General features: G+C 63.1%; 54 protein-coding genes and 1 tRNA gene (2 of these 55 cut by a window edge). 26 read left to right on the top strand and 29 right to left on the bottom strand.

The window, feature by feature from the left end; all coding sequences use genetic code 11:
* The 3 genes from acnA to V1277_RS13275 form a co-directional block, all read left to right on the top strand.
* Window positions 1-1,581, top strand: the 3' portion of a protein-coding gene (acnA, locus tag V1277_RS13285; RefSeq protein WP_334416526.1) for an aconitate hydratase AcnA. The gene continues 1,140 nt to the left of window position 1, outside the view; only the last 1,581 of its 2,721 coding nucleotides appear in the window; the start codon falls outside the window, past its left edge; the stop codon is at window positions 1,579-1,581.
* A 158-nt stretch (window positions 1,582-1,739) separates the two neighbouring features.
* A complete protein-coding gene (locus tag V1277_RS13280; RefSeq protein ID WP_334416525.1) occupies window positions 1,740-2,501 on the top strand; it encodes a DUF1223 domain-containing protein in 762 nt (253 codons plus the stop codon).
* 421 nt (window positions 2,502-2,922) lie between these two features.
* Entirely contained in the window at window positions 2,923-3,294 is a 372-nt protein-coding gene (locus V1277_RS13275; protein ID WP_028348488.1) for a DUF2794 domain-containing protein, read from the top strand.
* 148 nt (window positions 3,295-3,442) lie between these two features.
* Here the strand turns inward: V1277_RS13275 and V1277_RS13270 are convergent, their stop codons facing one another.
* From V1277_RS13270 to V1277_RS13255, 4 genes are all read right to left on the bottom strand, one after another.
* Window positions 3,443-3,973, bottom strand: coding sequence for a GNAT family N-acetyltransferase (locus tag V1277_RS13270; protein WP_334416524.1), 531 nt, complete (start codon window positions 3,971-3,973; stop codon window positions 3,443-3,445).
* Window positions 3,974-4,058: 85 nt separating this feature from the next.
* Window positions 4,059-4,850 carry a Bax inhibitor-1/YccA family protein gene (locus V1277_RS13265; RefSeq protein WP_028348490.1) on the bottom strand — a complete coding sequence of 264 codons (792 nt, stop codon included), beginning with the start codon at window positions 4,848-4,850 and terminating at the stop codon, window positions 4,059-4,061.
* A 251-nt stretch (window positions 4,851-5,101) separates the two neighbouring features.
* Window positions 5,102-7,672: an ABC transporter permease gene (locus tag V1277_RS13260; RefSeq protein WP_334416523.1), complete on the bottom strand. Its 2,571-nt coding sequence runs from the start codon at window positions 7,670-7,672 to the stop codon at window positions 5,102-5,104.
* Window positions 7,669-8,382, bottom strand: coding sequence for an ABC transporter ATP-binding protein (locus V1277_RS13255; protein WP_334371954.1), 714 nt, complete (start codon window positions 8,380-8,382; stop codon window positions 7,669-7,671). Before V1277_RS13255 ends, V1277_RS13260 begins: the two co-directional genes overlap by 4 nt.
* Before the next feature lie 49 nt (window positions 8,383-8,431).
* On the opposite strand from V1277_RS13255, the gene V1277_RS13250 reads away from it, so the two are divergent.
* From V1277_RS13250 to V1277_RS13195, 12 genes are all read left to right on the top strand, one after another.
* Window positions 8,432-9,091 carry an arylesterase gene (locus tag V1277_RS13250; protein WP_334420366.1) on the top strand — a complete coding sequence of 220 codons (660 nt, stop codon included), beginning with the start codon at window positions 8,432-8,434 and terminating at the stop codon, window positions 9,089-9,091.
* Window positions 9,092-9,271: 180 nt separating this feature from the next.
* On the top strand, window positions 9,272-9,808 hold the full coding sequence (gene thpR / locus V1277_RS13245; RefSeq protein ID WP_028348494.1) for an RNA 2',3'-cyclic phosphodiesterase: 537 nt from the start codon (window positions 9,272-9,274) through the stop codon (window positions 9,806-9,808).
* A gap of 181 nt (window positions 9,809-9,989) precedes the next feature.
* Entirely contained in the window at window positions 9,990-11,174 is a 1,185-nt protein-coding gene (gene zapE, locus V1277_RS13240; protein ID WP_334416522.1) for a cell division protein ZapE, read from the top strand.
* Window positions 11,175-11,432: 258 nt separating this feature from the next.
* Entirely contained in the window at window positions 11,433-12,401 is a 969-nt protein-coding gene (mdh, locus tag V1277_RS13235; protein ID WP_065744744.1) for a malate dehydrogenase, read from the top strand.
* A 132-nt stretch (window positions 12,402-12,533) separates the two neighbouring features.
* Window positions 12,534-13,733, top strand: a complete 1,200-nt coding sequence (sucC, locus tag V1277_RS13230; protein WP_334416521.1) for an ADP-forming succinate--CoA ligase subunit beta — start codon at window positions 12,534-12,536, stop codon at window positions 13,731-13,733.
* A 2-nt stretch (window positions 13,734-13,735) separates the two neighbouring features.
* Window positions 13,736-14,212, top strand: coding sequence for a DUF1579 family protein (locus V1277_RS13225; RefSeq protein WP_334416520.1), 477 nt, complete (start codon window positions 13,736-13,738; stop codon window positions 14,210-14,212).
* Window positions 14,213-14,251: 39 nt separating this feature from the next.
* Window positions 14,252-15,136: a succinate--CoA ligase subunit alpha gene (sucD, locus tag V1277_RS13220; RefSeq protein ID WP_334416519.1), complete on the top strand. Its 885-nt coding sequence runs from the start codon at window positions 14,252-14,254 to the stop codon at window positions 15,134-15,136.
* A gap of 135 nt (window positions 15,137-15,271) precedes the next feature.
* Entirely contained in the window at window positions 15,272-18,229 is a 2,958-nt protein-coding gene (locus V1277_RS13215; protein ID WP_334416518.1) for a 2-oxoglutarate dehydrogenase E1 component, read from the top strand.
* Between the two features lie 157 nt (window positions 18,230-18,386).
* Window positions 18,387-19,631 carry a 2-oxoglutarate dehydrogenase complex dihydrolipoyllysine-residue succinyltransferase gene (gene odhB / locus V1277_RS13210; protein ID WP_334416517.1) on the top strand — a complete coding sequence of 415 codons (1,245 nt, stop codon included), beginning with the start codon at window positions 18,387-18,389 and terminating at the stop codon, window positions 19,629-19,631.
* A gap of 80 nt (window positions 19,632-19,711) precedes the next feature.
* Entirely contained in the window at window positions 19,712-20,458 is a 747-nt protein-coding gene (locus V1277_RS13205; RefSeq protein WP_334416516.1) for an SDR family oxidoreductase, read from the top strand.
* A gap of 36 nt (window positions 20,459-20,494) precedes the next feature.
* The gene (gene lpdA / locus V1277_RS13200; RefSeq protein ID WP_334416515.1) at window positions 20,495-21,895 is read left to right on the top strand and encodes a dihydrolipoyl dehydrogenase; all 1,401 of its coding nucleotides are present in this window, start codon (window positions 20,495-20,497) and stop codon (window positions 21,893-21,895) included.
* A gap of 114 nt (window positions 21,896-22,009) precedes the next feature.
* On the top strand, window positions 22,010-22,540 hold the full coding sequence (locus tag V1277_RS13195) for a hypothetical protein (protein ID WP_334416514.1): 531 nt from the start codon (window positions 22,010-22,012) through the stop codon (window positions 22,538-22,540).
* A gap of 143 nt (window positions 22,541-22,683) precedes the next feature.
* On the opposite strand, the gene V1277_RS13190 is transcribed toward V1277_RS13195, so the two are convergent.
* Window positions 22,684-23,274, bottom strand: a complete 591-nt coding sequence (locus tag V1277_RS13190) for a DUF4337 domain-containing protein (RefSeq protein WP_334416512.1) — start codon at window positions 23,272-23,274, stop codon at window positions 22,684-22,686.
* 117 nt (window positions 23,275-23,391) lie between these two features.
* Window positions 23,392-24,363, bottom strand: coding sequence for a tyrosine recombinase XerC (locus V1277_RS13185; RefSeq protein WP_334416511.1), 972 nt, complete (start codon window positions 24,361-24,363; stop codon window positions 23,392-23,394).
* A 160-nt stretch (window positions 24,364-24,523) separates the two neighbouring features.
* Here V1277_RS13185 and V1277_RS13180 point away from each other — a divergent pair, with 160 nt between their 5' ends.
* Window positions 24,524-26,734 carry a primosomal protein N' gene (locus V1277_RS13180; RefSeq protein ID WP_334416510.1) on the top strand — a complete coding sequence of 737 codons (2,211 nt, stop codon included), beginning with the start codon at window positions 24,524-24,526 and terminating at the stop codon, window positions 26,732-26,734.
* Window positions 26,735-27,047: 313 nt separating this feature from the next.
* Here V1277_RS13180 and V1277_RS13175 read toward each other — a convergent pair whose 3' ends face one another.
* On the bottom strand, window positions 27,048-27,539 hold the full coding sequence (locus V1277_RS13175) for a septal ring lytic transglycosylase RlpA family protein (protein ID WP_334416509.1): 492 nt from the start codon (window positions 27,537-27,539) through the stop codon (window positions 27,048-27,050).
* A 644-nt stretch (window positions 27,540-28,183) separates the two neighbouring features.
* Here V1277_RS13175 and V1277_RS13170 point away from each other — a divergent pair.
* From V1277_RS13170 to V1277_RS13150, 5 genes are all read left to right on the top strand, one after another.
* Complete coding sequence (locus V1277_RS13170; protein ID WP_334416508.1) at window positions 28,184-28,744, top strand: F0F1 ATP synthase subunit delta; 561 nt, start codon at window positions 28,184-28,186, stop codon at window positions 28,742-28,744.
* On the top strand, window positions 28,744-30,273 hold the full coding sequence (gene atpA, locus V1277_RS13165) for a F0F1 ATP synthase subunit alpha (protein WP_334416507.1): 1,530 nt from the start codon (window positions 28,744-28,746) through the stop codon (window positions 30,271-30,273). The genes V1277_RS13170 and atpA overlap by 1 nt, the downstream gene beginning before the upstream one ends.
* Window positions 30,274-30,367: 94 nt before the next feature.
* Window positions 30,368-31,246: a F0F1 ATP synthase subunit gamma gene (locus tag V1277_RS13160; protein ID WP_334416506.1), complete on the top strand. Its 879-nt coding sequence runs from the start codon at window positions 30,368-30,370 to the stop codon at window positions 31,244-31,246.
* Between the two features lie 54 nt (window positions 31,247-31,300).
* A complete protein-coding gene (gene atpD / locus V1277_RS13155; RefSeq protein WP_028348512.1) occupies window positions 31,301-32,743 on the top strand; it encodes a F0F1 ATP synthase subunit beta in 1,443 nt (480 codons plus the stop codon).
* Between the two features lie 96 nt (window positions 32,744-32,839).
* Window positions 32,840-33,247: a F0F1 ATP synthase subunit epsilon gene (locus V1277_RS13150; RefSeq protein ID WP_334371984.1), complete on the top strand. Its 408-nt coding sequence runs from the start codon at window positions 32,840-32,842 to the stop codon at window positions 33,245-33,247.
* A gap of 128 nt (window positions 33,248-33,375) precedes the next feature.
* Here V1277_RS13150 and V1277_RS13145 read toward each other — a convergent pair whose 3' ends face one another.
* From V1277_RS13145 to V1277_RS13075, 15 genes are all read right to left on the bottom strand, one after another.
* Complete coding sequence (locus V1277_RS13145; RefSeq protein ID WP_334416505.1) at window positions 33,376-33,876, bottom strand: Hsp20/alpha crystallin family protein; 501 nt, start codon at window positions 33,874-33,876, stop codon at window positions 33,376-33,378.
* A gap of 91 nt (window positions 33,877-33,967) precedes the next feature.
* The gene (locus tag V1277_RS13140) at window positions 33,968-34,120 is read right to left on the bottom strand and encodes a hypothetical protein (protein ID WP_442894481.1); all 153 of its coding nucleotides are present in this window, start codon (window positions 34,118-34,120) and stop codon (window positions 33,968-33,970) included.
* A 90-nt stretch (window positions 34,121-34,210) separates the two neighbouring features.
* Window positions 34,211-34,495, bottom strand: a complete 285-nt coding sequence (locus tag V1277_RS13135) for a hypothetical protein (RefSeq protein ID WP_334416503.1) — start codon at window positions 34,493-34,495, stop codon at window positions 34,211-34,213.
* A 153-nt stretch (window positions 34,496-34,648) separates the two neighbouring features.
* Window positions 34,649-35,161 carry an RNA pyrophosphohydrolase gene (locus V1277_RS13130; protein ID WP_334416502.1) on the bottom strand — a complete coding sequence of 171 codons (513 nt, stop codon included), beginning with the start codon at window positions 35,159-35,161 and terminating at the stop codon, window positions 34,649-34,651.
* A 57-nt stretch (window positions 35,162-35,218) separates the two neighbouring features.
* Complete coding sequence (locus V1277_RS13125) at window positions 35,219-35,722, bottom strand: RNA pyrophosphohydrolase (protein ID WP_334371991.1); 504 nt, start codon at window positions 35,720-35,722, stop codon at window positions 35,219-35,221.
* Between the two features lie 96 nt (window positions 35,723-35,818).
* The gene (locus tag V1277_RS13120) at window positions 35,819-37,030 is read right to left on the bottom strand and encodes a divergent polysaccharide deacetylase family protein (RefSeq protein WP_334416501.1); all 1,212 of its coding nucleotides are present in this window, start codon (window positions 37,028-37,030) and stop codon (window positions 35,819-35,821) included.
* A 163-nt stretch (window positions 37,031-37,193) separates the two neighbouring features.
* Window positions 37,194-38,549, bottom strand: coding sequence for a S41 family peptidase (locus V1277_RS13115; protein WP_334371995.1), 1,356 nt, complete (start codon window positions 38,547-38,549; stop codon window positions 37,194-37,196).
* The gene (locus V1277_RS13110) at window positions 38,546-39,925 is read right to left on the bottom strand and encodes a murein hydrolase activator EnvC family protein (protein WP_442894480.1); all 1,380 of its coding nucleotides are present in this window, start codon (window positions 39,923-39,925) and stop codon (window positions 38,546-38,548) included. The genes V1277_RS13115 and V1277_RS13110 overlap by 4 nt, the downstream gene beginning before the upstream one ends.
* 40 nt (window positions 39,926-39,965) lie before the next feature.
* Window positions 39,966-40,448 (bottom strand): 23S rRNA (pseudouridine(1915)-N(3))-methyltransferase RlmH, encoded by a 483-nt coding sequence (rlmH, locus tag V1277_RS13105; RefSeq protein ID WP_028348523.1) that lies wholly within the window; start codon window positions 40,446-40,448, stop codon window positions 39,966-39,968.
* 95 nt (window positions 40,449-40,543) lie between these two features.
* Window positions 40,544-40,897: a ribosome silencing factor gene (gene rsfS, locus V1277_RS13100; protein ID WP_057842615.1), complete on the bottom strand. Its 354-nt coding sequence runs from the start codon at window positions 40,895-40,897 to the stop codon at window positions 40,544-40,546.
* Between the two features lie 232 nt (window positions 40,898-41,129).
* Window positions 41,130-41,762 carry a nicotinate-nucleotide adenylyltransferase gene (locus V1277_RS13095; RefSeq protein ID WP_334371999.1) on the bottom strand — a complete coding sequence of 211 codons (633 nt, stop codon included), beginning with the start codon at window positions 41,760-41,762 and terminating at the stop codon, window positions 41,130-41,132.
* Between the two features lie 31 nt (window positions 41,763-41,793).
* The gene (locus tag V1277_RS13090) at window positions 41,794-43,086 is read right to left on the bottom strand and encodes a glutamate-5-semialdehyde dehydrogenase (protein WP_334416500.1); all 1,293 of its coding nucleotides are present in this window, start codon (window positions 43,084-43,086) and stop codon (window positions 41,794-41,796) included.
* A gap of 117 nt (window positions 43,087-43,203) precedes the next feature.
* The gene (gene proB / locus V1277_RS13085) at window positions 43,204-44,346 is read right to left on the bottom strand and encodes a glutamate 5-kinase (protein WP_334416499.1); all 1,143 of its coding nucleotides are present in this window, start codon (window positions 44,344-44,346) and stop codon (window positions 43,204-43,206) included.
* Between the two features lie 90 nt (window positions 44,347-44,436).
* Window positions 44,437-45,489 carry a GTPase ObgE gene (gene obgE / locus V1277_RS13080; protein WP_065744722.1) on the bottom strand — a complete coding sequence of 351 codons (1,053 nt, stop codon included), beginning with the start codon at window positions 45,487-45,489 and terminating at the stop codon, window positions 44,437-44,439.
* Between the two features lie 110 nt (window positions 45,490-45,599).
* The gene (locus tag V1277_RS13075) at window positions 45,600-46,082 is read right to left on the bottom strand and encodes a MaoC family dehydratase (RefSeq protein WP_334416498.1); all 483 of its coding nucleotides are present in this window, start codon (window positions 46,080-46,082) and stop codon (window positions 45,600-45,602) included.
* 213 nt (window positions 46,083-46,295) lie between these two features.
* On the opposite strand from V1277_RS13075, the gene V1277_RS13070 reads away from it, so the two are divergent.
* On the top strand, window positions 46,296-47,210 hold the full coding sequence (locus tag V1277_RS13070; protein WP_334416497.1) for a DMT family transporter: 915 nt from the start codon (window positions 46,296-46,298) through the stop codon (window positions 47,208-47,210).
* A 177-nt stretch (window positions 47,211-47,387) separates the two neighbouring features.
* Here V1277_RS13070 and V1277_RS13065 read toward each other — a convergent pair whose 3' ends face one another.
* The 3 genes from V1277_RS13065 to rplU all read right to left on the bottom strand — a co-directional run bounded on the left by V1277_RS13065 (window position 47,388) and on the right by rplU (window position 48,925).
* Window positions 47,388-47,990 (bottom strand): GNAT family N-acetyltransferase, encoded by a 603-nt coding sequence (locus V1277_RS13065; protein ID WP_334416496.1) that lies wholly within the window; start codon window positions 47,988-47,990, stop codon window positions 47,388-47,390.
* A gap of 124 nt (window positions 47,991-48,114) precedes the next feature.
* On the bottom strand, window positions 48,115-48,384 hold the full coding sequence (gene rpmA / locus V1277_RS13060) for a 50S ribosomal protein L27 (RefSeq protein ID WP_028348532.1): 270 nt from the start codon (window positions 48,382-48,384) through the stop codon (window positions 48,115-48,117).
* Between the two features lie 160 nt (window positions 48,385-48,544).
* Entirely contained in the window at window positions 48,545-48,925 is a 381-nt protein-coding gene (rplU, locus tag V1277_RS13055; RefSeq protein WP_334372008.1) for a 50S ribosomal protein L21, read from the bottom strand.
* A gap of 395 nt (window positions 48,926-49,320) precedes the next feature.
* Between rplU and V1277_RS13050 the strand changes: the two genes are divergently transcribed.
* Window positions 49,321-50,418, top strand: coding sequence for an ROK family protein (locus V1277_RS13050; RefSeq protein WP_334416495.1), 1,098 nt, complete (start codon window positions 49,321-49,323; stop codon window positions 50,416-50,418).
* Between the two features lie 308 nt (window positions 50,419-50,726).
* Window positions 50,727-50,816: transfer RNA gene (locus V1277_RS13045), tRNA-Ser, on the top strand.
* Between the two features lie 97 nt (window positions 50,817-50,913).
* On the opposite strand, the gene V1277_RS13040 is transcribed toward V1277_RS13045, so the two are convergent.
* Genes V1277_RS13040 through V1277_RS13025 form a run of 4 tightly spaced genes read right to left on the bottom strand, consistent with a single transcriptional unit; the run spans window position 50,914 to window position 54,766 of the window.
* Window positions 50,914-51,633 carry an ABC transporter ATP-binding protein gene (locus V1277_RS13040; protein WP_334416494.1) on the bottom strand — a complete coding sequence of 240 codons (720 nt, stop codon included), beginning with the start codon at window positions 51,631-51,633 and terminating at the stop codon, window positions 50,914-50,916.
* Window positions 51,630-52,868, bottom strand: coding sequence for an ABC transporter permease (locus V1277_RS13035; RefSeq protein WP_334416493.1), 1,239 nt, complete (start codon window positions 52,866-52,868; stop codon window positions 51,630-51,632). Before V1277_RS13035 ends, V1277_RS13040 begins: the two co-directional genes overlap by 4 nt.
* 5 nt (window positions 52,869-52,873) lie before the next feature.
* The gene (locus V1277_RS13030) at window positions 52,874-54,079 is read right to left on the bottom strand and encodes an efflux RND transporter periplasmic adaptor subunit (protein WP_334416492.1); all 1,206 of its coding nucleotides are present in this window, start codon (window positions 54,077-54,079) and stop codon (window positions 52,874-52,876) included.
* Window positions 54,080-54,094: 15 nt separating this feature from the next.
* Window positions 54,095-54,766, bottom strand: a complete 672-nt coding sequence (locus V1277_RS13025; protein WP_334416491.1) for a tetratricopeptide repeat protein — start codon at window positions 54,764-54,766, stop codon at window positions 54,095-54,097.
* Between the two features lie 420 nt (window positions 54,767-55,186).
* Here V1277_RS13025 and V1277_RS13020 point away from each other — a divergent pair, with 420 nt between their 5' ends.
* Window positions 55,187-56,191, top strand: a complete 1,005-nt coding sequence (locus tag V1277_RS13020) for a glycoside hydrolase family 3 N-terminal domain-containing protein (protein WP_334416489.1) — start codon at window positions 55,187-55,189, stop codon at window positions 56,189-56,191.
* A 98-nt stretch (window positions 56,192-56,289) separates the two neighbouring features.
* Window positions 56,290-56,428: the 5' portion of a hypothetical protein gene (locus V1277_RS13015; protein ID WP_028348539.1), read on the top strand. Its footprint extends 68 nt past the window's final position; only the first 139 of its 207 coding nucleotides appear in the window; its start codon is at window positions 56,290-56,292; its stop codon lies beyond the right edge, outside the window.

Genomic DNA, 56,428 nt, shown 5'->3' with positions numbered 1-56,428 from the left:
GTGCCGTCGATGGCGGGCCCGAAACGCCCCGAAGGCCGTGTTGCGCTGCCGGCGGTTTCCACTGGCTTCGCGACCGCACTTACCAGCGAGTACAAGAAGCCCGACGCAGCTGCGAGCCGCTATCCGGTCGAGAGCCGGGATTTCGATCTCGGCCATGGCGACGTGGTGATCGCCGCGATCACCTCCTGCACCAACACCTCCAATCCGAGCGTCCTGATCGGCGCGGGCCTGTTGGCGCGCAACGCCGCCGCCAAGGGTTTGAAGGCCAAGCCGTGGGTGAAGACCTCGCTCGCGCCCGGAAGCCAGGTGGTTGCGGAATATCTTTCCAATTCCGGCCTGCAGAAAGAGCTCGACAAGGTCGGCTTTAACCTGATCGGCTTCGGCTGTACCACCTGCATCGGCAACTCGGGTCCGCTGCCGGAGGAGATTTCGAAGTCGATCAACGACAATGGCATCGTTGCCGCGGCCGTGCTGTCGGGCAACCGCAACTTTGAAGGCCGCGTCAGCCCGGACGTGCAGGCAAACTATCTGGCGTCGCCGCCGCTGGTCGTCGCCTATGCGCTGGCGGGCACGGTGACCAAGGACCTCGCGGTCGAGCCGATCGGTACCGGCAAGGACGGCAAGCCGGTGTATCTGAAGGATATCTGGCCGACCGCCAAGGAGATCAATGCTTTCATGAAGAAGTTCGTGACAGCCACGATCTTCAAGAAGCGCTACGCCGATGTGTTCAAGGGCGACACCAACTGGCGCAAGATCAAGACGGTCGAGAGCGAGACCTATCGCTGGAACATGAGCTCGACCTATGTGCAGAACCCGCCCTATTTCGAAGGCATGAAGAAGCAGCCCGATCCGATCTCAGACGTGGTCGACGCGCGGATTCTGGCGATGTTCGGCGACAAGATCACCACCGACCACATCTCGCCGGCCGGCTCGATCAAGCTGACTTCGCCGGCTGGAAAATTCCTGAGCGAGCACCAGGTGCGCCCCGCCGACTTCAACCAGTACGGCACGCGGCGCGGCAATCACGAGATCATGATGCGCGGCACCTTCGCCAACATCCGCATCAAGAACTTCATGCTGAAGGGCGCTGACGGCAATATTCCGGAGGGCGGATTAACCAAGCACTGGCCCGACGGCGAGCAGATGTCGATCTACGACGCGGCAATGAAGTATCAGCAGGAAAGCGTGCCGCTGGTGGTGTTCGCGGGCGCCGAATACGGCAACGGCTCCTCGCGCGATTGGGCGGCGAAAGGCACCCGTCTGCTCGGCGTCCGCGCCGTGATCTGCCAGAGCTTCGAGCGCATCCATCGCTCCAACCTGGTCGGCATGGGCGTGTTGCCGCTGACCTTCGAAGACGGCACGTCGTGGACATCGCTCGGCCTCAAGGGCGACGAGACGGTGACGATTCGCGGGCTCCAGGGTGATTTGAAGCCGCGCCAGACCCTGACGGCCGAGGTCGTGTCCGGCGACGGTTCGCTGCAGCGCGTGCCGCTACTCTGTCGCATCGATACCCTCGATGAGCTCGAGTACTACCGAAACGGCGGCATTCTGCATTACGTGCTGCGCAGACTCGCGGCTTAACGCGGATTTGTGATCGGTGCCTCACTTCGAAGTGAGTAGCGAGCAAGGAGAAGGCGGCCTATGACAGGGCCGCTTTCGTGCGTCTGGGGCACGCCTTTGGGATATTAAATCATGCCCCGTACAATTACGGATGGAAAACGCTACGCCTGGTTCGCACGATGACAGCGATGATGGCCTACAACTGCATATCGCGATGGTCTGGTGCGCTCGGCGTCTGCGCGATCATCGCCATCATCCGCCCGGCTCATGCCGATCCGCGCACCGTGGTCGAATTGTTCACCTCGCAAGGCTGTTCGTCGTGCCCGCCGGCCGACCAGATCGTCGGCGAGCTCGCACAGGATCCGTCCATCATCGCGCTGAGCATGCCGATCGACTACTGGGACTATCTTGGCTGGAAGGACACGCTGGCGGACTCGCGTTTCAGCGCGCGTCAGAAGGCCTATTCGCATGTGCGTGGCGATCGTAACCTCTACACGCCACAGATGATCGTCAACGGCTCGGCGCAGGTGATCGGCAGCGATCGCGCCGCTATCGAAAGCGCCATCAAGAACACCAGCAAGACTGAAGGCGTGATGTCGGTGCCGGTAAAGATGACGTTGTCCGGCAAGCTGCTCAATGTCTCGGTAGAGGCGAGCAAGGTGCCGACGGCGGGCCGCGGCGAAGTCTGGATCTGCTCGGTCTCGAAGGCGGTGCCGATCTCGATCGGGCGCGGTGAGAATCGCGGCCAGCAACTCACCTACTACAACGTGGTACGCAACCTCGTGAAGGTTGGCGACTGGAACGGCGGTTCGGGAAGCTGGACCATTCCGCTTGAAAATATTTCCCGCGACGGCGTGGACGCCGCGGTCGTCTACGTCCAGGACGGCAGTCGCGACAAGCCGGGCGCGATGCTCGGCGCCGCCATGACGGCGCTGCGCTGATTGGCTCCGGGCTACCGGGGCTAACTTTGTCTCTGAGTTAGCTTCGCGTAATCGGCAAAGTCTGAGCCGCGCGCGGCATCCGCGAGAACAGTCCCCCAAACGAAAAAGGACCAACTTTCGTTGGCCCAGTATCGGGATTAACTCCCTCCTGCGAACAGGCCCGATCCCGACGGCCCCGGGGGGCTGGGGGCTGAGGAATCCGGAACCGAAAGGACCGGGCCAACGCAGGATTTTCTTTTCGCAATTTAGCGGGGCGGACGGTTGGCGGAAGTAGGGCAGCAATAAGATTCCGCTAACGATCCCGTGAATCGATATTTCCTGGGATATCGGGGCATCCGCCGCAGTTTCCTTCGTATTTACACCCCCTTGCGGCGCCCCGTGGTTAGCGCGATCATGTAAATTGGATGACAGGAGGCGCTCCATGACCCTGATATCGGAGGACACCGATCCGAGCGACAGCCGCGCAGTGGCGCGCGTCGCCACTGCGAGCACGCCGCCGAATCGCATCACGTTCAATCGTCTCGAACTCAACCGTATCCTCAATCTCTATGGGCGCATGGTCGCCGACGGCGAGTGGCGCGACTATGCCATCGACTTTCTGAAAGACCGCGCGGTGTTCTCCGTATTCCGCCGCGCTTCCGAAGTTCCGATCTATCGCATCGAGAAAGATCCGCGGCTCGCGCGCAAGCAGGGCATGTACAGCGTGATCTCGGCGACCGGACTGATCCTGCGCCGCGGCCATGAACTCGAGCGCGTGCTGCTGGTGATCGACCGCAAGCTGGCGGTGGTTTAATCGGCCGGGCTACTGCGAGCCGGGGGGCCCATTCTACTTTGCATGGGGTTGTTTTCGCGATTTTGAGTCTGGGCCCCGCGGTGTACCGCCCATAGCGCGTCGAAGACGCGCGTGAACGCGCTGGCGGAGGCGCTACGCCTTATCCAGACTACGAACTGGGGACTGTCGTGCTGCCTTCGCCGAGCGCACGCTGCATCATGACCGTGTCAAGCCAGCGTCCAAATTTGAAGCCGACGCTCGGATGGGTTCCGATCATCTGGAAGCCAGTCTTGGTGTGAACCCCGATCGAACCGGCATTGGCGGAATCGCCGATCACGGCGATCATCTGCCGGTAGCCCCGCGCCTCGCATTCGGCGATCAGCCGCTGCATCAACTGCAGGCCAATGCCGCGGCGGTGAGTCGATGGTTTCAGGTAAACCGAGTTCTCTACGGTGAAGCGATAGGCCGGCCGCGGCCGGTATGGCCCGGCATAGGCGTATCCGACCACCTGGCCTTCGATGGCTGCGACGAAATAGGGAAAGCCGCCATCCGACAGCGCCCTGAACCGCCGGGTCATCTCAGTGAGATCGGGTGGGATCAGCTCGAACGTCGCGGTGCCGTAGCGTACCGCGTGCTCGTAGATTTCGGTGATGGCGGGGAGGTCGGCCTCGGTGGCGGGCCGGATTTCGGGAGCGGACATGCGGGTAGAATATTTTTGTCGCGGGCAAAAGAAAAGCCCCGGCCGCGAGGCCGGGGCTTTAGCTCTTGAACCTGTACGGCCGCGGCTAGTCGCGCTGGCCGAGGAGCTGCAGGAGCAGCGTGAACAGGTTGATGAAGTTCAGGTAGAGCGACAGTGCACCGGTAATCGCCGCGCGCTCTTCAACGTCAGCGCCTCCCGAAGCGTAGCCGTAGATGTACTCGTTCTTCAGCCGCTGGGTATCCCAGGCGGTGAGGCCCGCGAACACCAGCACGCCGACCACCGAGACGATGAACTGCAGCATCGAGCTCGCCAGGAACAGGTTGACCAGGCTCGCGATGATGACGCCGATCAGGCCCATGAACAGGAACGACCCCATGCCGCTCATGTCACGCTTGGTGGTGTAGCCGTAGAGGCTCAGCGCACCGAAGGTCGCAGCGGTGATGAAGAACACCCGAACGATCGAGGTGTGCGTATACACCAGGAAGATCGACGACAGCGAAATGCCCATCAGCGCCGAGAACACCCAGAACAGCATCTGGGCGGTCGCGGGCCGCAGCCGGTTGATGCCGGCCGAGATCGCGAACACCATCGCCAGCGGCGCGAGGATGAACAGCCACTTCAACGGGCTGACATACATCGCGTAGCCGAACTGCGTCAGGTAGGCGTTGCCGAACCTGGCGGCGGCCCCGGCCTGGTCGGTCGTCACCGCGGCCATGTAGACGCCGAGCGCCGCAAGGCCGGTGATCGCCAGGCCGATGCTCATGTAGTTGTAGATGCGCAGCATGTAGGCGCGCAGACCGGCATCGACGGCCGCGGCGTCAACGCGTCCGGCAGCCCGGCCGAAAGGAGATACGTAGTTACGGTCTAGGTCCGACATGGTCGAATTCCCGTTGGTTGCCCGGCGGAGCGCAAGGGGTTTGCGGCGCCGGTTGGATTTCTATCTCAGATGTCCCGATCTGCCGACGTTTATCTGTTTATCTAACGTCATCAACCCGGCCACTGATCTTGGCTGGTATGTGGGAAACTAACACATTCGACGCAAGCTTCCACGCGCGGCTGAATGTCGCTTCTGCCAGCTATTTCCGGGTAAAAGCAGTGTTAACCCCTGCCTTCCGCCGCTACAAATTGTCACAAATTCCGTAACACGGTGGCCGGCTTTTGGTTCAGGGCCAACAACGTTCCGGCGAGCCCCAGCCCCACCGTGACGATCAGGGCGGCTGCGACCACCCCGGCCGCGCTGCCGGCCTGCCAGATGAAGCTGAGCGTCATCAGCCTGGTCACGATCAGCCACGCGGCGATCGATCCCGCGATCACGCCGAATATGGCGGTCGCGAGGCCGATCATGAGGTACTCGAGCGCATAGGCCCCGAGCAGACGCACCCGGGTTGCGCCGAGCGTCTTCAGGATGACCGCGTCATAGACCCGGTGGCGATGGCCGGCGGCGAGCGCGCCGCCGAGCACCAGGATCGCCGAGATCAGCGTCACCGCGCTGGCGCCGCGGATGGCGAGCACGAGGTTGGTAACGACGGTGCCGACGGTCTCGAGCGCCTCGCGGACCCGAACGCTGGTCACCATCGGAAAGGCGTCCGCCACCTGCTTGATGATTCGGGCGTCGCCTGCCGGGTCGGGGTGGATCTCGGATAGGGTCGCGACATGGCTGTGCGGCGCGCCCTTGAAGGCGTTGGGTGAGAACACCAGTACGAAATTGATGCCGAGCCCCTGCCAGTCGACATTGCGCAGATTGCTGATCTTGGCCGAAATGTCGCGGCCGAGTACGTTGACGACGATGTCGTCGCCGATCTTGAGCTTCAGCCCGTCGGCGATCTTCTTCTCCAGCGAGACCAGCGGCGGCCCCTTATAGTCCGCGCTCCACCATTCGCCTTCGACCACCTTCGAGCCTTTTGGAACTTCGCCGGTATAGGTCAGGCCGCGGTCACTCTGCAGCACCCATTCGGTATCCTGCGAAGGCTTGAGTTCGTCCGCTTTGACGCCGCGGGCGGCAACTATGCGCCCGCGCAGCATCGGCACGTCGTCGACGGTGGATTGCGGCGCGATCTGCTTGAGGAAGGCGCCGAAGCGGTCGGCGTCGGCGGTCGGAATGTCGATGAAGTAGAACGAGGGCGCGCGCTCCGGCAGCGCGGCCAGGAACTGCCGGCGCAGATTGCCGTCGATCTGGGTAATGGTGACGAGGACCGCGAGCCCAAGCCCGAGCGACATCACAACCGACGGCGTCAGTGCGCCGGGCCGGTAGATATTGGCAATCGCCAGCCGCAGCATGGTGATGCTGGACCGTGGCAGGCGCCGCGCCAGCGCCATCAGGCCGGCGGCGACGCCGCGCAACAGCGCAAACACCGCAACCGAAGCGACGACGAACACGGCGGCGACCCGCTTGTCATAGGCCAGTCCGATCGCGACCGCGACAAGGAGCACGATCACCACAGCCATGAGCGCGAGATAGCTCCAGCGCGGGCGGTGCCATTCGCGGGCAACCTCTTCGCGGAACAATGCCGCGACCGGGACATCATGGACCCGGCCGAGCGGCCACAGCCCGAAGGCGAGCGCGGTGAGCAGGCCGTAGAGGAACGACAGCGCCAGTTCGTCGGCGTGCAGGGCAGGGATCACCGGCAGCGGCAACAGCTTGCCGAACAGGCCGACGATGACAAACGGCAAGGCCGCGCCGGCGGCAAGCCCGATTATCGAGCCGATCCCGGCGAGCACGATCACCTGAGTCAGGTAGATGGTGAAGACGTCGCGCCCGGTGGCGCCAAGCGCCTTGAACGAGGCGATGACGTCGCGTCGGCGATCGATATGGCTCTTGACGGCGTTGGCGACGCCGACGCCGCCGACCAGAAGGGCCGCGAGGCCAACCAGCGTCAGGAATTGGGTGAAGCGGTTGATGGTGCGTTCGAGCTGCGGCGAGGCATTGTCGCGGCTGCGGATCCACCAGCCGGCTTCCGGCAAGGCGCTCCGGGCGCTGTTGACCAACTGGGCGGCGGCGCGTTCGTCGGCCGCATTGTCCGGCAATTTTACCCGGTACATCCAGCGCACCAGGCTGCCCGGCTGCAGCAATCCGCTGGCGCGCAGGCCCTGCTCGCTGACCAGAACCCGCGGGCCCAGGCCGACATTGCCGGCGAGCTTATCCGGCTCGGCGCCAACCACGCTGCGAATCTGGATCGTGGCATTGCCGATGCCGATGCGGTCGCCAACTTTGAGATCGAGCCGCGCCAGCAGGGTGGAATCGACCGCCGCGCCGAACGCGCCATCGCGTTCAGCCAGCAGATCCGACATCGGCATTTGGGGATCAAGCGTCAACTGTCCGAGCATCGGATAATTGCCATCGACCGCCTTGAGCTCGACCAGCGCCAGCTTGCCGTCGCTGGCGCGGGCCATCACCCGCAGCGCGGCCGCAACCGACACTTGGCCGCGCGCGCGCAGGAAAGCGAATTCCTCCGGCTTGGCTTCGCGCTGGATCAGCGAGAATGCGACATCGCCGCCGAGCAATGTTCGGCCCTCGCGGGTCAGACCTTCGCTAAGGCTTGCCGCCACCGAGCCGACGCCGGCAATTGCCATGACGCCGAGCGCGATGCAGGCGATAAAGACGTAAAAGCCACGCAGGCCGCCGCGCAATTCGCGAAGCGCGTAACGCAGCGCCAGCGAGGATGCGCGGCTCTTGTAGACCGGCTCGGAAATCGCGGTCATGAGTGCCCGTCGATCCGGCCTGAGCGCAGCCGCACCACGCGGTCGCAGCGCTGCGCCAGCGAGCTGTCGTGCGTCACCAGCACCAGCGTCATGCCGCGCTCGGCATGTTTGGTGAAGAGCATGTCGACGATCTGCTTGCCGGTGGTTTCATCGAGATTGCCGGTCGGCTCGTCCGCGACGAGAATGGCGGGATCAGGTGCCAGGGCGCGAGCCAGCGCCACGCGCTGCTGTTCGCCACCGGACAATTGGGTCGGGTAATGATGCAGGCGCTCGCCGAGGCCGACCGACGCCAGCTCCTTCGCCGCGCGCTCCGCCGCGTCGGGACTACCGGCAAGCTCCAGCGGCACGGCTACGTTTTCCAGCGCCGTCATGGTCGGGATCAGGTGAAACGACTGGAATACGATGCCGACCTGGCGGCCGCGGAAGCGGGCGAGGGCGTCCTCGTCGAGGGCATTGAACGGGGTGCCGTTGACCACCACCTCTCCGCTGTCAGGACGTTCCAACCCCGCCATCACCATCAGCAAGGTCGATTTGCCCGAACCTGACGGCCCGATCAGGCCGATCGCCTCGCCGGATGCCACACGAAGGCTGATATCTTTCAAGATATGAACGCGGGCGGCGCCTGTGCCGAGCGAGAGGTTGACGTTGGAGATGGAAATGGTGTCCGGCCCGACGCCGGTCAGTGAAGAGGGTTCGATGAGACTGTCCATGGCTCGGTCATATGGCACTTCCACCGCTCGGGTCGAGGGCTTGAAACGGATGTTTGCGCACATACGCGTGTTGATTGTGGCTTTGATGACGGCCGGGCCGGTTTTGGCTCAGACTCAAGCCCCGGCCACGGCGCCCGCCAAACCGGTCAAAATGGTCGTCCTCGGTGATTCCTTGAGCGCTGGCCTCGGCCTGTCTGCGCCGGCAGCGTTCCCCGCCCGCCTACAAAAAGCGTTAAGCGACAAGGGGATAAAGGTCGATATGGTCAACGCGGGGGTGTCCGGCGATACCACGTCCGGCGGCCGCGACCGGCTGGACTGGTCGATCCCGGAGGGAACCGAGGCGGTGATTCTCGAGCTCGGCGCCAACGATGCGCTCCGCGGGATCGATCCCGCGGTCACCCGTGCGGCGCTGAGCGACATCCTGACCCGGCTGAAGACGCGCAAGATCGCGGTTCTGTTGTGCGGGATGCTGGCGCCGCCCAATTACGGCAGCGAATATGCGGCGCGCTTTAACGCCATCTATCCGGAGCTATCCAAATCGTTCGGCGTGCCGCTCTACCCATTCTTCCTGGAGGGGGTTGCGAGTGAGGCCAAGCTCAACCAGGCCGACGGAATTCATCCGACCGCCGAGGGTGTCGATATCATCGTGAAGAATATTCTGCCCATGGTGGAGGCATTTATCGGCACGATCTCCGGGCAGCGGAGTTGAAAAAGCAGCAACGAATGAGGTTACCCCAAGGTTTTCCCGTAGCATTGCGGAGTGCTCGCCCCGCGCGCTTCGCAGAGTCACATAAGTCGGATAGAAAATAACTATCGGTGATTCGTCACCGGGCGCTGTTACAGGACATGGTCCTTTTCAAGGTCATGCCCAAGCATCGGGAGTCATGCGATGCCGCGTTTGTTTGCTGGACTGGAAATTCCGGCCGAGATCGGCCAGAGCCTTTCCAATTTGCGTGGCGGCCTTCCCGGCGCACGCTGGATCGATCCCGAAAATTATCACGTCACCTTGCGCTTCATCGGCGATATCGACGGCATGTCGGCGAATGAAATCGCCTCGATGCTGTTTCGGGTCAACCGCAAGCCGTTCGAGGTCAAGGTGCAGGGCCTGCAGAGCTTTGGCGGCAAGAAACCGCGCGCAGTGGTCGCCTCCGTCGAGCCGAGTCGACCGCTGATCGAGCTGCAGGCCGAACTCGAAAGGCTGATGCAGCGGCTCGGGCTCGATCCGGAGGGACGCAAATTCATTCCCCATGTGACGCTGGCGCGGCTGCATGACGCTTCCAGCCAGGACGTTGCCGATTATCTCTCGGTGCGCGGCTATTTCCCGAGCCGCACGTTCTGGGCTTCGCGCTTCGTGCTGTTCTCCTCCCGCGCGTCCACCGGCGGCGGGCCTTATGTGGTCGAGGATTCCTATGCGCTGAGCGCGTGAGGGCGGGCGCTGTCCGCCTCTCCGCTGTCATCGTCCGCCAACGGGTCGGCGCTTTGCGCCGCCCGATGACAGGCTCCAGCGGATGATCACGTATACCAGAGACGCTGACGGGCTGTGTTTGCATACCCCCAGCACCAATTCACGGCTTGCAATTTCCGCACGCTTGAGGCCGAAAGGGGCCATGCTGTCGACTGACCCCACCTCGTTCCGCGCACAGTATCAGGCTCTGGTTTCCTCCGGCGCGATCGAGGCCGATCCCGCGCAGGCGGATGCTGCCGAGGCGTTTGCCAGCCTTGAGGAGCGGCTGTCGAGCTACAAGCCGGCGCGCAAGTTGAGCCTGCTCGGCCGGTTGTTCGGCGACAAAAGCGAGCCGCCGCCGCGCGGGCTTTACATTCACGGCGAGGTCGGCCGCGGCAAGACCATGCTGATGGACCTGTTCTTTCAGCAGTGCCCGGTCCAGCGCAAGCGCCGCGCCCATTTCCACGAATTCATGGCCGAGGCGCATGAGAAGATCTACGCCTACCGCCAGAACATCGCGCGCGGTGAAATCCCAGACGGCGACGTGATCGAGCTGACGGCCAACGCGATCTTCGACGAGGCATGGCTACTGTGCTTCGACGAATTCCACGTCACCGACATCGCGGATGCCATGATCCTGGGGCGGCTGTTCTCAAAACTGTTCGAACTCGGCACCGTCGTGGTCGCGACTTCGAACGTCGCGCCCAAAGACCTCTACAAGGGCGGGCTCAACCGCGCGCTGTTCCTGCCGTTCATTTCGCAGATCGAAGACCGCATGGATGTGCTGCGGCTCGATGCCCGCACCGATTTCCGGCTGGAAAAACTGACCGGCGTGAAGATGTGGCTGGTGCCGCCGGATGATGAAGCTGGCGCCGCGCTCGACCGCGCCTGGGGCAAGATGACCGGCAACGCGCCGTGCAAGCCGCGCGACATTGCGATCAAGGGCCGCGTCCTGCGCGTGCCCTGTTCGGCGCACGGCGTGGCGCGATTTTCCTTTGCCGATATCTGCGAAAAGCCGCTGGCCGCGTCGGACTATCTGCGGCTGGCGCACGACTATCACACCATCCTGATCGATCGCATTCCAGTGATGGATTACGCCGAGCGCAACGCCGCCAAGCGCTTCATCTCGCTGATCGACACGCTCTACGATAATGCCGTGAAGCTGATGGCCTCGGCCGAGGCCGATCCGGTGTCGCTGTATGTCGCTGCCGAGGGCGTTGAATCCAACGAGTTCAAGCGGACCGCGTCGCGGCTGATCGAAATGAGTTCTGAGTCCTACCTCGCGCTGCCGCACGGACGGAAGGATTCCGCGGCCAGCGGATCGAGCACGGGATTGGTGGAGACGTAGTCTCTTCCGTCATTGGTTTTTCCCCGTCATTGCGAGGAGCAAAGCGACGAAGCAATCCATCTATCCCCGAGTGGAGAGGTGGATTGCTTCGCTTCGCTCGCAATGACGGGGATGGCGGTCGTGGCATACCTGATCGAAATCCAGGCGCGGCCTTAGAATCGGGCATGCCCCGGCTTGAACCGGCCATTCGAAAGGGATAACCAGCCATCCGACTGATTATCCACCCCTCACTCTTCGTCTCAGAAGGACAAATTTCCCATGGCGCGCGACAAGATTGCTTTGATTGGCTCCGGTCAGATCGGCGGAACGCTGGCTCACCTCGTCGGCCTGAAGGAGCTTGGCGACGTCGTGATGTTCGACATCGCCGAGGGCGTCCCCCAGGGTAAAGCGCTCGATATCGCGCAATCTTCGCCGGTCGACGGTTTCGACGCTCATCTCACTGGGGCCAATTCCTATGAGGCGCTCGATGGCGCCAAGGTCTGCATCGTCACCGCCGGTGTGCCGCGCAAGCCCGGCATGAGCCGCGACGATCTCTTGAGCATCAACCTCAAGGTCATGGAGCAGGTCGGCGCCGGCATCAAGAAGTATGCGCCCGATGCGTTCGTCATCTGCATCACCAACCCGCTGGATGCGATGGTGTGGGCGCTGCAGAAGGCTTCCGGTCTGCCGCACAAGAAGGTGGTCGGCATGGCTGGCGTGCTCGACTCCGCGCGGTTCCGCTATTTCCTGGCCGACGAATTCCACGTCTCGGTCGAGGACGTCACCGCCTTCGTGCTCGGCGGCCATGGCGACACCATGGTGCCGCTGACGCGCTACTCCACGGTCGCTGGCATTCCGCTGCCCGACCTCGTCAAGATGGGCTGGACCTCGCAGACGCGCATCGACGAGATCGTCGACCGCACCCGCAACGGCGGCGCCGAGATCGTCAATCTCCTGAAAACCGGTTCGGCGTTCTACGCGCCGGCCGCTTCGGCAATCGCGATGGCCGAGAGCTATCTGAAGGACAAGAAGCGCGTGCTGCCCTGCGCCGCCTATCTCAACGGCGAGTACAGCGTGAAGGACATGTATGTCGGCGTCCCCGTCGTGATCGGCTCGAAGGGCGTCGAGCGCATCGTCGAGATCGAGCTGGCCGGCAAGGATCGCGAAGCCTTCGACAAGTCGGTCGGCGCGGTTCAAGGCCTGGTCGACGCCTGCAAGAAGATCGCGCCCGACCTTCTCGGTCGTTGATTTTACTCGGCTTTCGCCCCTTGCTGGGGCGAAAGCGTTTTCAGGGTTGCAGTTATCTTGGTATATGGTATGCCAACTACCAATGCCGGTGAACTGTAGAACTCGCCGCTAGGGATTTTGGGGAGCGTCCAAATGAATATCCACGAATACCAGGCCAAGGCTCTGCTGCATGAATTCGGCGTGCCGATTTCGCGTGGCGTGCCTGTCTTGAAGGCCTCGGATTCGGAAGCCGCCGCCAAACAGCTTCCCGGCCCGATCTGGGTGGTGAAGAGCCAGATCCATGCCGGCGGCCGCGGCAAGGGCAAATTCAAGGAAGCTTCCGCCGGCGACAAGGGCGGCGTCCGCATCGCGAAGTCAGTCGCCGAGGTCAACGAATTCGCCAAGCAGATGCTGGGGGCGACGCTGGTCACGGTGCAGACCGGCCCGCAGGGCAAGCAGGTCAATCGCCTCTACATCGAGGAAGGCTCCGACATCGACAAGGAGTTTTATCTCTCGATCCTGGTCGATCGTGAAACTTCTAAAGTCGCGTTCGTGGTCTCGACCGAAGGCGGCGTCAATATCGAGGACGTCGCCCACAACACGCCTGAGAAGATCGTGACCTTCTCCGTCGATCCGGCAACCGGCATCATGGCTCATCACGGCCGCACGGTCGCGAAAGCCCTGAAGCTCACCGGCGATCTCGCCAAGCAGGCGGAGAAGCTGGTGACGCAGCTCTTCACGGCCTTCGTTGCCAAGGACATGGCGATGCTGGAGATCAATCCGCTCGTGGTTACCAAGCAGGGCGAACTGCGCGTGCTCGATGCCAAGGTGTCGTTCGATGACAACGCGCTGTTCCGCCATCCCGAAGTGGCGGTGGCGTTGCGCGATTTGACCGAGGAAGATGCCAAGGAAGTCGAGGCGTCGAAGTACGATCTCAACTACGTCACGCTCGACGGCACCATCGGCTGCATGGTCAACGGCGCCGGCCTTGCGATGGCGACCATGGACATCATCAAGCTCTACGGCATGGAGCCCGCCAACTTCCTCGATGTCGGCGGCGGCGCCAGCAAGGAAAAGGTGGCGGCGGCGTTCAAGATCATCACCGCGGACCCGAACGTGAAGGGCATCCTGGTCAACATCTTCGGCGGCATCATGAAATGCGATATCATCGCCGAAGGCGTGGTCGCCGCGGTGAAGGAAGTCGGCCTGAAAGTGCCGCTGGTGGTGCGGCTCGAAGGCACCAATGTCGACGCTGGCAAGCAGATCATCCGCGAATCCGGCCTCAACGTGGTGCCGGCCGACAATCTCGACGATGCCGCACAGAAAATCGTGAAAGCCGTCAAGGGAGGCTAGCGATGGCTGACCGTCTCGTCGCTCCGACACCGCTGGAAGAACACCGCAAGCTCGAGGTGTTTGCGGGCGAATGGGCCGGCGAAGAAATGGTTTATCCGTCGCGCTGGACCGCGGGCGGTCCGGCGACCTCGCATGTGGTCGCACGGATGGATCTCAACGGGTTCTACCTGATCCAGGATGCCCGCCAGATGCGCGACGGCAAGGAGACTTTCGCCACCCACGGCGTGTTCACCTATGACCGTGACGACCGGACCTACAAATTATTCTGGCACGATTCGCTCGGCTACTATTCGCCGGCACCTGCCTCCGGCGCCTGGGTCGGCAACAAGCTGACCTTGGTGCGTGGCTCGCTGCGCGGCAATGCGCGCCACGTCTATGAAGTCCTCGATGACAACAACTACACCATGAAGATCCAGTTCTCGCCTGATGCCGAAGGATGGGCCGACGTGCTCACCGGCACGTACCGGCGGATTCATTAACCCCCTCGTTCACGGTCACCGAAGAAAGCGTTCGCAATCATGTCCGTTCTGATCGACAGCAACACCAAAGTCATCTGCCAGGGTTTTACGGGCAAGAACGGCACGTTCCATTCGGAAGCCGCGATCGCTTACGGCACCAAGATGGTCGGCGGCACCTCGCCGGGCAAAGGCGGCTCGACCCATCTCGGCTTGCCCGTCTTCGACACCGTTCGTGAGGCGCGTGAGAAGACCGGCGCTGACGCCAGCGTGATCTATGTCCCGCCGCCGGGTGCGGCAGACGCGATCTGCGAAGCGATCGATGCGGAGATTCCGCTGATCGTCTGCATCACCGAGGGCGTTCCGGTGCTGGACATGGTGCGCGTGAAGCGTTCGTTGTCGGGATCGAAGTCACGCCTGATCGGGCCGAACTGCCCGGGCGTGATGACGGCGGGCGAGTGCAAGATCGGCATCATGCCGGCCAATATCTTCAAGCCGGGCAGCGTCGGGATCGTTTCCCGATCGGGCACGTTGACCTATGAGGCCGTGTTCCAGACGACCCAGGAGGGCCTCGGCCAGACCACCGCGGTCGGCATCGGCGGCGACCCGGTCAAAGGTACCGAATTCATCGACGTGCTGGAGATGTTCCTCAAGGACGAGAAAACCACCTCGATCATCATGATCGGTGAAATCGGCGGCTCGGCCGAGGAAGACGCCGCCCAGTTCATCAAGGACGAGGCCAAGCGCGGCCGGAAAAAGCCGATGGTTGGCTTCATCGCCGGCGTCACCGCCCCTCCCGGCCGCCGCATGGGGCATGCCGGCGCCATCATTTCCGGCGGCAAGGGCGACGCCGGCTCCAAGACAGCGGCCATGGAAGCGGCCGGAATTACGGTGTCTCCGTCGCCGGCACGGCTTGGACATACCCTTGCCGAAAAATTGAAGTCTTAATTCAGTCCTTGGTCCTTTTAGGCGGGAATATCCGTCTTAAATAGGGTAAAGCTTCTTACCGAGCTGGTTCGGGCCTCCCGGACCGGCTACAGCGCCGTTTTCCACGCGCAAAGCGAAACTCACCAGGACGCCATCATGTCTCGCCAGGACGCGAACGCAGCATTTGCCCTTTCCTCATTTTTGCAAGGCACCAACGCCACCTATATCGACGAGCTCTACGCCCGCTACGAGCAGGACCCCGGCTCGGTCGACAGCGACTGGCAGGAATTCTTCAAGAGCCTGAAAGACACCCCGGCCGACGTCCAGAAGAACGCCGAGGGTCCGTCCTGGCGCCGCGACAACTGGCCGATCACGCCGCAGGACGAACTGACCTCGGCGCTGGACGGTAACTGGGTCACCGTCGAGAAGGCCGTCGGTGCCAAGCTGGCCGCCAAGGCGCAGGCCAAGGGCGCCGAACTATCCCCTGCCGACGTCAATCAGGCGACGCGCGATTCGGTTCGCGCCCTGATGCTGATCCGCGCCTACCGCATGCGCGGTCATTTCCACGCCAAGCTCGATCCGCTCGGCATCGAGGCGCCGCGTGATCGCGAGGAGCTTGATCCGCGGACCTATGGCTTCACCGAGGCCGATTTCGACCGCAAGATCTTCCTCGACCATGTGCTCGGCCTCGAATACGGCAGCTTGCGCGAGATCGTCGCGATCTGTGAACGCACCTACTGCCAGACGCTCGGCGTCGAGTTCATGCACATCAGCAACGCGGCGCAGAAGGCCTGGATCCAGGAACGCATCGAGGGTCCGGACAAGGAAATCAGTTTTACGCGAGAGGGACGCCGCGCGATCCTGAACAAGCTGGTCGAGGCCGAGGGTTTTGAAAAGTTCTGCGATCTCAAGTTCACGGGCACCAAGCGCTTCGGCCTCGACGGCGCTGAATCGCTGATCCCCGCGCTGGAGCAGATCATCAAGCGCGGCGGCAATCTCGGCGTGAAGGAAATCGTTTTGGGCATGCCGCATCGCGGCCGGCTCAATGTGCTGACCCAAGTGATGGGTAAGCCGCATCGCGCGCTGTTTCACGAATTCAAGGGCGGCTCCGCCAATCCGGACGCGGTCGAAGGCTCTGGCGACGTCAAGTACCATCTGGGCGCGTCGTCCGACCGCGAATTCGACGGCAACAAGATCCATCTGTCGCTGACCGCCAACCCGTCGCATCTGGAGATCGTCGATCCCGTGGTGCTCGGCAAGGTGCGCGCCAAGCAGGACCAGCATGGCGATCCGCCGGACATGCGCATTTCCGTGCTGCCGATGCTGATGCATGGCGACGCGGCGTTCGCCGGCCAGGGCGTGGTGGCGGAATGCTTCAGCTTGTCCGACCTGAAGGGCTACCGCACCGGCGGCTCGCTGCATTTCATCGTCAACAACCAGATCGGTTTCACCACCTATCCGCGCTATTCGCGCTCCTCGCCCTATCCGTCCGACGTGGCGAAGATGATCGACGCGCCGATCTTCCATGTGAACGGCGACGATCCGGAAGCGGTGGTGTTCGCCGCCAAGGTCGCGATCGAGTTCCGGCAGAAATTCCACAAGCCGGTCGTGATCGACATGTTCTGCTATCGCCGCCACGGCCACAACGAGGGCGACGAGCCGGCGTTCACCCAGCCCGTGATGTACAAGCGCATCGGCTCGCATCCGTCCACGCTGGAAATCTACGCCAAGCGATTGATCGCCGACGGCGTGATGACCGAGGGCGAGGTCGATAAGACCAAGGCCGACTGGCGCGCTCGGCTCGATGCCGAGCTTGAGGCGGGCTCCGGCTACAAGCCCAACAAGGCCGACTGGCTCGACGGCAAATGGGCCGGCTTCAAATCCGCCGACCAGGAAGAAGATGCCCGCCGCGGCGTCACCGGCGTCGATGTCGGCATCCTCAAGGATATCGGGCGCAAGATCACCAAGGTGCCGGACGGTTTCCGGGTTCACCGCACGATCCAGCGTTTCCTGGAAAACCGCGCCAAGGCCATCGACAACGGTGTCGGCATCGACTGGGCGACTGGCGAAGCGCTGGCATTCTGCACGCTGATGCAGGAAGGCCACCACGTCCGGCTATCCGGCCAGGATTCCGAACGCGGCACCTTCTCGCAGCGCCATTCGGTGCTGATCGACCAGGAAGACGAGAGCCGCTACACGCCGTTCAATCACCTTGGCCACGATCAGGGCCACTACGAGGTCATCAACTCGCTGCTGTCCGAAGAGGCGGTGCTCGGCTTCGAGTACGGTTATTCGCTGGCCGAGCCGAAGGCGCTGGCGATGTGGGAAGCCCAGTTCGGCGACTTCGCCAACGGTGCGCAGGTGCTGTTCGACCAGTTCATCTCATCTGGCGAACGCAAATGGCTGCGCATGTCCGGTCTCGTCTGCTTGCTGCCACATGGCTATGAAGGGCAGGGACCGGAGCACTCCTCGGCGCGGCTCGAGCGTTTCCTGCAGATGTGCGCCGAAGACAACATGCAGGTGGTGTATCCGACCACGCCGGCGAATTACTTCCACGTGCTACGGCGCCAGTTACATCGCGAGATCCGCAAGCCGCTGATCGTGATGACGCCGAAGTCGCTGTTGCGCCACAAGCGCGCGGTTTCGCGGCTCGACGAACTCGGCAAGGACACGACCTTCCACCGCATTCTCTACGATGACGCGCAGATGCTGTCCGACGAGAAGATCAAGCTGGTGCCGGACGACAAGATCCGCCGCGTCGTGCTGTGCTCGGGCAAGGTCTATTACGATCTCTACGAGGAGCGCGAGAAGCGCGGCATCGACGACATCTACCTCCTGCGCGTCGAGCAGCTTTATCCGGTGCCGCTGAAGGCGTTGGTGCACGAGCTCGGCCGCTTCAAGAATGCCGAAGTGATCTGGTGCCAGGAAGAGCCGCGCAACATGGGTTCATGGCACTTCATCGAGCCCTATCTCGAATGGGTGCTGAACCAGATCCACGCGCCGAACCGGCGTCCGCGTTACGCCGGCCGTGCCGCCTCGGCGGCAACCGCCACCGGTTTGATGTCGAAGCATCTGGCGCAGCTCAAGGCAATGCTGGATGAGGCGCTGAACTAACGTTTTTGCCGCTGTCATGGTCCGCGAAGGCGGGGCATCCAGTACGCCGTGCCGTCCGTCTATGTCACGACCGTCCCGGAGTACTGGATCGTCCGCCCCAGTGCGCAATTGCGCACAAGGCGGACGATGACGCACCAATGATTGAGGAAAAAATACCATGACTGAAATTCGTGTTCCGACGCTCGGCGAGTCCGTGACGGAAGCCACCATCGGCCGCTGGTTCAAGAAGGCCGGTGACGCGGTGGCGGTGGATGAGCCGTTGGTCGAGCTCGAGACCGACAAGGTCACCATCGAAGTGCCGGCGCCATCCGCCGGCGTGCTCGGCGAGATCGCGGCCAAGGACGGCGAGACCGTCGCCGTCGGCGCGCTGCTCGGACAGATCAATGAAGGTGCCGCCGGCGCCGCCAAGCCGGCCGCGGCCGCCAAGGCCGCTGCCCCGGCTGCAGCGGCTGCAGCGCCCGCCGCCGCGCCTGCGGCGGCTCCGAAGGCTGCGGCAGCCGATGCGCCGCTGGCGCCGTCGGTCCGCAAACTCTCCGCCGAGAGCGGCATCGATGCCGCGACCGTGCCCGGCTCGGGCAAGGACGGCCGCGTCACCAAGGGCGACATGCTGGCCGCGATCGAGAAGGCGGCGTCGGCGCCGACCCCGGTCAATCAGCCGGCCGCGTCCGTGCAGGTGCGTGCGCCGTCGCCGGCCGACGATGCGGCACGCGAGGAGCGGATGAAGATGACGCGGCTGCGCCAGACCATCGCGCGGCGGCTCAAGGACGTGCAGAACACGGCCGCGATGCTCACGACCTTCAACGAGGTCGACATGAGCCACATCATGGCGATGCGCGCGCAGTACAAGGACGTGTTCGAGAAGAAGCATGGCTCGAAGCTCGGCTTCATGGGCTTCTTCACCAAGGCGGTCGTGCAGGCGCTGAAGGACATTCCGGCCGTCAACGCCGAGATCGACGGCACCGATTTGATCTACAAGAACTACTACCACATCGGCGTCGCCGTCGGCACCGACAAGGGCCTTGTCGTGCCCGTGGTGCGCGACTGCGACCACAAGTCGATCTCCGACATCGAGAAATCGATCGCCGATTTCGGCCGCCGAGCCCGCGACGGCCAGCTCAAGATCGACGAGATGCAGGGCGGCACCTTCACCATTACCAATGGCGGCATCTACGGTTCGCTGATGTCGACGCCGATCCTCAACGCCCCGCAATCCGGCATCTTGGGCATGCACAAAATCCAGGAGCGGCCGATGGTGGTCGGCGGCAAGATCGAGGTCCGCCCGATGATGTATCTGGCGCTGTCCTACGATCACCGCGTGATCGACGGCAAGGAAGCGGTGACGTTCCTGGTGCGCGTCAAGGAGAGCCTGGAGGATCCGGCGCGGCTGGTGCTGGATCTCTGACACAACATGCTTGCCGGCGTCGGCACTCACGCCTGCGTCGCAAGCCGTGGATCGATGCACGTTGATTTGTGGGGCCTGATGTGACGGACAAGGTTGTTGTGATCACCGGCGGCAGCCGCGGCATCGGCCGTGCTGCCGCCATCGCCGCCGCGGCGCGCGGTTTTCGCGTCGTGGTCGGCTACGCCAGCAATGAAGCCGCGGCCAAGGACGTCGTCGCGCAGATCGAGCGCAAGAACGGCAAGGCGATCGCCGTGAAATGCGACGTCGGCAGCGAGGCGGACATTCTCGCGCTGTTCAAGGCCGCCGACGCATTCGGAACGCTTGGCGCGCTCGTCAACAATGCCGGCATTGTCGGTCCGTCGATACGAGTCGAGGACATGTCGGCCGAGCGCATTCAGCGCATGATGGCGGTCAACGTCACCGGCAGCATTTTATGCGCGCGCGAAGCCGTGAAGCGGATGTCGACCCGCAACGGCGGCGCGGGCGGCGTCATCGTCAATCTTTCCTCGGTCGCGGCGAAACTCGGCTCGCCCAATACGTATGTCGATTATGCGGCGTCCAAGGGCGCGGTGGATTCCTTCACCATTGGCCTTGGCTATGAGGTTGCCGGCGAGGGCATTCGCGTCGCCGCGATCCGGCCTGGACTGATCGATACGGATATTCACGCGTCCGGCGGCGAGCCCGATCGCGCGCATCGGCTCGCGCATATGGTGCCGATGAAGCGCGTCGGCACTGCGGAAGAAATCGCCAATGCCATCGTCTGGCTGATCTCGGACGAGGCGTCCTACGTCACCAGCGCCATCCTTGATGTATCGGGCGGCCGGTAATACCTGACACCTTTCTTAAGCTAACAGGACTTCATCATGGCTTCCTACGATCTCGTCGTCATCGGCACCGGCCCGGGCGGATATGTCTGCGCCGTGCGCGCGGCGCAACTCGGCATGAAGGTGGCCGTCGTCGAGAAGAATCCAACGCTAGGCGGCACCTGCCTCAATGTCGGCTGCATGCCGTCGAAGGCGCTGCTGCATGCCTCCGAAATGTTCGAGGAGGCCGCGCATTCCTTTGCCAAGATGGGCGTCAGCATTTCCGCGCCAAAGCTCGATCTACCGGCGATGATGAATTTCAAGCAGCAGGGCATCGACGGCAACGTCAAGGGCGTCGAGTTCCTGATGAAGAAGAACAAGATCGACGTCCTCTACGGCGCCGGCAAGATTCTCGGCACCGGCAAGGTTGAAGTCAGCGCTAACGGCAAGTCGCAGACGGTCGAGACCAAGAACATCGTCATCGCTACCGGCTCCGACATCGCGCGGCTGAAGGGCATCGAGATCGACGAGAAGCGCATCGTGTCGTCGACCGGCGCGCTGTCGCTTGAGAAGGTGCCGGAGAGGCTTCTGATCATCGGCGCAGGCGTGATCGGGCTGGAGCTCGGCTCGGTCTGGAAACGGCTGGGCGCTGAGGTCATGGTCGTCGAATTCCTCGATCGCATTCTGCCCGGCATGGATGGGGAAGTCGCCAAGCAATTCCAGCGCATCCTCGAAAAGCAGGGCTTTGTATTCAAGCTCGGCGCCAAGGTGACGGCGGTCGACGCGTCCGGCAAGACGTTGAAGGCAACGGTGGAGCCGGCGGCTGGCGGCACAGCGGAGACGATCGAGACTGACGTGGTGCTGGTCTGCATCGGCCGCGTGCCCTACACCGACGGGCTCGGCTGCAAGGAAGCCGGCATTGCACTCGACAACCGCGGCCGTGTGCAGATCGACGCGCATTTCGCTACCAGCCTGAAAGGCGTCTATGCGATCGGCGACGTGGTGGCGGGGCCGATGCTCGCGCACAAGGCCGAGGACGAAGGCGTCGCCTGTGCCGAAATCATCGCAGGGCAGGCGGGCCACGTGAACTACGATGTCATCCCTGGCGTCGTCTATACCACTCCGGAAGTGTCGTCGGTCGGCAAGACCGAGGAAGAGCTGAAGCAGGCCGGCGTCGCCTACACCTCAGGCAAATTCCCGTTCACCGCCAACGGCCGCTCCAAGGTCAACCAGACCACTGACGGCTTTGTGAAGGTCCTCGCAGATGCGAAGACCGATCGCGTGCTTGGCGTACACATTGTCGGCCGCGAAGCCGGCGAAATGATCCAGGAGGCCGCGGTTCTCATGGAGTTTGGCGGTTCTGCCGAGGATCTGGCGCGGACTTGTCATGCGCATCCGACCCGCTCGGAAGCGATCAAGGAAGCCGCGCTTGCGGTCGGCAAACGCGCCATTCATATGTGATCGGAACCTGGTTAAAGGAGCGGCTATCCCATTCTCGAAAGGCCATGCCTTGAACAAAGAGATCGAGCGGAGCGACCAATCAAGGACGTCATTCCGCTCTAGAGATCACGATCGATGATGCGCCGCCTGTTACAGCCGTTCTGGGTCCTGCTTGCGGTCATCTTCCTGATCGAAGCATGGCTGTGGGATCATCTCGAGCCGATCGTCGAGCGCATCGTTGCGCTGATTCCGCTTCGCGCCTCCAAGCAATGGCTGTCCGATCGGGTCGATGCGCTGTCGCCGGCGATGACGCTGATCGTATTTGCCGTGCCGGTGATTCTGCTGTTTCCGCTCAAGCTGGTCGGCTTGTGGCTGCTGGCGAATGAATATTGGGTGAGCGCCGCCATCGTCATCGTATCAGGCAAATTCCTCGGCGTCGGCGTCACCGCGTTCATCTTCGACGTGACGCGGCCGAAGCTGCTGCAAATGGCGTGGTTCAAGAACATCTATGAATTCATCATGACGATGCGCGCCAAGGCGGCCGCCCTAGTCGATCCAATCAAGCAGCGCATCCGGGAAATTTTGCGCGGCGACGGCAATAGCTGGTCATCGCGCATGCTGCGCACGATCGCGAGCTTCCGCAAGAGCGTACACGAAGCGCGGTAGTTCTTCACTGTCATTGCCCGGCTTGAACCGGGCAATCCAGTATCCCAGAGAAGGTCGTGCTTGAGCTGACCGGCGGCGTACTGGATCACCCGCCCCAGTGCGCAATTGCGCACAAGGCGGGTGATGACGAGAGGGACGCGCGCTCAATGCAAATGCAGCAGATGCGGCGCGTAGAGGCCGAGCGCGGTGATGCCGATGCCGGCGATCGCCAATATGCCGGAGACCCAGGCCAGCACGATCATGCCGGTGATGATGGTGGCGGATGCCAGCACGATGCCGATCTGGAAGGCGGCTGACGCGATTTCGTAGTGGTGATATTTTGCGGTCGCCTCGTCGCGCTCGTGCTCGGCGTGCTTGGCGCGTTTTGCCAACTCTTCCGAACCTTCGCCGGTCTCCGGCTCCGAGCGATAGCGCTGCGCAGTCTTGTTCCAGTCGTCGATCTGCTTCTGCAGCGCCGCCTTTGCGGTATCGTCGCCGACGGTGCCGAGGCTGAGCTTGGCGTGTTCGGCGGTCGCCTGCACCACGGTGCGGCGAATGCTCTTGGCCTGGAAGAATGCCCAGAGATTCGAAGCCTCGACATTCTTGCTGATGGCTTCGGTCTGTGCGCCCTTGCCGAGCGTTTCCGACAGCGCCAGAAACAGGGCGATTACCGCGATCAGCAGCGCGATCTTCTTGTTCGATCCCGAAGCGTGCTCGGCATGCTCCGCATGCTCCATGCTTTCATGTGCGCCCATTTATTCCCCTCCTGTCGGTTGGCGCGCGCACGATTGCCGGAACCGCAACATGAGCGCAAGAGGCAAGCTAAGAGGCCATCGATGTGACGGGAGTATGTCGGCGCCGAGCGCTGAAACTCATCGGCGCGGATGCGCGGTGCGGTACACTTCCAGGAGCCGCTCGCTGTCGATCCCGGTGTAGATCTGCGTGGTCGAGAGCGAGGCGTGGCCGAGCAACTCCTGGATCGCGCGCAGATCGCCGCCGCGGCTGAGCAGATGGGTGGCAAAGGAATGCCGCAGCGCGTGCGGGGTGGCGCTGTCGGGCAGGCCGAGCGCGCCGCGCAGCCGCTCCATGGTGAGCTGGATGATGCGCGGTGAAAGCGGCCCGCCGCGCGCGCCGACGAAGATCGGGCCGCCCAGCGGCAATGAATGCGGACACATCGCAACGTAATCGGCAATCAGCGCCAGCACGTTTTGCAGCACCGGCACCATGCGGGTCTTGTTGCCCTTGCCGGTGACGATAATGACGTCGCCTTCGCCGGGTCTTGGCACGTCCTGGCGCTTCAGTCCCAGCGCTTCGGAAATGCGCAGGCCTGATCCATAAAGCAGCGCCATCACCGCGGCGTCGCGCGCCAGAATCCAGGGATCGCGTTCCTCGCCGGCGCGCTCGTCGGCATCGGCAAAGCGCTTGGCGGCGGCCATCTGGATCGGCTTCGGCAGGCTTTTTGCAATTTTGGGCGCGCGGATCGCGGACAGAGCTCCGACCTTGCCTTTGCCCTCCCGTTCGAGGTAGCGGCCGAACGAACGCAGGCCAGCCAGCGCCCGCATCAGCGAGCGCCCGGCGATGTCGTCGGCACGACGCATCGCCATGAAAGCCCTGACGTCGGTAGCTTCCAGCGCCGCAAATCGTTTCAGCGTGACCTTCTCGCCCCAATGCTCGGCAAGGAAGGTGAGGCATTGGCGGAGGTCGCGGGCGTAGGCTTCGAGCGTCTTCGGCGAGAGCCGCCGCTCGGCGCGCAGATGCGTCAGCCAGCGCGTCATCTCCCGCGCGAGGCCGTCGTCGGCGCATTCGAGCTCGATCGCTTGCAGTGCCGGAACTTCCCTGGCCATCATCCTTGCCTTCGAAAGCCTGTCTTGAGAGCTTGTCTTGAGAACCTGCCTTGGAGACGGTGACTCAGCGCATTATATCGCACCTCTTTCGTTTACCGTTCGCTAACCGGCCGGAGCGGCGCTAGCTTCGCTCCGGATACCTCAAGCCCTGATTCCCCTGATGGACCACGCCACCCGCCAAACCAGCTCATCGGCCTCGTCGACCCGCGTCGTCGACGTGCTGGTGCCGGTCGCGCTCAATCAGAACTATTCCTACCGCGTGCCGCGCGGCCTGGAGCTGAAGGCGGGCGATGTCGTTTGCGTGCCGCTCGGGCCGCGAGAGGTGGTGGCGGTGGTGTGGGCGGAGAATGCCAATCCCGATCCGCGCCTGCACAACCGCCTGAAGGACGTCGGCGAAAAGCTCGACGTGCCGCCGCTCAAAGAGGAATTGCGCAGCCTCGTCGATTGGGTCGCCAACTACACGCTGTCCGCGCGCGGCATGGTGCTGCGCATGGCCTTGCGGATGGGCGAAAATCTCGGGCCCGAACGGATGCGCCTCGGCGTGCGGCTGGTAGGCCCAGCGCCACAGCGCCTGACGCCAGCGCGGCGGCGGCTGATCGAGGTGCTGTCGGACGGCCTGCTGCACGGCAAGTCGGATGCGGCGCGGGAGGCGGGCGTCAGCTCAGGCGTGGTCGACGGCCTTGTCGATGAGGGAACCCTCGCCATAGAGGCGATGCCGCCGCCACTGGCGCCGCCTGCGCCCGATCCGTCCTTTGCCCAGCCGGAGTTTTCCCACCAGCAGCGCGCGGCGGTCGACATGATGCGCACGCTCGCCGCCAACGGCACGTTCCACGTCGCGCTGCTCGACGGCGTCACCGGATCGGGCAAGACGGAAGTCTATTTCGAGGCGATCGCGGAAGCTGTCCGGCGCGGCAAGCAGACGCTGATCCTGATGCCGGAGATCGCGCTGACCGGACAATTCCTCGACCGCTTCGCCCAACGTTTCGGCGTTCGTCCACTGGAATGGCACTCCGAACTGACGCCGCGCACACGGCAGCGCAATTGGGCGGCGATATCGGCGGGTGAAGCTCCGGTCGTGGTCGGCGCGCGCTCGGCGCTGTTTCTGCCCTATGCGGACCTGGGTCTCATCATTGTCGATGAGGAGCACGATCAGGCCTACAAGCAGGATGACGGCGCGCATTACCACGCTCGCGACATGGCAGTGGTGCGCGCGCATATCGCCAAGATCCCGATCGTGCTGGCGTCCGCGACGCCGTCGGTCGAGAGCGAGGTCAACGCGCGCAAGGGGCGCTATCAGCGCGTTGCGCTGCCGTCCCGCTTCGGCGGCCAACACATGCCGCATATCGAAGCGATCGATTTGCGCCGTGCTCCGCCGCCGCGAGGCCGCTTCATCTCGCCGCCGCTCGCCGAGCAAATTCGGTTCGCGATCGAGAAACGCGAACAGGCGCTGTTGTTCCTGAACCGCCGCGGTTACGCGCCGCTGACGCTATGCCGCGCCTGCGGCCATCGCTTTGCCTGCACGATCTGCGACGCCTGGCTGGTGGACCACCGGTTTCGCCAGCGCCTGGTCTGCCACCATTGCGGTTTCTCGATGCCGCGCCCGAATATCTGCCCGCACTGCCATGCCGAGGAATCGCTGGTCGCGGTCGGTCCGGGCGTGGAGCGGCTGCAGGAGGAGGCGGCTGCGCTGTTTCCGCAAGCGCGCACCATGGTGCTGTCGAGCGATCTCATCACCTCGATCGAGACCATGCGCAGCGAGCTGAACGAAATCGCCGAAGGTCGCGTCGACATCATCATCGGCACGCAACTGGTCGCGAAGGGTCATAATTTCCCGCGGCTCAACCTGGTCGGCGTGGTCGATGCGGATCTGGGGCTCGGCAATGGTGATCCGCGCGCTGCCGAGCGCACGTTCCAACTGCTCAATCAGGTGATCGGGCGTGCGGGGCGCGATCAGGGACGCGGCGTCGGGTACTTGCAGACCCATCAGCCCGAACATCCCGTGATGAAGGCCTTGGTCGCTAACGACCGTGAGGCGTTTTACGCCAGCGAAATCGACTCCCGCGAGCGCACCGGCTATCCGCCGTTCGGCCGGCTCGCCAGCCTGATCATTTCAGCAGGCGACCGGCCGACCGCGGAAGGCTTTGCGCGCCGCCTTGCCGCTGTGGCGCCGATCGACGAGCGCATCCAGGTGCTGGGACCTGCCGAAGCGCCGCTTGCAGTGATCAAGGGCCGCTATCGGTTCCGGATCCTGGTGAAGTCGCTGCGCAATGTCGACCTCTCGGAATATTTGCGCGAGTGGCTCGCCGCTGGTCCGAAGACCAAGGGCAATCTCAAACTCGAAGTCGACGTCGATCCGCAGAGCTTTTTGTGAGCCTGTCTGCACCCTCCACTGGAGGGGTCCGAGACGAGCAAAGCTCGCTCGTGGGTCGACGCGCGTGTAACGCGCGGCGGGGTGGGGTGACGGTCCATCCCCTCGATCAGTGCCCGAGTGGAGAGATCACCCCACCCCGTCACCGATCTCGCTTCGCTCGATCCGTGCCGACCCTCCCCCTCCAGGGGAGGGTAAACAAAAAAGCCTGCCGTCATTTGCGACGGCAGGCCTTTGTTGCCGCGGAAAGTTCCGCGACGGTTACGCAACGCTTACGCGATCTGATGGACCGGAAAACGGCGCGCGATCGCGCGCCTTAGATGACCTCGGCGGTAACGTGGCCGACGCCGGCGCCGGTCAGGCCGATGGCCCGGGCAGCACCCGTGGACAGGTCGAGCACGCGTCCCCTGATGAAGGGGCCACGGTCGTTGATCGTGACGATCACGCTCTGGCCGCGATGGGTGACGCGGAGCTTGGTGCCGAACGGCAGCGAGCGGTGGGCCGCGGTCATGGCGTTCTGGTTGAAGCGCTGACCGGATGCGGTCTTGCTGCCGGATTCATTGCCGTAAAAGGAGGCCTTTCCCGAGAAGCCGCGCCCGGCGCTCTGGGAGCCGATCGAGGCATTGGCGTCCAGCCAGTTGCCGGCGGCCTTGGCCTTGCTGGCGTGATGGTGGTGATGACGATGATGCCTGGATTTTGCAGAAGCTTCGGTGACGGCGCCACCGACCAGGAGAGTTGCGGCGATCAAGGCGAGCGCCGTACGCGACCGGGTTAGAGTTCCCGGCACCACATTATTGGTATGCAACATTAAACTAGTCCCTCAGATAGTATTTGCCACATACGTGACAAATGGAACCCCCGTCCCAACTTCAGGGGGCCGTTTGATGAGGCAATGAGGCATGAATTGGGCAGTAAATCGGGAATGTATCGGGCGGACATATCTTGTTACCGTTGAACGATATTCCGTAATCTTGCAAGTTAATAGACTTTTAACCAATTCAATACTCATTATTACTTAACAATACAGTCATCACACATCGAGTAAAGATTTGCGCAAGTAATGATCAAATGGAGGCGAGCTGCCGGATTCGTTCCGAACGCCACCGGTCATAGCGGCCATGCAAATACGGGTGGAACAAATCGGCTGGTCGGGGACCGCTCCAGATCGCTGCAACCGCCGGAGTCAAAATTCCGGCGCGCTGATCCCCCATCAAGCTGCATTCGACCGGGCCTGAAAATTGACGTGCGACAAGGCATCGCCCGCATGCGCCGTCATGTTGCACCTGCGCGCTTGCTATGTTAGCAAAGCCGCGATTTTAACGATCCCGGCACCTCTCGTGCCGGTCGAAAATCGAAGTCCCGCTTGAATTCCAAGGGCTTGGATCGCTAGGCGCCGCTACCCGTGGCGACGGTTTTTCCCTTGCGAGTTTGACATCTGAAAAGAGCGACTCTGTGGCTGCTGAAGATCCGTCCGTTTCGGGAGTGTCCGGCCGTTATGCTACGGCCTTGTTCGAGTTGGCGCGCGAGGAGAAATCCGTCGACGCGGTAAGAACCGATCTCGATAAATTCGAGGCCATGCTGAACGAAAGCGCCGATCTCAAGCGCCTCGTCCGCAGTCCGGTCTTTTCGGCAGATGCGCAGGCCAAGGCACTCAATGCCCTGCTCGACAAGGCCGGAATTACCGGCACTACCGCCAAATTCCTTAAAGTGTTGACCGCCAACCGCCGGCTGTTCGCCGTGGCCGATGTGATCCGCGCCTTCCGCGCGCTGGTGGCCAAGTTCAAGGGCGAGGCGACCGCCGACGTCACCGTCGCCGAACAGCTCAGTGACAAGAATCTCGACGCGCTGAAGACCGCACTGAAATCGGTGACGGGCAAGGACGTCGCGCTCAACGTGAAAGTCGATCCCTCCATCATTGGCGGCCTTGTGGTCAAGCTCGGCAGCCGCATGGTGGATAGCTCGCTTCGCACCAAACTCAATTCGATCAAGCACGCGATGAAAGAGGCAGGCTGATGGACATCCGCGCCGCGGAAATTTCCGCGATCCTCAAGGACCAGATCAAGAATTTCGGCCAGGAGGCTGAGGTTACCGAAGTCGGGCAGGTGCTGTCCGTCGGTGACGGTATCGCCCGCGTCTACGGTCTGGACAATGTCCAGGCCGGTGAAATGGTCGAGTTCGAGAACGGCACCCGCGGCATGGCGCTGAACCTCGAAACCGACAACGTCGGTATCGTGATCTTCGGCGCCGACCGCGAGATCAAGGAAGGCCAGACCGTCAAGCGTACCCGCGCCATCGTCGACACGCCGGTCGGCAAGGGTCTGCTCGGTCGCGTCGTCGACGCGCTCGGTAACCCGATCGACGGCAAGGGCCCGATCCAGGCCGCCGAACGCAAGCGCGTAGACGTCAAGGCGCCCGGCATCATTCCGCGCAAGTCGGTGAGCGAGCCGATGGCGACCGGCCTCAAGGCGATCGATGCGCTGATCCCGGTCGGCCGCGGCCAGCGCGAGCTGATCATCGGCGACCGTCAGACCGGCAAGACCGCGATCGCGCTCGACACTATCCTGAACCAAAAGCCGCTCAACGCGCAGCCGGACGAGAACATCAAGCTGTATTGCGTCTACGTCGCGATCGGCCAGAAGCGCTCGACCGTTGCCCAGTTCGTCAAGGTGCTGGAAGAGCAGGGCGCGCTGGAATATTCGATCGTCGTCGCCGCCACCGCCTCCGACCCGGCGCCGATGCAGTACATCGCACCGTTCACCGGCTGCACGATGGGCGAGTACTTCCGTGACAACGGCATGCACGCGGTCATCATCTATGACGACTTGTCCAAGCAGGCCGTCGCCTACCGCCAGATGTCGCTGCTGCTGCGCCGCCCGCCGGGCCGCGAGGCCTATCCGGGCGACGTGTTCTACCTGCACTCCCGCCTGCTCGAGCGCGCGGCGAAGCTCAACAAGGACCAGGGCTCGGGCTCGCTGACGGCGCTACCGGTCATCGAAACCCAGGCCAACGACGTGTCGGCCTACATTCCGACCAACGTGATTTCGATTACCGACGGTCAGATCTTCCTGGAAACTGACCTGTTCTTCCAAGGCATCCGTCCGGCGGTGAACGTCGGTCTGTCGGTGTCGCGCGTGGGCTCCTCGGCGCAGACCAAGGCGATGAAGAAGGTCGCCGGCAAGATCAAGGGCGAGCTGGCGCAGTACCGCGAAATGGCGGCGTTCGCGCAGTTCGGCTCCGACCTCGACGCCTCGACGCAACGCCTGCTCAACCGCGGCTCGCGCCTGACCGAACTGCTGAAGCAGCCGCAGTTCTCGCCGCTGAAGATGGAAGAGCAGGTCTGCGTGATCTGGGCCGGCACCAACGGCTATCTCGATCCGCTTCCGCTCAACAAGGTGCGCGCCTTCGAGGACGGCCTGTTGTCGCTGCTGCGCGGCAAGAACGCCGATATCCTCAACGGCATCCGCGACAGCCGCGATCTTTCCGACGATCTCGCCGGCAAGCTGAAGAGCGTGGTCGAAGGTTTCGCCAAGACGTTTTCTTGATGATTTGCCGTTGCGGCCCGGCGGATAGTCGGGCCCGACGAAAGAGTGGCTTGCGGTCGGGTGCCAGACACCGGATCGCCGGGGTGAACTGAGAATGGCTTCACTTAAAGACATGCGGGTCCGCATCGCCTCGACCAAGGCGACGCAGAAGATCACCAAGGCCATGCAAATGGTCGCGGCGTCGAAGCTGCGGCGCGCGCAGAGCGCCGCCGAAGCGGCCCGGCCCTACGCCGAAAAGATGGATGCGGTGATTTCCAACATTGCCGCTGCTGCTGCCGCCTCGCCCGGCGCTCCGGCGCTGTTGGCCGGCACTGGCAGGGATCAGGTGCATCTGCTGCTCGTCTGCACCGGCGAGCGCGGCCTGTGTGGCGCGTTCAATTCGGCGATCGTGCGTCTGGTCCGTGAGCGCGCGCTCTCCCTGATCAACCAGGGCAAGGACGTCAAGATTTTCTGCGTCGGCCGCAAAGGCTACGACCAGCTCCGCCGCACCTTCGAGAAGCAGATCGTCGAGCACGTCGATCTGCGCGGGGTTCGCCAGCTCGGCTTCGTCAACGCCGAAGATATCGCCAAGAAGATCCTGGCACGGTTCGAAGCCGGAGAGTTTGACGTCTGCACGCTGTTCTATTCGCGCTTCAAGTCCGTCATCGCGCAGATCCCGACCGCCCAGCAGGTCATTCCGTTGGTGGTCGAAGAACCGGCCGCCAATGCCGGTCCGTCGACCGCTTACGAATATGAGCCGGAAGAAGACGAGATTCTGGCGCGGCTGTTGCCGCGCAATCTTGCGGTGCAGATCTTCCGCGCGCTCCTGGAAAACAACGCCTCTTTCTACGGCGCGCAGATGAGCGCGATGGACAACGCCACCCGCAACGCCGGCGAAATGATCCGCAAGCAAACCCTAGTCTACAACCGAACCCGTCAAGCCCAGATCACCAAGGAGTTGATCGAGATCATCTCCGGCGCCGAGGCGGTCTAGCGCACGAACCAACCGACGGTCGTTCAAGTACAGAATTTCGAAGGAGAGCAATTCATGGCCACCGCAGCTAACCAGATCGGTCGTGTCACCCAAGTCATGGGCGCCGTTGTCGACGTGCAGTTCGAAGGTCACCTGCCGGCCATTCTCAATTCGCTCGAGACCAAGAACGGGGGCAACCGTCTGGTGCTGGAAGTCGCGCAGCACCTCGGTGAGTCCACCGTGCGAACGATTGCGATGGACGCTACCGAAGGTCTGGTGCGCGGTCAGGAAGTGACCGATACCGGCGAGCCCATCGCAATTCCGGTCGGTGATGGCACGCTCGGGCGCATCATGAACGTCATCGGCGAACCGATCGACGAAGCCGGTCCGATCAAGTCCGAAGGCAAGCGCGCCATCCATCAGGAAGCGCCGACCTACACTGACCAGTCCACCGAAGCTGAAATCCTTGTGACCGGCATCAAGGTCGTCGACCTGCTCGCGCCCTACGCCAAGGGCGGCAAGATCGGCCTGTTCGGCGGCGCCGGCGTCGGCAAGACCGTGCTGATTCAGGAATTGATCAACAACGTCGCCAAGGCGCATGGCGGTTACTCGGTGTTCGCCGGCGTCGGCGAGCGTACCCGCGAAGGCAACGACCTCTATCACGAGTTCATCGAGTCCAAGGTCAACGCCGATCCGCGCAATCCCGATCCGAGCGTGAAGTCAAAATGCGCGCTGGTGTTCGGCCAGATGAACGAACCGCCGGGCGCCCGCGCCCGCGTCGGCCTCACGGGTCTGACGGTCGCCGAGCACTTCCGCGACCAGGGCCAGGACGTGCTGTTCTTCGTCGATAACATCTTCCGCTTCACGCAGGCCGGCTCGGAAGTGTCGGCGCTGCTCGGCCGTATCCCCTCGGCGGTGGGCTATCAGCCGACGCTCGCCACCGACATGGGCGCGCTGCAGGAGCGCATCACCACTACGCACAAGGGCTCGATCACTTCGGTGCAGGCGATTTACGTGCCGGCCGACGACTTGACCGACCCGGCGCCCGCCACCTCGTTCGCCCATCTGGACGCGACCACGGTGCTGAGCCGCGCGATTTCGGAAAAGGGCATCTACCCGGCGGTGGACCCGCTCGACTCCACCTCGCGCATGCTCTCCCCGCTCGTCGTCGGAGAGGAGCACTATCAGACCGCGCGCATGGTTCAGCAGGTGCTGCAGAAGTACAAGTCGCTGCAGGACATCATCGCCATTCTCGGCATGGACGAACTGTCGGAAGAGGACAAGATCGCGGTGGCCCGCGCCCGCAAGATCGAGCGCTTTCTGTCGCAGCCGTTCCACGTCGCCGAAGTCTTCACCGGCTCGCCGGGTAAGTTCGTCGATCTCGCCGACACCATCAAGGGCTTCCGCGGTCTCTGCGAAGGCAAGTACGACCATCTGCCGGAAGCGGCGTTCTACATGGTCGGCACCATCGAGGAAGCCGTCGAGAAGGGCAAGAAGCTGGCTGCCGAGGCAGCTTAAGAGGCGAATGGCGAATAGGGAGTAGCGAATAGTTAAGCGCTACTTCCTGCACCCTTCGCTACTCGCCATTCGCCATTCGCTATTCGCAGGTTCTCCATGGCTACCTTTCATTTCGATCTCGTCTCGCCCGAAAAGCTCGCCTTCTCCGGCGAGGTCGATCAGGTTGACGTTCCCGGCGTGGAAGGCGATTTCGGCGTGCTGGCCGGTCACGCGCCGGTCGTGGCGGCGATCCGCCCGGGTATCCTGACCGTCACGTCAGGCGGCGCGCATCAGAAGATCATCGTGCTCGGTGGGCTCGCCGAGATGTCGGAAAACGGACTGACCGTGCTGGCCGACGTCGCTACCTCGATGGCCGAGGTCGACCGCGCGCAGTTCGCCGAAACCATTGCCGAGATGGAAGCCAAGCTCGCCGAGAAGGAAGGCACCGAACTCGATCACGCCATCGAGCGGCTGGACCACTTCAAGAGCATCCAGATCGAGCTCAACGCCACCGCTATGCACTAAGCCCCGGGGCACCGCTCCGGGGCGCAATGAAGGCCCCGATAACGCCAGCGCTCGTCACCCCGTGACGGGCGCTGGGCTTTTTGGGCATCTGTCTTTTCATGCGGCACACGGCGCCGCCGCCATTCTCGTCACTGATTGACGATGGGGATGCGCTTGACGGCCGAACGGGCTTGTTCGGATTTCGGCAGCGTGATGGTCAAGACGCCGTCATGGAATTTGGCTTCAGCCTTGTCCTCGACGACGCCATCGAGCGGGATTTGCCGCTCGAACGCACCATAATAGCGCTCGGTGAAATATCTTCCGCCATTGTCGGTTCGTTCGGATTTCTTCTCGCCGCGCAGCGTCAGAACGCCATTGGCGATCTCGACCTGAACGTCTTTCTCCGCCATCCCGGGCAACTCAGCCGAGACCTTCAGCTCCTTGTCGGTTTCGTTGAGCTCGATGCTTGGCCATCCGAAGCGACCTTCCATCAGCGGACTGCCGAAACGGGCAGGCGTCGCGAAGCCGCGGAAAACGTCGTCGAAGAGCCGGTTCATCTCCCGGTGCAGGGTGAAGAAGGGATCGAAGCTGTCGCGCGTAGGCGCAAGCTCCTGGTTTCTCGACCAAGGAATCAGATTACGAAAAGCCATGGTGTCCTCCTTACAGAGATTGCTGATGTTGCTTGCATCGGCCCGCGCGCGGCCGGTTATCCACGCGCCGAGCCGGTATTGCCGAAGCGGCTCAAGCCGCCTTCTGCTCGATCTGGTGGGAAGCGCCGGCGTTGCCGATCGGGATGCGCCGCGGCTTCATCGCGTCAGGCACTTCGCGAACGAGATCGACGATCAAGAGACCATCCTTGAACGAGGCCTGCTTGACCAGGCTGGCGTCCGGCACCGCTGTCCGCGGCAGAAATCGAATTAGAACAAGGCAAAAAAGTTTCAAGAGGAGTTCAAGAATTTTGGGCTGGCCCAACGGACCGAAGGCTTAATCGGGGGTGAAGCCGTCCAGTGTTCGTCCGTCCGGCGCTGCTCCGACGTTCCGATCAGAGCGAACGCGAGCGATCACTGGTTCGCGGTTCTGGCCCAAATGGAGAGCTTGCGGGGCGCCCGGCCTCTGGCCGACCGACAGCAGCATGAAAAGGGTCCGATAACCCTGATACCGGGCGGCCGGACGGGTGCGCTCCCGTCCCCTCATGATCACCCTGCCATTCTGGTCCTGCACGCGCCATTCCCAACTCCGGCGGCGCTTGGTCACGATCACGTCTTTCATGCGAGGCGACACATCAGGCGTTGCAATCTATTCCAAGGCCAACTCGGCTGCAGCGGCAGTCGCTGTCAGTGGGTAAGTCGCGCGACCGCCTGAAGTTGTTCAGCCGCGGACGCAACATCTTGGGCTATCGCAAGTGGCGGCGTGTACGGAACGCTAGCGGGCGAATTCCGCGAACTGCTGCACCACCATCCGGTACACGTCGCGCCGGAACGGCACCACGAGGTCCGCGACACGGTCGAGCCGTTCCCAGCGCCAGGAATCGAATTCGGCCGGCTGGCCGTTGCGCTGCGTCAGCGGGTCGATCTCGTCGTCGCGGCCGGTGAACTGCAATGCGAACCATTTCTGCCGCTGGCCGCGGAATTTAGCCAAGCGATGGTCGACCGGCCCATCATACGGCGGAAATTCGTAATTCATCCAATCGGTCTCGCCGAGGTATTCGGCGTTGACCGCCCCGGTCTCTTCCCAGAGTTCGCGCATGACGGCATCGCGCGGGTTCTCGTCGGCGTCGATGCCGCCCTGCGGCATCTGCCATTCCAGACCCGGCAAGATGATTTCCGGCCCGTCGTCACGGAAGCGGCGGCCGATCAGCACCTGACCCGAGGTGTTGAAGAGCGCGATTCCCACGTTGGGGCGATAGGGTTTGTCGGACATCTCGGTCGCCGTCATTCCAGGTTCATGCTTCGCAAGCCCGGAATGACGGAACATCGTGGAAGACCCGCCACACTAAGCGCCCGCAAGGCTGGCGAATTCCTTGACCACGCGCTCATAGACCGGCCGCTTGAACGGAACGATCAGGTTCGGGAGATTCTTCATCGGCTCCCAGCGCCAGCTAACGAATTCGGCCTTGTGCCCGCCGCCGGGGCTGGCGACGTTGATCTCATTATCTTTGCCGGTGAAACGCACCGCGTACCATTTCTGCCGTTGCCCGCGATAACGGCCCTTCCAGGCGCGGCCGGCCACCGTGCGTGGGATGTCGTAGATCAGCCAATCCGGGACTTCGCCAAGCTTCTCCACCGAACGAACGCTGGTTTCCTCGTAAAGCTCGCGCTTGGCGGCCTCCCAAGTATCCTCGCCGGGATCGACCCCGCCCTGCGGCATCTGCCAGACGTGGGACTCGTCGACATGTTCGATGCCGCCAGCGCGCCGGCCAATGAAAACCAGCCCGGCTGCATTGATCAGCATCATGCCGACGCAGGTCCGGTAGGGCAGGTCCTCGTAGCGCGCCATTTCCGTCAGGACTCCTATAGCTACAGCAAGTCACCCGCAAACCGGTCGGGGCGGCGCAATCCGAGGGAGCCCGGATTGCTGCCATCAGGTTGATGTCTAGCCTGATTTTGATTTCAGCATCGCCGTTGTCAATGGCACAAGCATGATGCCGCGGGCCTCGAGAGTCTTGATCCAGGCGGCAATCCGCTCGATCGAAACCGGCAGCGCCGAGGCGACGCCCACGGCCAGTCCGCGCTCCTTGGCGAGCGTCTCCAGTTTCACCAGCGTCCGGTCGATTTCGGCCGAGGTCGGCACGGCATCGATGGTGAAATCGGCCTTGGCGAAGGGCATCGATTGGGCTGCCGTCAGGGACGGCGCGGCGCTCCGCGGCGAGGAGCCGTCATCGAGATAGCCGAGGCCGCGCTTGGCTGCCTCCCGGATAATCGGCTGCATCACCGTGTCGGTGGCCGTGAAACGCGCCCCCATGAAATTGGCGATCCCGGCATAGCCCTGGAACCGGCTGAGGTGCCAGTACAGCCGGTCGATGTTCTGCTCTGACGTCAGCGTCGTGAGCAGGGTCTGCGGGCCGGGGTCGTTATCGGGATAATCGAACGGCTCCATTGGAACCTGCAGCAGGATCTCGTGGCGCTGCGCGCGGGCCCGCTCAGTCAGCTTGGCGGGATCCGCCCCATAAGGCGTAAACGCCAGGGTCACGGCCGGCGGCAGTTTCATGATGGCATCGGTCGTCTTGGCAGCGCCGACGCCGAGGCCACCGATGACGATGGCGACCACCGGCATCTTCGCGGCCTTGGTGCGGTCGGCGTCGGCCGCGTAGACAGTGAAGGGTTTCAGCCCGTCGACAACCGCCGGGATCATGCCGTAGCGCGACTTTTCGAGGAGCCGCTGATCAATGCCGGCCATCGCGGTTGCCGGCGCGGAGTCTGAGCCGGACTTGTCGGCGGCATCGCTGCCGATCACGACGTCCTGGCGCTTGCCGCTGGAGCCATCGATGATGGTGACGGTCTTATTATCACCCTTATTGTCGCCGGCCGGGGCCTGCTGTAACGGACTTCTTGCGGCCTGTTCGGTGTGGCTGGAAGCCGCCGGCCGCTTGTCGTCCCCCGCAGGCCCGCGCAATGCGACGCGGGCGACGGGCTCACCACCCAGCGGATTGTCGGTAAACAGAGCGATCGTCAGGAAGGCAACCAGGAACAGGCCGAGCAGCATGGCCAGCGCCTGCACCGCGGTGAACGGCAGCCGAAACCGCCGCTTCTGGCGCTCCGTCTTCTGTCCAAGCGGCGTGCTCAGTTCGTCGGCCGTTTCCGTCATAGACCTCCCCGAATCAACCTCGCCGACGATACCACGAGGAGTCGGATTCGAGCGCTGCGCCGCGCGTAAAAGCCGCTTCGCCGGGCCAGCGGACGGGCCAGAACCGCAACAAAAAGGCGGCCCGGAGGCCGCCTTTTCTTCACGGAAATTTACGGGGCTATGATCAGTTCGCCGCCTTGGCTGGCTTGTCGACTGCTGCCTTGTCGCCGGGCGCCGGTGCGCTGCTTGCCGTCGACTTGATGCCGTGCAGCAGGTCAGCGGCGGTCTTCAGCGCCTTGTCGTCCTTGGCGTCCGGCGGCACGTAGGACTGCGAGCCGGTCTTCTCGTCGCCGTCGGTCTTCAGATGGCCACGCAGCGAGGCCTCGCCCTTGGTGTCGGTGCGCGCCTTCAATTCGTCCGGCACGTCCTGCAGGACCTCGATATCGGGCACGATGCCCTTGGCCTGGATCGACTTGCCTGACGGCGTGAAGTAGCGCGCGGTGGTGAGGCGCAGCGCGCCGTTGCCGCTGCCGAGCGGGATGATGGTCTGCACCGAGCCCTTGCCGAACGAGCGCGTGCCGACAAGCGTCGCGCGCTTGTGGTCCTGCAGCGCGCCGGCGACGATTTCGGAAGCCGAAGCCGAGCCGCCGTTGACCAGCACGATGATCGGCTTGCCCTTGGTCAGATCGCCCGAATGAGCGGCGCGGCGCTGGGTCTCCTCGGCATTGCGGCCGCGGGTCGAGACGATCTCGCCGCGCTCCAGGAAGCTATCGGAAACGGTGACCGCTTCCTCCAGCAAGCCGCCGGGATTATTGCGCAAGTCGATGATGTAGCCCTTCAGCTTGTCGCCGATCTGGTTCGAGAGGTTGCCGATCTCGCGCTTCAGCCCTTCGGTGGTCTGCTCGTTGAAGGTGGTGACGCGGATATAGGCGATGTCGTCCTGTTCGACCCGCGCACGGACGGAGCGGACGCGGATGTTGTCGCGCACCAGCGTCACCTCGATCGGATTTTCCTGGCCCTTGCGGATGATCTTGAGACGGATCTTGGTGTTGACCGGTCCGCGCATCTTCTCGACTGCCTGGTTGAGGGTGAGACCCTGCACAGCTTCGTCGTCGAGATTGGTGATGATGTCGTTGGCCATGACGCCGGCCTTCGACGCCGGCGTGTCGTCGATCGGCGAGACGACCTTGATCAGCCCGTCTTCCATCGTGACCTCGATGCCGAGCCCGCCGAATTCACCGCGGGTCTGCACCTGCATGTCACGGAAACTCTTGGCATCCATGTAGCTGGAATGCGGATCGAGGCCGGTCAGCATGCCCGAGATCGCCGATTCGACCAGCTTGGAGTCGTCGGGCTTCTCGACATAGTCGCTGCGTACGCGCTCGAACACATCGCCGAACAGATTAAGCTGGCGGTAGGTGTCCGACGTCGCAGCACGCGCACTCGATCCCATCAGCACGGAACGAGGCTGCGTGACGAAGAGCGTCAAAGCCGCACCGGTGGCGGCGCTGAGAAGAATTACAGAAGTCTTGCGCATCATCCGCGAACCTTTTCGCCTTCACTTGCGGCCCACCATGGGCCTGAGTCGATTGGAGTGCCGTCCTTGCGGAACTCGACGTAGAGCACCGGCTGGCTCGCGGTCGTCGCGAGAATGGATGCGACTTGGGACGTCGTTCCCATGGTCGCGACCGGCTCTCCCGTAAGTACAAACTGGCCGATGTTTACCGAAATCCGCTCCATCCCGGCGATCAGGACATGATACCCGCCCCCGGCATTGAGGATCAAGAGTTGTCCGTAGCTGCGGAAGGGTCCGGCGTAAACAACCCAGCCGTCACACGGTGTTGTGACCTGAGCCCCGGCGCGCGTCGCCAAAGAAATGCCTTTTTCCACGCCCCCCGCGCCGTCGGAACCGCCAAAATTGCGAATCTTGCGGCCATTGACCGGAAAGGCGAACAGGCCCTTGGCGGAGGCAAAGGCGATCGCCGGGCTCAGCCGGGCGGGATCTTTCAATGCTCCCAGATTGGGCTTGCCGCCCGGGGCAGCCGGGGCGCCCTGCAGGCTGGCGGTCGCGGCCGCCTTGGCGGCGCTCTTCAGATCCTGTTCCATTTTCCCGATCAGACCCTGCAGGCTGTCGACCTGCCTGGACAGGTTGATGGCGCGTGCGCCTTCGGCCTCCATGTCCTTTTCGATCGCGCTCTGCTTGCGCTGTCGTTCTTCCACCAGCGCCGCCAGTCGGATGGAATCGTCCTTCAGCCTGTCGCGGTCCCGCGCAAGTATGTCGCGCTCGGTGGCGATGTTCTTGCGCAGGGTCACGAGCTCGCCGAGATCGGCGGCAAGCTTCTCCGCGCGGCCGCGCAATTCGGGGACGACCGCGCCGAGCAGCATGGCGGTGCGCAGCGACTGCAGCGCGTCCTCGGGCCTGACCAGCAGCGCCGGCGGCGTGCGCCGGCCGGCGCGCTGCAAGGCCGCCAGCACCTCGATAATTTCAGCGCGGCGTGAATCGAGCGAGGCGCGGGCCTGCTGCTCGCGCGCGTCCAGCGGGCGCAGCCGCCCCTCGGTCTCGCCGATGCGGGTTTCAATGCTGCGCACCTGGGTAGCGATGTCGATCAGTTGCTGGTTGAGCTTGGAGCGGTCCTGCCCGATCGCGGCGATGTCGGCCTTTAGCTTCTGTTGCAATTCGGCCGCCTTGCGCTGCTCCTCGCGCGCGGCTTCCAGCTCCTGCTCGCGCTGCTTGATGGCATCAGGCGAAACGGCAGTTGCTTGCTGCGCGATTGCGGCGGGTTGCGCGGCCGCCGGCAAAAGCGACGTCACGGCAAGGCTTGCGGACAGCAGGATCAGGGGAAGCGAGACGGCTGACATCAGCGCGCTGCGCTCGGCGGTGCCAGGGTATGAATGAATGTGCTGCGTTGAATGCATCCGGCCTATTCAGCGTTCTCTGTATTCACGTCACCGTGCCTTACGCGCGGTGGTAGGGGTGACCGGCCAGAATGGTGGCGGCCCGATAAATCTGTTCAAGAAGCATGACGCGAACCATTTGATGCGGCCAGGTCGCCGAGCCGAACGCAATGCGTAATTTAGCCTTGCGCTGCAAATCGGGCGAAAGTCCGTCCGCGCCACCGATAGCGAAAATTGTATTGGCAATCCCTTCATCCCGCCAATCGCCGAGCTGCCGGGCGAAGGTCGCGCTATCTATGTTCTTGCCGTGCTCGTCCAGCGCCACCAGCATGGATTTCTCCGGTATCGCCGCCGAAATCGCGGCGGCCTCCTCCGATATCCGGGTCGCAGTGTCGCGTGCGCGGCTTTCGGGAATTTCATGGATCGAAAGCCCGCGAAAACCGAGCTTGCGGCCGATGTCCTCGAAGCGCTCGCGGTAGCGTTCGGCCAGCTCCTGCTCCGGGCCCTGCTTCAGCCGGCCTATTGAAACCACGACGAGGCGCATGAATGCTGTTTCTAGCGTGCACTTTCCTGCACGCGCGCTTTTCGCGCGCGCTGGCAAACTACATGCGCCTTAGCCGATTCGCATCGGCCGAGGTTTCAGATCGCTGCCGCCGCCGGGTTTTGCGTCCACAACCTTTCAAGATTGTAGAATTCGCGCACTTCGGGTCTGAACACGTGCACGACCACATCGCCGGAATCGATCAGCACCCAGTCGCAATTGGGCAAGCCCTCGACATGGATGTTCTTGATGCCGGTTTCCTTCAGGGCTTTCGTGACGTTTTCCGCGATCGCGCCGACATGCCGGTTGGCCCGGCCTGACGTGACGATCATGTAGTCGGAAAAGGCGGATTTGCCGCGAAGGTCGATGGTGATCGTTTCTTCCGCCTTCATATCGTCGAGGCGGGAGAGGATCATATTCAGCGTCTTGTCGGCGTCGGGTTGCGCCTTCAAGGCCGCAGCTTGTGTCGATGTTTTACCCGCGGTCTTGGCGGACTTGCCAGAAGTCTTGCTAGTTGCCTTGGGTAAAACAGACTTGGACTTGGACAATACAGATGTGGCCAGGGACCATTCCTTTCACTGTATCGCGAACGCCGAATCCTTAACGTCCGCGGACCATATTAGGCATGTGGGGTTAATGGTTTCAATATTCCAGTGACCCCACCCGCCGGTTCAGACCGAACTGTCACTTCTTTTTTGCCTTCCAGCTCCCGTCGGAGTTCCGCAGGCCCGTCGACGACAGGTTCAATTTCATGCCGGTGAGGAAAACCCAGGCTGGCGCCTGCTGATCGGCCAGCCGGGCCGCCTGATTCTCGGGCAACCTATACCGCGCCAGCGCCTGGGCAGCCGGCGCAGCGAGCGCCCGGAAACTCTGCGGCGGACGATCGATCACGGCGAGCGGCACCTCGGCAGCGATGCGCCGCCAATCCTTCCAGCGATGGAACTGCGCGAGATTGTCGGCGCCCATGATCCAGACGAAGCGCACGCCGGAAACGCGGCGGCGCAAATGAATGATCGTGTCGACAGTGTACCTGGTGCCGATGACAGCTTCGAGACAACTGATATCGATGCGCGGATCGTCGGCGACGTCGCGCGCGGCACGCGCCCGTTCGCCAAGGCCGTGCAACCGGCCGGTATCCTTGAGCGGATTACCGGGGGTCAGCAGCCACCACACGCGATCGAGCTTCAAGCGCTTCAGCGCAAACAGGCTGATGGCGCGATGCGCCGCGTGCGGCGGATTGAATGAGCCGCCGAGCAGGCCGACGCGCATGCCATTGGTATGGAAGGGAATGGCTTGCGCAGCGGATTGCAATTTCATCGGGCGGGTCACCGCGGGCGCGGGCTTGCGTTCACGGCCGCGTCTGCCCGGTGCCGTGAACGCGGTATTTGAAGCTGGTCAGTTGCTCGGCTCCGACCGGCCCGCGGGCGTGGAATTTGCCGGTGGCAATCCCGATCTCCGCGCCGAAGCCGAACTCGCCGCCGTCGGCGAACTGCGTCGAAGCGTTATGCAGCACGATCGCCGAATCGACCTCTCTGAGGAATTTCTCGGCCGCTTTGGCATCCTCGGCCACGATCGCATCGGTGTGGCGCGAGCCGTGATTCCGGATGTGCGTGATGGCCCCGTCAACGCCGTCGACGACCCGCGCGGCGATGATGGCGTCGAGATATTCGGTATCCCAGTCATCGTCGGATGCCGGCTTCACCCGCGCGTCGATTTTCTGCACGGCGTCGTCGCCGCGCACCTCGCAGCCGGATTCGATCAGCATCTCGATCAACGGCTTCAGATTGGCGGCGGCGCCCGCGCGATCGACCAGCAGCGTCTCGGCGGCGCCGCAGACGCCGGTCCGGCGCATCTTGGCGTTCAACACGATCGACCTGGCCATATCGAGCTTGGCGGTGCGGTCGACATAGACGTGGTTGACGCCTTCGAGATGCGCAAACACCGGCACACGCGCTTCCGCTTCAACCCGCGCCACCAGGCTCTTGCCGCCGCGCGGCACGATGACGTCGATGCCGCCGTTGAGGCCTGACAGCATCAGCCCGACCGCCGCGCGGTCGCGCGTCGGCACCAGCGTAATCGCGGCTTCCGGCAGGCCGGCCTCGCGCAGGCCCTGTACCAGGGCTTCGTGAATCGCCCGGCAGGAGCGGAAGCTGTCGGAGCCGCCGCGCAGGATCACCGCATTGCCGGACTTCAGGCACAGCACGCCGGCGTCGGCCGCGACATTGGGGCGGCTCTCGAAGATCACGCCGATCACGCCGAGCGGCACGCGCACGCGCTCGATGGTCATACCGTTCGGCCGCTGCCAGCGTTCGGTGACCGCGCCGACCGGATCGGGGATGCCGCGCACGGTCGCAACGCCATCGGCCATCGCGTCGATGCGGGCAGGTGTCAGCGTCAGGCGGTCGATGAAGGCGGAGGTCGCGCCTGTGGCGCGGACGTCTGCGACGTCCTCGGCATTGGCCGCGAGGATCTTTGCCGCGTTGGCGCGAATCGCCCGCTCGATCGCCTCCAGCGCCCGGTCCTTCTGCTCCGGCGGCGCCAGCGCCAGCATCCGCGCGGCTTCGCGCGCATGGGAGGCGAGGTCGGTCATCAAAGCGGGCAGATCGGCGTTACCGTCGATAGCCTTGAGAGGGGCAGTCATCGGAGGTCCCAGGGTAAGAATTAAGCCCATGGCCTAGCACGAAAATCCCGCTTTTGCGAGGTCCGGAACCGGCATGGCTGGCTGCCGGTACCGGCAAACGGCCACTCGGCCAATGGCCTACTTCGCCGGAATTGCCCCGGCCGGGCCCACCACCAGATCATCGCGGTGGATCATCTCCGCGCGGCCGCTGATGCCAAGGATCGCCATCACATCCGGTGAAGAACGGCCCTTGATCTTCTCCGCATCCTCGGCGTCGTAGGCGACGAGGCCGCGGCCGATCTCGTGGGTATCAGGGCCGCGCACCACCACCGCATCGCCGCGGGCGAACTGGCCGTCGATCCGGATCACGCCGGCCGGCAGCAAACTCTTTCCCGCACGCAAGGCGGCGACCGCGCCGGCGTCGATGGTCAGCGTGCCCTTCGGCTCCAGCGAGCCCGCGATCCAGCGTTTTCGCGCGGTGATGGGATTGGCGGGTGTTAGGAACCATGTGCAGCGGCCGCCATCTGATATCGCCTGCAACGGATGCTCGATCTTGCCCGACGCGATCAGCATATGCGTTCCTGATGTCGTCGCGATTTTCGCCGCCTCGATCTTGGTGAACATGCCGCCGCGCGACAGTTCGGATTCGGCGGCGCCCGCCATGCCCTCGATCTCCGAGGTGACGGACTCGACAATCGGAATCAGCTTTGCGTTGGGATTGGCGCCGGGCGGCGCGTCATAGAGGCCGTCGATGTCGGACAACAGAACCAGCAGATCGGCGCTCGTCATGGTGGCGACGCGTGCGGCAAGACGATCATTGTCGCCATAGCGGATCTCGTTGGTGGCGACCGTGTCGTTCTCGTTGATCACGGGTACTGCACGCCACTCCAGCAGTTTGGCGATGGTGGAGCGTGCGTTCAGATAACGGCGGCGCTCCTCGGTGTCCTGCAGCGTTACCAGGATCTGCCCGGCGCCGATGCCATGAGCGCCGAGCACTTCCGACCATATCCGCGCCAGCGCGATCTGCCCGACGGCGGCAGCGCCCTGGCTTTCTTCCAGCTTCAGCGGGCCACGCGGAAGTTTCAATCGGCTGCGTCCGAGCGCGATCGAGCCCGATGAGACCACCAGAACATCGCGGCCTTCGCCGTGCAGCTTGGCGATATCGGCGGCCAGCGCCGACAGCCATGCCGAACGGACTTCGCCAGCATTGGAGTCGATCAGCAGCGAGGAGCCGACCTTGACGACGATGCGGCGGAAGTTTTTGAGCGCGGGACGTTTCATGATGCGGTCGGCTGATGCGGATGGTCGGAAGCAATACGCGCCAGTCCCCTGATTTGGAAGTGGCGCGGCCGCCGGAAGGCTAACTTTGTATCAGCCCTGCGGCGGCGGGACCGGCGCCCACGGGTCCTGACCGCCCTTGGCCTTCAGGGAAACCGGGGCCTCGCCGATGACTTCGACCAGCGCTTTCAGCGCTTCCGGCACGCCTTCGCCGGTGGCGGCGGAGAGCAACAGCGGCGTCTTCTTCGCCGCGCGTTTCAGCCGGTCTTTCTGCTTCTTCAGTTCATCCGGCGCGACGGCGTCGATCTTGTTGAGCGCGACGATCTCGATCTTCTCGGCGAGATGCCCCTCATAAGCCTCGAGCTCGGTCCGCACCGTCTTGTAGGCCTTGCCGGCGTGTTCGCAGGTCGCGTCGATCAAATGCAGCAGCACGCGGCAGCGCTCGACATGGCCGAGGAAGCGGTCGCCGAGGCCGGCGCCTTCATGCGCGCCCTCGATCAGGCCGGGAATGTCGGCGAGCACGAATTCGCGGCCCTGCGCGTTCACGACGCCGAGCTGCGGATGCAGCGTGGTGAAGGGATAGTCGGCGATCTTCGGCTTGGCCGCGCTGACGACGGAAAGGAAGGTCGACTTGCCGGCATTGGGCAGGCCGACGAGGCCGGCGTCCGCAATCAGTTTCAGCCGCAGCCAGATCCAGCGCTCCTCGCCTTCCTGGCCGGGATTGGCGTTGCGCGGGGCACGGTTGGTGGAGGATTTGAAATGCGCGTTGCCAAAACCGCCATTGCCGCCTTCGGCAAGCACGAATTTTTCGCCGAGCTCGGTGAAGTCGTGGATCAGCGTCTCGCGGTCCTCGTCGAATATCTGCGTGCCGACCGGCACCTTGAGCACGATCGGTTTGCCGTTGGCGCCATGGCGGTCCTTGCCCATGCCATTGGTGCCCTTCTGCGCCTTGAAGTGCTGCTGGTAGCGATAGTCGATCAGCGTGTTCAGCCCATCGACCACCTCGACGATGACGTCGCCGCCGCGGCCGCCATTGCCGCCGGAGGGCCCGCCGAACTCGATGAACTTCTCGCGGCGGAACGCCACGCAGCCGTTGCCGCCGTCGCCGGAGCGGATATAGACCTTTGCCTCGTCAAGGAATTTCATGATTTGTACTAGTTAGGGCAGGGGCTCCCGTGCGGCAACCCTCAAGACTCGCAACATCGGCGAAAAGCCTTAATTTTCGGGCCTTTTTCGGAACCGGAAGCCACGGCCTCCTATGAGGCCGGTCGCCGGCGAACCAGGAATTTCTGCGTTCCTTCCAGCACGAGCTCCTTGCGCTGGTTGAACACCGTCGAGCGCAGCGTCACGACGCCGGTGGTGCGGCCGGGGACGAGTTCGATCACTTCGAGCGCCGGATAAAGGGTGTCGCCGGCATAGACCGGTTTCAGGAACTTGCTCGATTGCTCAAGGAAGCCGACCAGCGATTCCTCGACGAGATAGGGAAACAGGCCTGCACCCGGCGCGGTGTGGACCAGGGTTTGGAAGCCATGCGCGAGCAGGTCCGGCATGCCGCGGGCGCGGCAATATTCGACATCATAGTGGATCGGATGGGTATCGCCGCTCGCGGTCTGGAACGCTGCGAACACCGCCGAGGTTTGCGTCCGGCTCGGAATCACGAAGCGTTCGCCGAGCACAAAATCCTCGAACCAGCGCTGTTCGCTCACCATGCGATGCTGGGCGGGGTCGAACTCGGTCATCTCGGTTTCCTGCCGATTTTGGAGCGATACCGGTATCGCAGCGCTGTGGCTGCGGCAATCGAGCCGTCTCAATTGGTCATACCCGGGCAATAGCGCGAAGCGCGTCTTCGCGCTAAAGGTCCCCGGGCATCCACGTCTCTACAACGTGGCTAGCACAAAAAGTGGATGGCCGGACGCGCTGGCCATGACGAAGAGCAACAAGCAGGAAACGTCATGAGCCTGTTCGGCAAAATCTCGACCTATGACGAGCGCTCCGCGCGCCTGGCCGGCATTGGATTGATGCTGCTGTCAATCTTCATGTTCTCGTTCGGCGATGCGCTTGGGAAATTCATGGTCGCGACCTATTCGGTCGGGCAGTTGCTGTGGCTGCGCGCCTGCGCGGCGCTGCTGGTGCTGTTGCCGGTGATCTGGAAGCAGCGCGCCGAGTTCTCGCGCCTCGAGCGGCCGTGGCTGCAGCTATTGCGCGTGACGCTCTCGACGCTCGAAGTCGCGGCGTTCTTTCTCGCCACCGTCTATCTGCCCCTTGCCGACGTCATCACCTATTATCTGGCCTCGCCGATTTTCGTCACCGCGCTTTCCGGCATCGTGCTCGGCGAACGGGTCGGCTGGCGGCGCTGGACCGCGATCCTGGTCGGATTCTGCGGCGTCCTGATTGCGCTGCGCCCGTCCACGCAAACAGTAAGCTGGCCGGCGATGATCGCACTCGGCGGCAGCCTGTCGTTCGCGTTCCTGATGCTGATCACGCGCTCGCTGCGGGAGACGCCGGATATCGTCCTGACGACCACGCAGTTCGGCGGCACGTTCCTGCTCGGCGCGCTAATGTCGCCGATCGGCTGGGTGACGCCGAGCGCCGGCAGTCTCGGCCTGTTTGCCGCGGCGGGTGTGGTTTCCGTCGTTGCACTCTTGTGCATCAACCGGTCGCTGAAACTTGCGCCGGCCAGCGTCGTGGTGCCGTATCAATATTCGATGATCGTGTGGGCGGTGATCTTCGGCTTCGTCGTGTTCGGCGACGTGCCGTCAATCTCGACCCTCATCGGCGCTGCCATCATCATCGGCGCGGGCATTTATATCTTCCTGCGAGAACAGAAGCTCGGACGTGAAGAAGCGGTGGTCAATCCGCCGGCGTGAGATCCTTCTTCACCCTCCCCTGGAGGGGGAGGGTCGCCGCTCATGAAATGAGCGGCGGGGTGGGGTGACGGTCTCTCCACACCCAACAGTGCCCGAGTGGAGAGATCACCCCACCCCGTCTCACATTCCGCTGCGCTCCATGTGAGTCGACCCTGCCCCTCCAGGGGAGGGTACGAACTACCGCTCTCTCCTCGTCGAACTTCCCCAGTTCTTCAGCGATGCCCACACGCTGCGCGTCAGGCGGAAGCGGTCGACCGGGGTCGAGCATCCCAGCGCTTCGAAGCGGTGCAACTCGACGCCGCTCCACTGGAAGCCGCATTTCTCCAGGATGTTTCGCGAGCCCGGGTTGGCGACGCGGGCACCCGAAATGAGGTGTTCGGCATCGAACTCCTCGAAGAAAAAATCGATCACGGCGCGTGCGGCTTCGGTGCCAAAACCCTGGCCCCAATGCGCGACGCCAAGCCAGTAGCCGAGTTCCGGTGCATCCGGGTCAGTGCGGTCGATGCCGACCATGCCGATCGGCGAATAGTTGTGTTCGATCAGAAACACCGTCTCGCTGTTGTCGGTGGCATTCGCTCGCACGAACTCGACCGCGTGGTCCGGCAGGTAGGGATGCGGCAGGCGGCGGGTGTTTTCCGCAATGCGGCGATCATTGGCGAGATGCGCAATCGCTTTTACGTCCGCGAGCGTCGGCCGGCGCAGCGTCAGCCGTTCGGTCTCGAGGACGCAGCTACTCGTCTGACGCAGCGTCGGGGTCTGGATCGGGATGTCCTGCAACATGTCGGGCTCCTGATTGCGAATATGCGCAAATTAAAAAGGGGAGGCCGGTTTCCCGCCTCCCCTGGAGCCCATTTCGACTCCGCCGGTTCAACAGGATCCGGCAGACTCGAATTTTGTCCACCGTCTACTCGGCCGCCTCCGTCATCGGAACTACCGATACGAAGGTGCGGCCATTGGCTTTTGCACGGAATTCGACATGACCTTCGACTTTGGCAAACAGAGTATGGTCAGTGCCCATGCCGACATTAAGGCCGGGATGCCAGGTGGTGCCGCGTTGACGCGCGATAATGTTGCCGGGAATCACGTGTTCGCCGCCATACGCCTTGATGCCAAGGCGCTTGCCCGCTGAATCGCGTCCGTTTCGCGATGAACCGCCTGCTTTTTTGTGAGCCATGGCCCGTCTCCGATTTCTCGAATATTTCTAGATCAATTCCTTGACGGAATCATTTCACTTTTTCTCACGCCTCAACTTTCGTCGAGGCGCATCACTTCTGGTCGCTAGCCGTTCGCGCGGCTTCTTGGCCGGAGCCTTACTTCTTGGCGGCCTTCGGCGCCTAGTCGTCCTTGGCAGCCGGTGCGGCGACCTTTTCCCTCTTCGGCCGCGGGCCGATCGAAGGTTTGGCGCTATCGGTCAGTATCTCGGTGATGCGAAGCACCGTGATCTCGTCGCGATAGCCGCGCTTGCGGCGCGAATTCTTGCGGCGACGCTTCTTGAACGCGATCACCTTGGGGCCGCGCTTGTGGTCCAGCACTTCGGCTGCAACGGAAGCGCCTGCCACCGTCGGCGCGCCCAGCACCGGCGTATCACCGCCGACCACCAGAACTTCACCAAGCTGCACGATCGTGCCGACTTCGCCGGCGATCTTGCCTATCTCGAGCACATCATCCGGAACGACGCGGTACTGCCGGCCGCCGGTTTTGATGACTGCGAACATCGTTTTTTTCCTTCGTGTTCGATCCCGGCCTCGGACGTATTCCCCGATAGGGCTGTCCGGGTCGGCTTTTTGGTCAGTCGTTATGGGTACGATTTTCGCGCGGCCGGGGAGCAATCCCCTTAAGATTTCGCGCAAAAACAAGCGGCGCGAGAAATCCCGCGCCGGATGCGGGGACTTATAGCCCGAGAATGCCCTGAGTCAAGGCAAAAGGGTCTGAAAACCGGCCAAAAATGAAGGATTTGGCCGGGAAAAGGCGAATGGCGAGTGGCGAATAGCGAGTAAAGGGGGCCTTACTTGCCACCTCCATTCGCTATTTGCCACTCGCCATTCGCTCCTTGTGAAACCAACGGGTTCCCCGTCCGTTGTCGCCAGCGAGATCCGGCAGGGCAAGGGCAATGGCAGAAGACATCGTTACGAATACCGGCATCGCGCACCACGGCGCCACCCGCCTGCCGTCAGTCGAGGTCGATAGTTTCAATGTCGAACTGAAGGACGACGAAGGCTTTCTCGGGGACCGCGCCAGCAAGGGGGCCTTCCGCAAGATCCTGGACGACTTACGCAGGCCGCTGAAGAAAAACGGCGACGATCCCTTGGGCAAGAAATCCGCCGACGAGATCGCCAAGGGCGAACTCGACGAGGCGCTGGTCGGCGACGATGTCGGTGCCGCCGCGCTGGTGCACGGCGCGATCGAGGAGTTCGCGCAGGAATTGGCCTATGTGACGCGCCGCTTCCTCAAGACCAAGGCCTGGGCCGATACCGAGCGCATCGTGGTCGGCGGCGGCTTCCGGCAGAGCCGGGTCGGCGAGATAGCCATCGCCCGCACCGACCTCATCCTCAAGGGCGAAGAATTCGAAGTCGATCTGTTGCCGATCCGCTTTCATCCCGATGACGCCGGCCTGATCGGCACGCTGCATCTGGCGCCGTCCTGGATCTTCGAGGGCCACGACAGCATCCTCGCGGTCGATATCGGCGGCACCAACATCCGCTGCGGCATCGTGGAAACGCGCTGGAAGCAGGCGCCAGATCTCTCCAAGGCGGACGTCTGGAGGTCCGAGCTGTGGCGGCATGCCGACGATGAGCCGACGCGCGAAGGCGCGGTGAAACGGCTGGTGAAGATGCTGAAGGACCTGATTGCCGCGGCAGAAGTGGAAGGCCTGAAACTTGCGCCCTTTATCGGGATCGCGTGCCCTGGCGTCATTGACGAGGACGGCTCGATCGAGAAGGGCGCGCAGAACCTGCCGGGTAATTGGGAAAGCAGCAAGTTCAATCTGCCGGCAAGCCTGGTGGAGGCGATTCCCAAGATAGGTACGCACGACACCGCCGTGCTGATGCACAACGACGGCGTGGTGCAGGGCCTTTCCGAAGTTCCCTTCATGCAGGATGTCGAGCGCTGGGGCGTGTTGACCATCGGCACCGGGCTCGGCAATGCGCGCTTCACTAACAGGCGGAAGGACGACGGCAAGGACGAGAGGAAGGCGAAAAAAGGCCGGTAGTGATCGTTTTCGCCGGAGGTAAGGTTGACTGGTTAGGTTAAAAACGGGATCGCGTTGCCGTTTCCGCAGCCGTTGCTACCGTCATTTTGTCGCTCCGGCTGACCGGCGAAGCCGCACTTCCCGGCCAGGATTTCAAAGCAGCGGCACGGGACCGCCAGTTTTTGTCGCGTCTGGCGGTCCCACCTCTTTTCCAACAGCCGCCCGGCCCGCTTTTGGCGAATTTCTCCGCCGCGCGCCTTGTCTGCCCCGGCTTCCTCGCCTAGAACACGGCCCGACCGCAGGGCCGAATCCGGCCCGCCTTGGCGCCTGGAGAGGTGGCAGAGTGGTTGAATGCACCGCACTCGAAATGCGGCATAGGTGCAAGCCTATCGGGGGTTCGAATCCCTCCCTCTCCGCCAGCAGTGAATTGTCCGGCCCGGACACATAGGTGACAGGTCGTACCTAAGACATGGGTGACAACCTTCGGCGCGGCGAGCCACGGTAGGCTGCTTCCGACTAACTCACCGCCTCACAAACCAACTCGCCTCCGTCCCGTCCCGTGATCTCCGCGACCTTGCCATCAACGATATGGATGCGGCGGTCGGCGCGGGCGGCGAGCGCTGGATCGTGGGTTACCACGACCACGGTCTGGCCCTGGTCGGCGATGTCGCGGAGGATCGAAAACACCTGTTCCGTCGATGCTGTGTCGAGGGCGCCTGTCGGCTCGTCGGCGACGATGATCTCGGGGCGGTTGGCAAGCGCGCGGGCGATCGCGACGCGCTGGCGCTGGCCGCCGGAGAGCTGGTTGGGACGTTTGTTGGCGTGCTCGCCAAGCCCAAGCGAGCCCAGCAGCGCAAGGCCGCGCTCGCGCATCTCGCCTTCGGTCATCCTGCCGGCTGCGCGCATCGGCAGCAGCACATTGTCGAGCGAGGTGAACTCCGGCAGCAGGAAATGAAACTGGAATACAAAACCGCATTTGGTCAGGCGAACGTCGGCTCGCTCCGTCTCCGACAATTTGGAGGTCGGCTGGCCGCAGATCATGATCTCGCCTTCGCTGGGAGCATCGAGCAGGCCCAGGAGATAGAGCAGCGACGATTTGCCCGATCCCGAAGGCCCGGTAATGGCGACGAATTCGCCCTTGTTCACGGCAAGATCAATGCCGTTGACGAGGGTGTGCGAAACGACACCTTCGATGCGACGAACCAGCTCGACTGCTTGCAAAGCGACTTCGGTCATGATGCCCCCCGGATGATGTCGACTGGATGCACGCGCGTTGCCTTGCGTGCCGGGAAATAGGCCGCACCTGCGCAGCAGAGCAGCGAAATGCCGCCGGCGACCACATAGTGCATCGCAGAGTAATAGATCTGCAGCGGAACGGTCGTGCCGGTCAGCGGATTGAAGATCGTGATCTTCGACCAACCGTAGCAGAGCAGGTAACCGAGGATCCACCCGAACAGGATGCCGACCACGCCGATAATGATGGATTCGATGATGAAGATCCGCCGCACCGCATATTCGCGCATGCCCAGCGATTTCATGATCGCGATGTCCTGACGCTTCTCGTGCGTGATCGTCGAGATGATGTTGTAGGTGGCAAAGGACGATGTCAGCAGCATCGCGCCCATCACCGTGAGCACGATGAAATCACGCACGGTAAAGGTCGACAGCAAGTCGGCATTGGCTTCCTGCCAGGACACCGACCTGTAACCGGTCTGCGCTTCGACCTGGGCGGCGACCTTTTGCGCCGACATCGGATCGTTCAGCCGCAGCCGTAACTGGTTCACGACCCCGCTTTGCCCCATCATGAGCTGCGCCGTCCCGGCCAGCGAATAGATCTGGCTCTCGTCGACGCGCTTCAAGCCGGAGCGAAACAGCCCGGCCACCGTCGAATTCAGTCGGGTGCCCTGGCCGCCGACCAGGAGGACGGTGTTGCCGGTTTTCACGCCGAGTTTTTCGGCGAGCGCCTCGCCGACGATGATGCCGTTCGGCGCGCGTGAAAGATCGTCGAGCTTTCCCTCGCGCATTTGCGATCCGAGTTTCGAGACCTGAACCTCACGGCGGGGGTCGATGCCGGTCAAGGTGATGCCGATGCGGGCGCCGCCATGATCGATGATCGCACTGGTCCCCACCGAGGGAGCCACGTCGCCGGGTATCCAGGAGCGCAGCGAGTTCATCACCGATTCCGGATATTTGATGCCGGGACGCTTGCCGACATTGGCGATGTCGGCCATTTGGACCGCCGCATATTCCTGCTCGGCGGGTTGCGTCGGCACGGAGCGCCGTTCATCATCGACCGTGATGTGCGGCATGGTGTCGACGAGCTGGCGCAGGAAATCGATCTGCGAGCCCTGCATCAGGCCGGCCATCATGATGGTGAAGCCGACGCCCATGGCGACGCCGGCCATACCCACCAGAGTCTGGCGTACCCGGGCGCTGACATGGGTCCATGCGATGTTGAACAGAAGCTTCACGGCACTTACCGGCTGTTGCTGATGAGGTTGCGACGGGCGTCGTTGACGACGGAATCGATGTGGGCGGTCATGGCTGCCGAAATCACCGCATCATCGGGATCCGAAGGAGCTGTGGTGGCCGAGGCGACCGCGATAGATTCGGGTGTAGCGGCTGGCTGATCGGTCGGTTCACTCGTGGCCGCCGGCTCCACAGCTTTGGCTGGACTGCTGTCGATGCGAATCCTGGCGCCGTCGGCAAGGTCCGTGCGGGCGGGCGAAAGCACAGGGGTGCCCTTGGATATGTCGCCGAGGATCTCGATGTTGCGGTTGCCGCGGACGCCGACCGTCACCGGCACACGTTTGATGCGGCCGTCATCGACCATCTGAACCGAACCGGCTGCGACGGCCTCTGCCGGCACGACGATGGCCGCCTGCTTCTCGCGGAAGATGATGTTGACCTCTGCCGACATGCCAATTCGCAGCGGCGTATCCTCTGGCAGCCGCAGATAAACGCGGAAGGTCTTGCGGGTCGGGTCGCCCTTCGGCGTGATCTGGGAGACCGTGGCCCGCAGGGCCCTTCCGGGGAAAGCCTCGCTTCGCAGAAAAGCCTTCTGGCCGGTTGCGATGCGGTTGATCTCCTCCTCATTGATTTCGGCGACGACTTGCATCGGCGCAGGCGGTCCGACCCAGAACAAGACGTCGGTGGGGCCGGCGATCTCGCCAACCTCGCCGTCGCGCCGCAGGACCATGCCGTCGAGCGGAGCTCTCAGCAGCAGCGAATCGAGCCGTACCTTCTGCGCGGCGATCCGCGATTTCGTTTCCTCGAGCTTGGTCCAGCGCTGCTCGTAATCGGTGCGCGCGGCGTCGCTCTTGTCGCGATCCTTCTCGGCGCGCGCCAGATCGCGTTCGAGCTGGCCGCGATTGATCTCCATCTGATCCAGCGCGCTGCGCTCCTCGGCATCGTCCTGGCGGCCGAGGACCTGGCCGGCCTTCACGACCTGTCCCTCGCATCGACAAAGCTCGACCAGCCGGCGGCGCTGCAGCGGCACCACTTTGGCCCAGCGCTCGGGCTCGACGGTGCCGGTTCCGTAAACCGCTTCGGAAACCGGCGCGAGGCCCGCAATGCTGGTGGTCACCAACGGTGCACGAAGCAAATGGGGATAGGCGTAATAGCCAGCCCCTGCGGTGGCGACGGCCAGAATGCCGGTTGCGATCAGATGCTGCAATTTCATGGCGCGTCCCCTCACTCAGAAGCCAAACCGTTTGCGCAGGCCCGATGGAACCTGGTCGAGCAGATCACGAACATCTTCTTTCCTTGCATTCTTCATTGGAGCTGCCGACGTGGTCTTGGGAGATGCCTGCAACACCGTGGTGTTGGATGGCGCCGGCTGCGGGGTAGCAGGCGACGGCGTGGCGGCTGGCGCTGGCTGCACGGCGGCGGGTGCAGGTGGGGGCGCAGCCGGCGCGGGTTGGTCCGGGCTGTCCAGTGCTCTTTCGATTTTCGAAGCCTTGTCGGAAGCCTTGACGGAGTCCTTAGGCGCGCCAGCAACCCGAACGGCGCGCCATTCTCTTGCAGCCACCACGGCACGGCCGATCTCATCGCTCGTCATCTTCTTCATAAGAAGGGACATCAGTTGTCGCGCACCGTTGCGGTCCTCGTCGAGCTTGCTCGCGGAAGCGACGATGTGGGCCCAGGAATAGGCCTTCACATTATCCTTCGCTACGCCGCGCCCGCTCGCGTAGAGGCCGGCGACGATCAGCATGGCGTGGGCATGCCCCTGATCGGTCGCGCGCAAGAACCAGCGAAATGCCTCCTGGTCGCTGCGCGGACGACCGACGCCTGACGAATAGAGCGCCCCGAGATAGAACTGGGCCTCATCATCGCCCGCTTGCGCCGCCTGCTCGTAGCGAGTGGCCATGTCCCGATCGGACGCGGCGTCGGCAAGAGCGGCATGGGGGGCCGTCAGCACAGCGAGGCAGCAAGCCATAACGACGACGGCTCGCTTCATGGGCCCCGAAATCGCGTCACGAACGCCCGGCCGACATGAGCGGGTTGAGACTGGATTGATCGATGGGAAATTCAGAATGCGCCACATTGCGTACACGCCTTCAGCTTGTGTCTTTCGCCCCAGAAGCGTCTAAGCCGCGCTTGGCCACAGCACCTCTCGCGAACAAAAGCCTAGCTCATTCGTGCGCTGACAAATGTGCGACCCATCACATATCCAGCTCGCTGCTGCTGGAACCGGCGTGGCCTGTCGTGAATGCATCTGGGGCAACTGCGGCCAAGATGGTCGACTTCAGGACGCAGTATTGGCAGGATTGCTCCTGGAGCTGCCACCATGCCCATCGGCGAACTCTTCATTCTCGGCTTCTTCGGCAAGATCGTTCCGGATTGGCTGAAGGAATTTGCAGCCCGCTACGGTCTCGGTGGGGTGATCCTGTTCGATTATTCCTGCCGGACGCGAGAATACGACAACAACATTGAATCGCCTGAACAGGTGCAGCGCCTCTGCGCGGAGATTTCCGCGTTGCCGTCGGGGCCGATGGTGTTCATCGACCAGGAAGGTGGATTGGTGCGGCGGCTGAAGCAAAGCCGCGGGTTTGCGCCGCTTCCCAGTGCGAGGGAATTCAATCTGCTGGCACCGGATCAAAAGCACGCGATCCTCACCACGAGCTTTGCCGAGATGCGGCGGCTCGGCATCCACTATGATTTCGCGCCGGTCATCGACGTCGACTACAATCCCGACAACCCCAATATCGGGAAGATCGAGCGTTCCTACTCCGCCGACATCGCCGAGGTGGAATCCAATGCGTTGCTGGCAAGCGAGGTGGCGCGGGCGCAGCGCATCGGCCTGTGCCTGAAGCATTTCCCCGGCATCGGCGGCGCGGTGGTGGATTCGCATCAGGAATTCATGGATATCTCCAAAACCCTTCGCGGTGAGCAGGAAGAGCTATTCTATTCGCTTGCGCCAACAATGTTCGGCGATGCGGTGCTGGTCAGCCACGCCATCGTCAGACAATGGGACGACCATTGCCCGATGACGCTGTCCGCGGCGGGGCTTGGTCGCTTGCGCAAGCGCCTTCCGGATACGCTCTTGATCACCGACGACATGCAGATGCAGGGATTGCAGAAGGCGTTGGGCACGCGGGAAGCTAGCCTGCAATCGCTCAAAGCCGGCATGGACATGCTCTGCATCAGCAACAATTTGTTCGACCAGGAACACGAGATGGCCGGGATTGCCGAATACATCGCAGACAGCCTGCGCGAGGGAACCTTGTCCGGTTCGGCGATCGAGAAATCGATCGCGCGTGTCGGCAAGCGAAAGGCGCTCCTGACGGCCTGACGCGGTGGACCCCAAAATCCGAAGCACATCAGGCGGACAATGTGTTGCGTTGCCAGGCCGTTGAGACTACAAGCGCTTTTTCAGCGGAAAGACCGACGATGGCCCATAATTTCGCGATCAACGACGACGTCCATCACCAGCAGCAGGGGCCGCAGGGCCGCGCCGTGGCGAAGGAACGAAGCGTCTACACCATCGTATCCTGCCTGCCGATCGAAGCCGACGGCCGCCCGCGCTATC

The sequence above is a fragment of the Bradyrhizobium sp. AZCC 1588 genome, from assembly GCF_036924735.1.
GTDB lineage: Bacteria > Pseudomonadota > Alphaproteobacteria > Rhizobiales > Xanthobacteraceae > Bradyrhizobium.
The sequence above is the reverse complement of the archived record's forward strand: the minus strand, read 5'-3'. Positions and strand labels throughout refer to the sequence as shown.

Coding starts and splice junctions, on each gene's coding strand:
- V1277_RS13255 (WP_334371954.1), bottom strand. CDS start 8,382: ATGGACAGTCTCATCGAACCCTCTTCACTGACCGGCGTCGGGCCGGAC.
- V1277_RS13070 (WP_334416497.1), top strand. CDS start 46,296: ATGAGCCTGTTCGGCAAAATCTCGACCTATGACGAGCGCTCCGCGCGC.
- V1277_RS13275 (WP_028348488.1), top strand. CDS start 2,923: ATGACCCTGATATCGGAGGACACCGATCCGAGCGACAGCCGCGCAGTG.
- atpA (WP_334416507.1), top strand. CDS start 28,744: ATGGACATCCGCGCCGCGGAAATTTCCGCGATCCTCAAGGACCAGATC.
- V1277_RS13215 (WP_334416518.1), top strand. CDS start 15,272: ATGTCTCGCCAGGACGCGAACGCAGCATTTGCCCTTTCCTCATTTTTG.
- V1277_RS13120 (WP_334416501.1), bottom strand. CDS start 37,030: ATGACGGAAACGGCCGACGAACTGAGCACGCCGCTTGGACAGAAGACG.
- V1277_RS13160 (WP_334416506.1), top strand. CDS start 30,368: ATGGCTTCACTTAAAGACATGCGGGTCCGCATCGCCTCGACCAAGGCG.
- V1277_RS13150 (WP_334371984.1), top strand. CDS start 32,840: ATGGCTACCTTTCATTTCGATCTCGTCTCGCCCGAAAAGCTCGCCTTC.
- odhB (WP_334416517.1), top strand. CDS start 18,387: ATGACTGAAATTCGTGTTCCGACGCTCGGCGAGTCCGTGACGGAAGCC.
- V1277_RS13020 (WP_334416489.1), top strand. CDS start 55,187: ATGCCCATCGGCGAACTCTTCATTCTCGGCTTCTTCGGCAAGATCGTT.
- V1277_RS13110 (WP_442894480.1), bottom strand. CDS start 39,925: ATGCATTCAACGCAGCACATTCATTCATACCCTGGCACCGCCGAGCGC.
- V1277_RS13130 (WP_334416502.1), bottom strand. CDS start 35,161: ATGACGGCGACCGAGATGTCCGACAAACCCTATCGCCCCAACGTGGGA.
- V1277_RS13125 (WP_334371991.1), bottom strand. CDS start 35,722: ATGGCGCGCTACGAGGACCTGCCCTACCGGACCTGCGTCGGCATGATG.
- V1277_RS13175 (WP_334416509.1), bottom strand. CDS start 27,539: ATGTTGCATACCAATAATGTGGTGCCGGGAACTCTAACCCGGTCGCGT.
- V1277_RS13095 (WP_334371999.1), bottom strand. CDS start 41,762: ATGAAATTGCAATCCGCTGCGCAAGCCATTCCCTTCCATACCAATGGC.
- lpdA (WP_334416515.1), top strand. CDS start 20,495: ATGGCTTCCTACGATCTCGTCGTCATCGGCACCGGCCCGGGCGGATAT.
- thpR (WP_028348494.1), top strand. CDS start 9,272: ATGCCGCGTTTGTTTGCTGGACTGGAAATTCCGGCCGAGATCGGCCAG.
- zapE (WP_334416522.1), top strand. CDS start 9,990: ATGCTGTCGACTGACCCCACCTCGTTCCGCGCACAGTATCAGGCTCTG.
- V1277_RS13025 (WP_334416491.1), bottom strand. CDS start 54,766: ATGGCCACTCGCTACGAGCAGGCGGCGCAAGCGGGCGATGATGAGGCC.
- mdh (WP_065744744.1), top strand. CDS start 11,433: ATGGCGCGCGACAAGATTGCTTTGATTGGCTCCGGTCAGATCGGCGGA.
- V1277_RS13090 (WP_334416500.1), bottom strand. CDS start 43,086: ATGACTGCCCCTCTCAAGGCTATCGACGGTAACGCCGATCTGCCCGCT.
- V1277_RS13180 (WP_334416510.1), top strand. CDS start 24,524: ATGGACCACGCCACCCGCCAAACCAGCTCATCGGCCTCGTCGACCCGC.
- V1277_RS13260 (WP_334416523.1), bottom strand. CDS start 7,672: ATGACCGCGATTTCCGAGCCGGTCTACAAGAGCCGCGCATCCTCGCTG.
- V1277_RS13030 (WP_334416492.1), bottom strand. CDS start 54,079: ATGAAATTGCAGCATCTGATCGCAACCGGCATTCTGGCCGTCGCCACC.
- V1277_RS13225 (WP_334416520.1), top strand. CDS start 13,736: ATGGCTGACCGTCTCGTCGCTCCGACACCGCTGGAAGAACACCGCAAG.
- rlmH (WP_028348523.1), bottom strand. CDS start 40,448: ATGCGCCTCGTCGTGGTTTCAATAGGCCGGCTGAAGCAGGGCCCGGAG.
- V1277_RS13250 (WP_334420366.1), top strand. CDS start 8,432: ATGTTTGCGCACATACGCGTGTTGATTGTGGCTTTGATGACGGCCGGG.
- rplU (WP_334372008.1), bottom strand. CDS start 48,925: ATGTTCGCAGTCATCAAAACCGGCGGCCGGCAGTACCGCGTCGTTCCG.
- V1277_RS13115 (WP_334371995.1), bottom strand. CDS start 38,549: ATGATGCGCAAGACTTCTGTAATTCTTCTCAGCGCCGCCACCGGTGCG.
- V1277_RS13065 (WP_334416496.1), bottom strand. CDS start 47,990: ATGTTGCAGGACATCCCGATCCAGACCCCGACGCTGCGTCAGACGAGT.
- V1277_RS13265 (WP_028348490.1), bottom strand. CDS start 4,850: ATGTCGGACCTAGACCGTAACTACGTATCTCCTTTCGGCCGGGCTGCC.
- V1277_RS13190 (WP_334416512.1), bottom strand. CDS start 23,274: ATGGGCGCACATGAAAGCATGGAGCATGCGGAGCATGCCGAGCACGCT.
- obgE (WP_065744722.1), bottom strand. CDS start 45,489: ATGAAATTCCTTGACGAGGCAAAGGTCTATATCCGCTCCGGCGACGGC.
- V1277_RS13075 (WP_334416498.1), bottom strand. CDS start 46,082: ATGACCGAGTTCGACCCCGCCCAGCATCGCATGGTGAGCGAACAGCGC.
- sucD (WP_334416519.1), top strand. CDS start 14,252: ATGTCCGTTCTGATCGACAGCAACACCAAAGTCATCTGCCAGGGTTTT.
- V1277_RS13270 (WP_334416524.1), bottom strand. CDS start 3,973: ATGTCCGCTCCCGAAATCCGGCCCGCCACCGAGGCCGACCTCCCCGCC.
- V1277_RS13040 (WP_334416494.1), bottom strand. CDS start 51,633: ATGACCGAAGTCGCTTTGCAAGCAGTCGAGCTGGTTCGTCGCATCGAA.
- V1277_RS13280 (WP_334416525.1), top strand. CDS start 1,740: ATGACAGCGATGATGGCCTACAACTGCATATCGCGATGGTCTGGTGCG.
- V1277_RS13195 (WP_334416514.1), top strand. CDS start 22,010: ATGATGCGCCGCCTGTTACAGCCGTTCTGGGTCCTGCTTGCGGTCATC.
- V1277_RS13050 (WP_334416495.1), top strand. CDS start 49,321: ATGGCAGAAGACATCGTTACGAATACCGGCATCGCGCACCACGGCGCC.
- V1277_RS13145 (WP_334416505.1), bottom strand. CDS start 33,876: ATGGCTTTTCGTAATCTGATTCCTTGGTCGAGAAACCAGGAGCTTGCG.
- V1277_RS13185 (WP_334416511.1), bottom strand. CDS start 24,363: ATGGCCAGGGAAGTTCCGGCACTGCAAGCGATCGAGCTCGAATGCGCC.
- rpmA (WP_028348532.1), bottom strand. CDS start 48,384: ATGGCTCACAAAAAAGCAGGCGGTTCATCGCGAAACGGACGCGATTCA.
- proB (WP_334416499.1), bottom strand. CDS start 44,346: ATGAAACGTCCCGCGCTCAAAAACTTCCGCCGCATCGTCGTCAAGGTC.
- sucC (WP_334416521.1), top strand. CDS start 12,534: ATGAATATCCACGAATACCAGGCCAAGGCTCTGCTGCATGAATTCGGC.
- V1277_RS13135 (WP_334416503.1), bottom strand. CDS start 34,495: ATGAAAGACGTGATCGTGACCAAGCGCCGCCGGAGTTGGGAATGGCGC.
- atpD (WP_028348512.1), top strand. CDS start 31,301: ATGGCCACCGCAGCTAACCAGATCGGTCGTGTCACCCAAGTCATGGGC.